Genomic DNA, 57,671 nt, shown 5'->3' with positions numbered 1-57,671 from the left:
GAAATATGTATGTAAAATGTGATACGGAATTATCAGAGTTTTTCCAAGAAATCATTGAAGAAGAATTGAATGTTAAGAAAGTAACCTTCACAGATGACGTTCGTAACTTCACTTCTTATAGCTTCAAACCACAACTACGTACATTAGGTAGAAGATTCGGTAAACAACTGAATGCCTTAAAAGAAGTATTAGCTAATCTTGATGGTAATACAGCAATGGATTCTTTAAATGCTACAGGTAAACTTACGATTACATTAGATGGTGTTGAAGAAGAGTTAGATCAAGAAGATTTATTAATCGAAGCTGCACAAACAGAAGGATTCGAATCAAATTCAGACTATGGAATTACCGTTGTACTCGATACAACATTAACACCTGAATTGATTGAAGAAGGTTTTGTTCGTGAAATCATCAGTAAGATTCAGACAATGCGTAAGGATGCTGGCTATGAAGTAATGGATCATATCATTGTATATCAAGATGAAAATGATGTAATTAAAGAAGTCATCAAAAACAATGCCGATCAGATCAAATCCGAAGTTCTTGCAGAAGAGATTCATATCGGTGCAATGAGTGGATATACAAAAGAGTGGGATCTGAACGGAGAACACACAATTCTTGGTGTTGAGAAGATCATGTAATAAAATTAAGGTCTCAGACTTAACGCTTAATTATTTAGAATGAGTATGTGCCAAGTTTGAGTAAAAAGCTATATTGTATAAAAACAAGAGAGGAGCGTCGGTTCCTCTCTTGTTTAGCAATATGGCTTTTTCTTAATCTTACTAAAACATCGCTCCTTGAATTGCACTAATACAATTTGCAAAATATTCCGATACATAAGGTGAGTAGAAAAAACGATAGGATGCTTTATTTCAAGGAGGAATGTAGAATGAGCCATATTGAACAAGCAAGTTATCTAGCAAGTAATGGGTATTCTGCGCAACAGTTTGTATCGAAAACAGACAAGAATGCCAAGACGGAAGATACCAAGAAGAGTAACAGTACCAGCAATACAGAGACAACGGAAACAACAGAAAAAGAAGGCGCAAAATCAGTTAAAGGCACAAAAACCTATGGGGATGCTAAACTTACAGATCAAGCGTTAGATTATTATAACGCATTAAAGAAGAAATTCGGAAATCTGAATTTCGTATTAGTCGCTTCCGATAAGAAGGAAGAGGCACAGATGAATAAGGCAAGTTTTGCAACACCTGGTTGTCTTACTGTGTTAATTGATACAGACAAAATCGAGAAGATGGAAGAAGACAGTACATACCGAGAACAGATTGAAAGTGTCATTCGTAATGGTGCTTCATCAATGTCTCAATTGACTTCGAATATAAATCAATCATCCACACAGGTTACATCCTATGGAATGACCATTGATAAAAGTGGAAATGCTTCTTATTTTGCAGTGTTAAGCAAATCAGCCGCTGCTCAAAAAGAACGAATTGCGAAAAAGGCAGAAGAGAAGAAAGCGGATAAGAAAGCAGAAGAAAAGAAGGCACAAAAGGAAGAAGCAAAAGAGAACCAGGCGGAAAAACTATCGGAACGGAAAGAAGCTAAAAAAGTGGATGTGGAAGATACGGTAACCATATCAGCCAATTCTATAGAAGAATTAATGAAAAAAATACAAGAATACCAGATTAACGAGCGTACAAGTTATGTGCGAACTGATGCGGAAAAGGCAGTAGGACAATCTTTTGATTATACAATCTAGGGTTGTATAGAATGCAATACATAATAAACATAATTTATGAAACGATTGTAAAAGTATTATATAGTAATTGAAAAACATCTCTTTTATGTATAGGTATATACAAAAAGGAGGTGTTTTTTATGGTTACACAAGCAAAGGTATGAGGAAATGCCCAAGGTGTTTCGTTTGTGTAAGAACATAAATATATAATAGCATTTGACAAATAGGTAACTTGTTACTATAATAATGGTAACAAGTTACCTATTTGAATGTGATTCAATGGAGGATAATTAATGAATAGCAAATATGAAACCATGGGAAAAGATCCAGTTTGGATGAAAAAGCTTTTATTTGCAGGTATCTTTATACAGGAAAACAGACTTCATGCGGTATTTGATAAATATAACGATATGTCTGTAAAGCAGTGGCTCTTGTTGGCTGCGTGCGAAGTATTTAGTGAGCCACCTGCACTATCTTCTCTTGCAGAAGTCATGGGATGCTCCAGGCAGAATGTTAAGAAGATTGCCAGTTGTCTAGAACGAGATGGGTATATAACCTTAGAGAAATCATCCGCTGATGCAAGAGCAGTCTGTGTCGTGAGAACAGAAAAAGGAAAGCAATATACCTTAGAACGGGAAGAATACCGTAAATTAATGCATGAGATCATCTATCAAGATTTTACAGAAGAGGAGATCAGACAATACTACCAACTTAGTATTAAGATGATGAAGGGAATCGATCATTTGGAACAGTATTTTGTAAAAACGCGTGATGAATCATAGAGAATTGATAGAAACAAGGTATGTTAGGTATTAAACAGGGGAGACATAGAAAGATACAAAAGAAGAAACAAAAAATTACAGGAGTGATGTTATGAAGAATAAAAAGATAATTCAGATATTAACGACGCTAATTCTAATCTTATTAGGGATTGCTACATTTGTGGGATTGTTCAGTAGGAATGCTACCGCATTTCCAGCAATTCGGTCTGTATATGGAGAAACCATTGAATTATATAACAAAGGAATCTATGCGAGAGATTCCTTATCCATGGGTTCACAAGCGGTTGCACAGGATTTTGTAACATTGGTTCTTGGGGTGCCGTTGTTGTGTATATCCCTCTATCTTATCAAGAAAAAAAAGGACAAAGGGTTATTCCTACTTGTGGGAACTACAGCGTATATTCTATATACCTATATGTCTTACTCCTTTTTGATTGTGTATAATGACTTATATTTAATTTACTTATTGTTGATGATCCTTAGCTTTTATACTTTTTTACTTAGCATCAATGAAATCAATCAACTGAAATTATGTGAAAAGTATGCAAGCAAGTTTCATGAACAATCTTTGCGCAATATTCTCTGGATTGTAGGTGGAATTCTGGGGCTTATGTGGTTAGGTAGAATACTTCCTACGATTGGAACGAATAAGGCACCAGTGGGGTTAGAACATTATTCCACATTGGGAATCCAGACATTGGATCTTGGTTTTATAGTACCGTCTTGTATTGTAGCAGGTATTCTGCTGAACAAAAAGAGCAAGTGGGGATATCTGTTAGGAATTATACTGATCACGAAAGCCGTAACCATGGTATCAGCGGTGAGTGCGATGACCGTATTCATGCGAATTAATGGAGCATACATAACCTTATTAGAAACATTTCTTTTTCCATTACTGTTAATACCAATCGTATATTATATGATTAAAGTGTATAGTTGGATTAAGGAGTAGATCGGCAATCTCTTAAGAATTTTTTACATTTCCTTTAATAGTGGGGGTTCTGCCTTGACATTTTTTATTTAACGAGTAAGATGAGGAGTGTTGTTAGAACAAAAGTGTGACAAGATCTTTAACATTTGAATTAAATAAGGGTCATAAAAAGGGGAAACCCTTAGGGAGGAAGAAACATGAGAAGACGTACATATGCAAAAATCGGTGTCGTATGTGCATTGGCAATGGCAGCATTACCATTTTGTGATGTAACGGCACAAGCAAAGAATGAGCAAACACAGGCAGTCGTTATGAGTACCGATAAATCAGAAACGATTACCACGGTGGAAGTAAAGTCAAAGACGTATAAGAAAGAGTATAAGACAGAGGACGGTAAGATCTACAAAACAGTAAAATACGTTCGTCCAGTCTTAACAGGAGATTCAGAAGCAATTGAGAAGATCAATGCATTTTATGAGAAAAAGCAAAAAGCATGGGTTAAGGCAAGCAAAGAAGATCTTGAAGATGCAAAATTTATCGTGGAAAATAATGATGTAGATGGATATTATAGCGACGAGTATGGATACAAAGTGAAATACAATAAGAATGGTTATATCAGTATATTAGGAAGTGGATATGCGTATTGTATGGGAGCGCATGGTACACCATATTGCGAATCCCATACATTTGATCTGAATACGGGTAAAGAGCTAACCGTGAAGAACATCATGGCAGGAACGGACAAGCAGATCAAAAGTCGTATTGTAAGTGTATTTGAGAAAAAGATTAAGAAAGACAAAGACATGTTCTTTCCTGATGCATTAGATTATGTGAAGAAAACAGCAGGCGTTAAGAATAAGAACTTCTATCTAACTGGTTCGGGAATTGTATTCTATTACCAGCAGTATGAGATTGCTCCTTATGCAGCTGGTGTCATTACAGGAAAAATTCCTTATAAGACTACAAAATACTTTAAGATTGACTTACGGTAGTTCTTACGAAGTTACTCTTATTAAGAAGACCACGGTTTCATTCAGAGAATAGAGAATGGAATCGCGGTCTTTTTTTGACAAGCAAAGGCCACTATGATATAAAGAGTAAAAAGGGGGAAATGCATATGACAATTCTAGTAGCAGAGGATGAAGAGGATATTCGCAACATGATTGAAGAACAGCTGTTAATGGAAGGATATGCCGTGAAAAAAGCGGCAGATGGATTTGAAGCGTGGCAGATTCTAGGGAAAGAACAGATTGATCTGGCGTTACTTGATGTTATGATGCCAAAACTGGATGGATTCTCTCTTCTTCGAAAGATTCGAGAAACAAGTGATATGCCAGTTATCTTCGTAACGGCAAGAGGGGAAGAGATGGATAAAGTAGCAGGATTATCACAGGGAGCAGATGATTATCTCGTAAAACCCTTTGGAATGGCGGAATTAAGTGCCCGTGTGGCAGTGCAATGTAGGCATCTGGAGAAAGGAAACAGTATACAACAGGACAAGACAACAACTGTGGATAAGACTGAAAAAAATGTTCTGGCTTGTGGAAAACTCTCACTGAACACGCAGACAGGCGTAGTGACCAGAGGAGAGGAACTCGTATCGCTCAATGCGAAAGAATACCAGTTGCTACAATTCTTTATGGAGAACAAGGGTAAAGTACTGACCAAGCGGCAAATCTACCAGGCAGTTTGGCAGGAGGAGTATCTATACGATGACAATACCATTATGGTACATTTATCAAGATTACGGAATAAGATTGAGACAAATCCAAAAACACCAGAATACCTGGTTACGAAAAAAGGAATTGGATATAAATTAGATGCCCCACAAGGAGAATTGGAGCAAGATTGATAGTAGGATTCTTATGTGAGGAAAAACCGATGTTGAAAGAAAGCTACGAATTAGCGAAGGGAGGGTGACGTATGAAAACAAGAACAATATCTAGTTATTTATGGAGATGCTATTTATTTATTGTAATTACCTCTACCTTGTTGATCATTATACCGTATCTTGTACTGGGATTATTCGCACAGATCTTTCAGGACCGCGTAAAAAGTAACCAGTACACGGCTGCCTCTATTATGAAAGATCGGGTGGAGGAGATTCCAACAGAAGAGGTGGTTGCCAACAATGGTAGCATTGACATTATCTATGATGACCTTACAGTAGTACATATAGCTGGTGTGGATACCGTACAGATTCACCAATTTACAATGAACCAGTTTACCCAATTCCTTATGAAAGCGACAGATGTTCATTCTGATTATCATCGAGATGTGGAATACAATGAGCAGCAGGGATTTTGGTTGATGGTGACATTTCCTGTTTCCATTCGAATTGAAATTATACTCCAATATAATGCAATATCAAGGAATTTTAATTTCTTTTCTTTCTTGGTGATCGCCACTATTCTTGGTTATGGGCTGCTTGTGGTATGTAGTGCAATCTTATATGCAAAGCATACAGCAAGATCCTTTGTGAAACCTATGCATGTTCTTCAGGCATATACCAGAAGCATCGAATCTGGCGCAGGTGAGAATGGAGTATTAAGTCGTTACCAATTCAGAATTAAGGAGTTCCGTGAGTTTAAGGAAGCTCTCATTCATATGGAAGGAGAATTAGACAGACAGAAAGAGTTGAATAAGCAGGCAATGGAGAATCGAAAGCAATTGGTTCGAGATATTTCTCATGATCTGAAGAATCCATTGGCAAGTATACAAGGTTATGCAGAATTATATCAAAATCATGCGGAATTAACCAAAGAACAACAAGAGAATTATATGGATTGTATCTATCGGAATAGCGTTCGTGCCAATGAGCTGATTCAGAGCTTATTCGCTTACTCACAAGTAGACCGTGCAGATTTTACGTTAGAAAAAGAAGAGATGGATCTATGTGAATTCCTTCGGGTTTTAGCCGCAGAGTACCTTCCTTTGCTAGAGGAAAAGAAGTTAGAATTAGAGGCATGTATTCCAGAAGAAGAGATTCGTATGGATATGGACAGCAAGCAAATGACTCGTGTCCTTCACAATATACTAGATAATGCGTGCAAATATCATGGTTGTGGAACCAAGATCACCATAGGGGTAAAAAGAGAGGGGCCTCAAGTGATTGTTTGGATAGCAGATGATGGAATTGGTATGGATGAGGAAGCAGCGAAGACGTGTTTTGAACCATTTGCAAGGGCCGACCAAGTACGAAACTCCCAGACAGGAGGAAGTGGACTTGGACTAGCCATAGCAAAGAAAATCGTGGTAGCGCATGGTGGAGACATCGCACTGGAGACGAAGATGGGGGAAGGGTGTCGATTTGTTCTGACGTTTTCCTCAAAACACTAAACAATAGTCGAACATTTTATTCCACCAAATGTTTATTTGTTATTTAAGGTTCTTGTAAGGTTGCTTACGGATTCTTGTAAGATTCCTATCGTATAATAGCATTCATAAAGAAAGATAGCAGGAGGTTGGAAGAATGCAAGGAAGGATTCGTAAGCAAAGAATGATCCGTTTCTACATGATCGGATGGTTGATTGTATGTATGATACTAGGAAGCGTGGGAGTTTTCCAAAACCAGAGGAAAGCTTTCGCGATGACGAAAGAGCAGATGCATGAGACTAGGAACGTGACAACAGGTGGAGTACTACAAGGGGAGGTAGAGACAACAGACGTTAGTAAAGGGGAAACAACGGAAGCGAATGAGGCAGTTCGTACAACGGATTGGGAAACCCCTTCTGGAATCAAAGGGAAAGATCTAGAAACCGAGCTGGATGCCTTGTTTGATAAGTATATTGGGACAAGTGTACAAGGTGGAGCAGTAGCGGTAGTGAAAGATGGGAAAATTGTCTTTGAAAAGGGATACGGTTATGGAAATGCCAAAAACCATATTCCAGTCGATCCAACTAGCACGGTTTTTGAGTATGGCTCTGTAACCAAACTTTTTACTTGGGTAAGTGCGATGCAGTTGGTGGAGCAAGGAAAACTTGATCTAGATGAACCAATTCAAACGTATCTACCAGCGGATTTTAAGGTGCCACAAAGCAGTAAAACACCAATTACCATGATGAATCTTATGAACCATACCGCAGGGTTTGATGATTACTGGATTGGTTTATTTACTAGAAAAGATAATTATACGGACCTTCGAACCGCATTAGAGGAACATAAGGTGCAGCAGATTAATGAACCAGGGGAAATCTGCTCGTACTCCAATTACGGTGCGGGGCTTGCAGGATATCTGGTACAGTGTATTGCAGGTCAAGAGGAATATGACTATGTAAGAGAGCAGATTTTTGAACCATTACAGATGAAACAGGTAACCATGAGTATCGTTCATGATGATGAAGCAGATCTATTTGCTAAGAAATCAAAGGGATATGAGTTTAATGAGGGTCGTTTAACAGAAGGACAATTCACGTATATACCGATGTATCCGGCTGGAGAAGCGAATGGGACAGTAGAAGAACTAGGTAACTTTGCAATTGGTTTACTTGACAAGAATTCGGGCTTATTCAAGTCGCCACAGACCTACGAGGAGTTATTCTCCACAACGTATACGGCAAATAAGGATATCGCAGGAGTTGGACATGGCTTTTTTGAATATGATGGAGAATACAAAACCTATTGGCACAATGGGGGAACCAATAATTTCTCTACATTTTTTGCAGTGGTACCAGAAGAAGATTTTGCAATTGCAGTAGTAGGGAATACAGAAGGTACGCCATGTGACGAAATGGTCCATCAGGTTGGTTGGAAGATGGTAAGGGATAAAGAAGTTAACCTAGAAGAACCAGAAGCAAATCTACCTAGTACGAAGGAAGTAGTTGGTACCTATGTGGCTCCACGTCGAATTCATAGTGGAATTACGCAGATTATATACCTATTACAGCCATACGATTTGAAAGTTTCCTATGTGAATGAGCAAGAAATTCGTATTGATGGAGAAACGTATCGTCAAATCAAACCATATCTATACCAGAATGAAGAAGATGGACAGAAGAGTTATTTCACAGTAAAAGATGGAAAAGTGGTACAGTATACATACATTCAAGGATATCAAAAGATTACGCAGCAAAAAGGGCGTTATATCTTTTCCTATATTGGAATAGGGGCATGGGCAATCCTTTTTATTCTGACATTAATTCTTCTTGTTATTGCACTATTTCGTAAAAAAGGGAAACGTTATGGCATGCTATATATATTAGAAGGTATTTGGCTGGTACTTGTATGTAATATTGTTATAATCGCATCTCGGATAATTGGAGAAGATCGTTTTGGAGCGATTCAACCGCAATTAATTGGAAACGGAATCTTCGGAATCGTTTTATTCTTAGGGAATATCCTGCAAGTTGTGAAAGCAGTAAAAAATCATGCTTTTATAAAATGGGAAAAGATTTGGTCCATTCTCTATGGTGGAATCTCGATTCTTATGTTAATTGTCTTACTAATCTGGGGAGTATTTCAAGTTGCTAGATAACCATTCATGTATGAGGTATCTACAAAAGAGAAACCGTTCATAAGGAGGGTGCAAAATGATTGTATATTATATGGACCGTATTATCCCAGGAATCATTGTTCTGGCCGTACAGGGGATTTTATTAGCCATTCTTCGAAAATGCATGAAAAAGAAGTGGAAGAAACCATGGTTTCTAAAAAGCCAGGTAGGAGTCCTGCTTATCATGTTACTAGCAATAGTTTTTGGATACTTTGGAAAGTATGTATCCATTGCCAATGCACCGACCAAGCAATATACTGTACAAGAACTGAAGGAAGATTTGAAGCAATTAGAAAAGGTGCTGTTTGGGCAATCGCCCATGTATTATACGGATCAAGAGGTATTACGGGAAGCATTTGATCAGGTGAAAAAGCAGATTACAGAACCAATGACAGAGGAAGCCTATTATCGGCTGATCAACCCATTGGTGGTACAAGTCCGTTGTGGGCATACGAATCTAAGCATATCACAGGCACTCCAAAAAAGTAGGGAGGGAAAGAACATCTTCTTCCCAATTGCTGTTTCGCTTCAGGAAGATTGCATCATGGTGAAAGAGTCGAATACGGAATATGGCGTAGAAGAAGGCAATATAATTCAATCCATTAATGGAGTGGAGGCAGGCGAGATTATTGAGACAATCGTAGACAATATAAGTAGAGATGGCGATAATGAGGCAGTGGCGCAATATATAGCCAATGCCTGTTTCCAAATAAAATATTATGATTTCGTCGAGCAATCCCATACGTATGATGTGGTACTGGAAAAGAAGGACGGAACAATTGTTACAAAACAAGTGGAGGCAATATGGAACAAAGAGTGGAATACCAATGCTTGGGACTTACACAAAGAAATGTATGCAGATGGAGATTATTATAGTTCCACCTTTGAAAAAGATTCTGCTACGTTGCGGATTCGTGTATTCTTTGAAGAAAAGACTAAATTCAAAACATTCTTAAAAGAATTCTTTCGTGAGGTGGAAGAACGAGGTATAACGAAGGTAATTCTTGATGTACGAGGTAACTTTGGCGGTGATGCGAAGATGGCAAAGGAGTTATTAAGTTATTTGATCACGGAACCCTACTCGTATTTTGAAAGCAAACTACCTCTTACGATGAAACTACTGGGCTATGGAAAGACCGTGAAACCAAAACAGACCAGTTTGAAGTATGAAACAGAACTATGGATTGATGGAGGCTGTTTCTCCACCTGTGGGCACTTTGCAGCAGTATACAAATCCTTAGATCTTGGCAAGGTGATGGGAGAACCAACAGGAGGCGGAAGTACCTGTACCGATGGCAGCAGTGATGTAGTTCTGCATAATACAGGAATCCGTTTGCATTATGCAACGACGGTATTCTCTGTACGCGCGGACTTGGAGAAGGAGAATATGGTTTGTCCGAATTGATATTGTTTGTTGTCAGTGAGGAGAGCATTGTAAGTTCATTAGCATAGTTGGCATCAATGTATGCGTTAAGAATTTAATAGATTGTCGGAGAAATTATATTGGGATTGTAATTCTCAAATTGACTTATTATGAACTTTCTGATTAATTATATAAATAGATAGCAAATTACGTTTAGCTCCATATTATTTTTCCATCATTGAAAAACGGTAGTAACATAGACAAATGAATAAATATAAATCCTAATATTATTGGTTCATGAATTATTAAAAATAGAATTAATCCACATGTACTTGCTAATAATGGACCCAAACAAGCTATTAAACGACTATTTTTTTTATTGGTTTTATTTGTTATTAATTGTATATTAAGAGCATTAATTCTAAAGTAGCATTCTAAGTTTTTAGAGTTACATATGAAGTAACAATATATGTGTGAAAATTCATGAACAAAACACATTATAATAAATGTTATAACAATATAAATTATTTTATTCAACTTAGTGTTTAAGAGCATCCCTAAATTAGAACAACAGACAATAAATGGAATGAATCTTAGCATGTATGATACAATAGTTTTAACTGTCATAATAAATATATTCTTTTCAAAAAAACATTTATTGCTATAGGGTCTAATAAAACATATTATATCTAAAAGATACAATGTATTAAGTAATTCTTTTAGACACTGGGTATTAATGTCACTATCATGTAACAAGTTTTTTATACTGTAATTATTAAATATTAGTTTAATAAGTTTTTTATTTTCATGGTCATCAATTATAATTTTCTGATTAATCCGTTCATCTAATATATAATTATTTGAAAATAGTATACCTGTATTAATTTTATATTTATCAAATTTATATATTTTCATATTTACCTCATATAATTGCTTATTATATTACAATTGTATATTGGAGTCATTGGCAATAGAAATACAAGCCAAAACAAATACTAATATAAAATTTGTTATTAACTGCAATTGTGGAATTGGCTTCCAGTTCTCTATTAAAAAAGTATGTACAATATTAATAAATAGCAAATAAATACTCGCTATTAAACTTATAAGTTGATAAAATACTACATGTTCTTTTCCATTTTTAATCATTGGAATTTTAAGTACATTAGCAAGTAACATGAGAAACAATATCCAAGTTATGAAAAGTATAATATTTTTTATACTAAACAATGAAGGATATATGAATGAGAACAGACTATATTCTAGCATTCCCCATGTTAAACCGCAGACTATGCGAGCGATAAATAAAAAAAATTGATTAATTGGAAAATACTTATAAATTGTCTCATAGCTATTTGAGATACCTATAAAAAAGGTACTTGATAATGCGAGCAATATAAAAAGGATGGACTCGTTTATAGGAAAATTACACAGATCAGATATGAACTTACAAGCAAAAGGAATAATTGACAATTCGATAAGGTATTTTTTGTTACGTAGAACTTCAATCTTTAGTATTGATTGAATTACATAAGTAATTTTGTATGAATGACACTCTCTTGAGAATCGTAATACTGTAGAGGAGTTTATCATAAACTGTCTTTTGCGAAATATGTAATTTACGATGACTCCAAATATAAGTGGAATATTAATTAGTATATAAAGAGTAGTAATTTGATAATCTTTTGTTCTTAAATATAATAATATAGGAAATGAAAATAATATGATTATAATAAGTGAAAGAATCTGGTATATAAGTTGATTCTGATACTTCGTTTTTAATATGCAAAATAAAGCGATAGGAAATAGAATAAGTCCTAAGCATAATGTAAAAAGGGTATACACCATTTGTATAATAAAAGAAAAAGAGGCTTGCATAAGTAGTAATACAAAAACGAATAATAATAAAATTATAGCAAGTACTATAATTGTGTAAAATCCAACAGAAAAAAAATATACTTGCTTGCAGGATAGAGGGGTATATTGTAACAGCATCCACTCTTCTAGAGAGGACTTATAAGAAAAATACAAAATAAAATACGCCATAATCGCTGCTATTATAACCAAACTCTTCCCTAAAAAAGGAAGCATGTCTATAAAATAAATATGTTCTCTAAAATGCAAGTTGGAGAAGTTATCCATTAGGCTAGTGAACAGTAAATAAAATCCTACAATTAGCATAATAAAAAATGATAGAAAAGTAACTGTATTTTTTATAATGAAAATACGTAATAAATTTTTGATGTAGTAGTATTTTTTCTTTAATAAATAGTTATATGGCATATGTAATCCTCCTACTGGATTAATTTAAGAAAGGTATCTTCTAAACTGGAGTTTTTCTTTATGTATTCAATACTTTTTTGCAATTGAATACTATGTTTAGATAAAATTGCTACTTCATCACATACATCTTCTACAAAGCTTAAAATATGAGTAGAAACTATGATAGTTGTCCCGTTTTTTTTCAATTCTAAAATTGCCTTTTTTAACAAATAAATCATTTCGATGTCTAGTCCGTTAGTAGGCTCATCAATAATTAAAACAGCTGGTTTATGTATAATTGCACCGATTATTTGTACTTTTTTTCTCATTCCATGAGAAAAAAACTTTATAATACGGTATTGAAACTCAATCAGATTAAAGTAGTTTAGCCAGTATGTAATCAATTCATTCAGATTTTCATCTAAGATTCCATACAATTTTCCGATTATATGTAAATATTCATTAAGGGTAAGATAATCTAATAAAAGATCATCGTCCATTACAATGCCAAGTTTTTTCTTAAAGGGTATTGAAGTTATATCAGGTGTTTCACCAAGAATAGATATTAATCCATTCCCTGATAATTCACCTAATATGCATTTAATTAATGTAGTTTTACCGCTTCCATTGCTACCAACTAATCCAATGCAAGACCCACTAAGAATATTAAGATTAATATCTTTTAGTATGTAATTATTTTTATGGTATGCAAACGAAAATTGTTCAATCTTAATATCATATGTCATAGTTAATTCCTCCAAATAATCTATATTACAAAAATATGAAATTATTTAAATCTCTTATGTTGAATAGCATTTATAATTCAATTTTTTTTGTATAGATTCTTATTAACTTCACTAAAATAGCTGAAATAATGGTCATTAAGGCTGCAATTATAAATGGCATAATATAAAAGATTGGATAGTCTTTGAATGTTAAATCTAAAAGTGCTCCTCCAATGTTTACATTCATAAAGGTTCTTCTCATTAATATTCCACAAAAGTAATAATCTATTATTTGGCTCTGTCCAATTTCCAATGCTTTGTCAAAACTATAAGGTGAAACTGCGTGCATGTTATTTTTAATAAAAAATAAACTTCCACAAAAAAATGTCATAAATATAACAAAATAAATAAAAATTTTTAATAACAAATGTTTATACTCTTTTTTTTTCATAATATACCTCCATTAAGAAAGTGGGAAGGCTTAGCAGCTGGTTAGCTAATTAATATGCATATAATTTACATATTCTCCAGTATTGAATCTGGTGTAATTATTACTCCATTTGGTTGTACATATCTCTCAGGAGATGAATATCGTGGTATTACTCTAATTCTTGAAACAGATTTTCCATCAAGATTTATCGAAGGTGTTTTACCTTTTGTTACATTAAAAGTTAATTCTGCACCATTAGTGAACGACATGTCTAACTCATGTCCCTTATCTGTGGCATACTGAATTGCTGCCATTTTTTCTTCGTGTTCTGTATAAGTATTATATAGAACTATTCCAGTACCACCCACTACTATAGCACCTAAAATAATTAAAACAACCCATTCCCATGCCAGTGCATAAATAACTTTTTGCTTTGCGTAGTTTATGAAATTTAATTTTGTAATAGTGTTCATTTCTTCTTGACTAATATTTACTGTGTGTTCCATATGTAATCCTCCTTAATCAAATGAAATACCTTCCCACCAATGTCAATATTTTACTGCACAAGTGATAAAATGTCAATAAAATTTAATATATTACTATATATGTAAACTGCATAACGCATTTTTTGTTTTGGAAGCTTTGGAACTGGAATTGGAGTTTGATATTAAAATTAAAATAAAAAAAATAAAAGCAAATAATCTTATAAAGATTGAGATATTAGCGGATCAATGAAGCATTATAGTCAATATCTTGCCTCTCTAATGCATAGATGACTCTGATAAGCTTCTTTGCGACATGAGTTATAGCAACTCTGTCTGGCTTGCCTTCTTCGCGTTTCTTGGCATAGTAAGCAGCAAATGTCATATCGAAACGGATTAGAGGAAGGCAACAATTAATCAGGACGTATCGAAGAGAAGAAGAACCACGTTTTACCATTCTTCCTCCGTGTGATTCGGTTCCTGAATCGTTAATTCCTGGTTCAATTCCAGCAAATGCAAGCATTTGTCCTGGATTAGAAAAATTTGGAATATCACCATATTCAGAATAGATGACTGCCGCTGATATGGGACCAATACCAGGAATGGACATATAATGCGGATGGACTTCGGCAACAAGTTTGTTGATTTCACATTCTAGGTTTTCTATTTCTTTAGAAAGGGTTTTATAGAGTGTGAGCAAGCTGCTTAGCTCAACATCAAAAATAGAGTTGTTTACGCCGACAGTATTAGCAGCAAGATCTTTCAATCTTAGGAATTGCTGTGGTGAAAACTTGCCTCTTGAAATAGAATGAAGCTTATCATATGAAGCAGAATTCATTCTTGCCATTTTTTCAGCAGAACCATAATTCTCGAGTAGGTAAAGAGCAGTCTTAGATAATCGCTCATTAAAGAATGGTTTGAACTCAGGAAATGTATGATCAAATACATTCGTGATTTTTACGAGATAAAAAGAACGTTACCGAATTAGACGATCACGCAAACGAGTTAGTGACTTTAAAGAATAAGCATGATAAAATCCTTTTGAATGGGGTTTGTATTCGACAGTCATTAACCAACGTGCTATTGATTCGCAGTCAACAGAGTCGGTTTTTGTACGCCTTAGAGATGTAGATTTCTTGTATTCCTTGATAAGAACTGGATTAACTTCCATGAAGCTGTGGTGAGCGTTTTCGAGGAACAACTCAAGATTGAGAGCATAGTGGGCAGTTGATTCAAACCCTATTTTTATGTCCTCAGGATTGGAGAGAGAGTTTAAAATAGTATTCTTCAAAGCCTGCTTTATTGTTTTTAAAAGTAAACTTTGAAATGATTTTTTGATTGCTGGCAGAAATGATGCAGCAATCATGTTTGTACTTGGAAATATCAATTCCAACAAAGTACATTGACATAGAGCAATACCTCCTAATGAATATTTTGAGCACTGTTGTCTTCCACAGAGAATTCGGCTGTGTAATCACGTAAATAAAAACGTCAAGCGTTAACAAACTGATTAACAGTAATAGACGAAAAGCTGTGGTCTGAGTCACCTCATAACAGTCTAAGCTGTAAAAAAATAGATACAGATCCACAGTGCCTTTTCAAAATATATCAGAGATGGAGTAGAATACCCAGAGATTTCTGGGAGAAAGGAAATAATCCAATTACCATCTGAGATAATTGGATTATACGTGTTTGAATGAGTTTACTCATATAAAGCTTATAATTATTGATTATAATTAGTAATGTAACATTCAGTTAGTAAATAAATAAAAATGGAATTGTATCAGATAGATTATTATATTAGGAAGGTGTTGTGTTTGCATGTTAATTGATTTTGATTTGTCTATAATACTATATGAATCTATATTAAATCTATATTATTTATGGTAGTTGCTTTATATCTTATAGTATTTTTTATTTATTAAATGTCTTTAGGTCAACAATATTCCCTTTTTATGTAAATGTACCGTTACCAAATAATTTAAGGAAAGTATTAATCTTATTCCATTTCATTAATATTTTTTGGAAAGATTCTATACTCAATACAATTATGACAACACCATTAGGTTTTTATGTTTTTGATCCTTGTAAAAGATTAAGAATACAAATATGATAGCATCATAAACATACAAAACTTAATCAACGGTACAACAAGGAAAGCTTGTATTACCAAGCCAAATTATGGTATAATTTCAGTGTAGAAAATTGTTGTTTGGGAGTTAGTTGATAGAAAAGGGGTAGTACAGATGCAAAAGAGGAAAGTATTTGGTTGTGTATTTCTATTGGTTGCAGTTTTGATGGTTGTTAGTGTATGGAAGGACAAAAACGATATTCTGGCAGAAACGCATCGGAATATGAAACAAGCAGAGATGTTAGCCAATAGTGTTGGATTTACTTTGGACAAGAAGATGAAGGTTGAGATTGATGTGGAGAGCAAGATTAAAGAAGGCGGGGCTACCATTACCTTACAAACCGAGACAGGAGAGATCTTGTATGAATTTGCGACGGATTGTGAAGAAACAAAAGTAATGAAATTAGAGGCTGGAAGCTATGAAGTACGTACGGATAGTGATAGCTGTAAGGGGAATTTTGATATTGTAATTCGTAAGAAATAAGAAATATAGTTATATTTTATAGTTCATATGTTATAAAAGTGGAATATACATAAATATGTTTTTAGATTGTACTGATGGTAAGGATACGTTCCGAATCAAAAGACAGGAGTAGAGACAGAAGTGATAATACACGGGACGGTTGTAATATTGGCATCGTATAGTACGATGTCTTATTACAGCGGTCCTTTTTCTATAATAGGGTTTGGGTGTCAAAAGGCTTAGAGTATACATTTTGCTGCAGTAGAGAAAGTAGTAAGAACCAGAAAGTATAGGAATGCTTAATCAAAAGGAGAGATCACAATGGAAACAAGAGTAGCCGTAGTTGGAATCATTGTAGAAAATGAAGATGCTGTAGAAGCACTCAATCAACTTTTACACGAATATGGTGCCTATATCATTGGAAGAATGGGAATTCCGTATCGGGAAAGAAAGATCAATATCATCAGTATCGCCATTGATGCACCGCAAGATATTATTAGTGCCATGACGGGAAAAATCGGTCGATTAACTGGTGTTAGTGCGAAGACAGCGTACTCTAATGTAAGTGGAGTAAAAAACACGGAAGATTAATCAACTCTACTATGAAGGCTTTTCAATATGAAAAGTTTTATGTAAAGGAATACAGAAACAAGAAACAGAAACGAGAAGAAAGTAATAAAAACCAAAATAAGAAACAAGAGAATAAAGCGCATTAAGAGTAAAAAATAAAATAAGAAAAGTTAAGAGGAAACGATGAAAGAGATAATTGATCGATTAGCAGACGTACATACACTGTCCAGGGAAGAATATAGAACATTATTAACAGAAATGACTGCTGAAAATGAGGAGTATCTGGCGCTAAAAGCCAGAGAAATTCGACATGCAATCTATGGGCATGACGTGTTTACCCGTGGATTGATTGAGTTTACGAATTATTGCAAAAACGATTGTTATTATTGTGGAATCCGAAAGTCCAATCAACATGCCTCTAGGTATCGCTTGACCAGGGAGGAAATCCTGTCTTGCTGTAAGAATGGATATGAGTTGGGATTTCGTACATTTGTATTGCAGGGTGGAGAGGATGGCTATTATACCGATGAGCGTCTTGTTCAGTTGGTTCGCATCATTCACGAACGGTATCCAGACTGTGCCATAACCTTATCCATTGGAGAGAGAAGTAAGGAAAGTTATCAACGATTGTATGATGCAGGAGCAAGTCGATATCTTCTCCGTCATGAGACAGCAAATGAAGCCCATTATAAAAGATTGCATCCAAGTAACCTATCGTTACAGAATCGTAAAGCGTGTCTTGTCCACCTTAAGAACATCGGATACCAGGTAGGTTGTGGATTCATGGTCGGTTCTCCGGGACAGACGGTGGATAACCTTATTGAAGATCTGAATTATATTAGTAGTTTACAGCCACATATGGTGGGGATTGGTCCATTCATTCCCCATAAGGATACGTCTTTTGCGAATGAGAAGGCGGGAAGTTTAGCAATGACCCTTCGTTTACTCAGTATTCTACGTCTTATGTTACCAAGTGTGTTGCTACCAGCTACCACTGCATTAGGAACAATTCATCCAATGGGGAGAGAGAAGGGAATCTTGGCAGGTGCCAATGTGGTCATGCCAAATCTCTCTCCAACAGATGTAAGGAAGAAATACATGCTTTATGACAATAAGATTTGTACAGGAGATGAAGCGGCAGAATGCAGACTGTGTTTGAGTCGTCGCATGGAGAAGATAGGATATCGATTAGTCGTAGATCGGGGCGATTATCGAACTTGTGATTTATAGCCTTCTGACCCTTGCACCATATAATTTATGATTGCAAGATGACCAGTAAGGGGAAATTCATGAAAGGCAATGACACAAGAAGAGCAATAACACAAGAAGAGCAATGACACAAGAAAAACAATGTCACAAAAAAACAATGGCACAAGAAAAACAATAGCACAAGAAAAGCAAAAGGCACAAGAAGAGCAAAGGCGCAAGATAAGCTAAGGCACAGGATAGATGTCAATGTCGTATATAGCTGACACAAAGAAAAACTGCGTGAAAGCTTGTATATAGAAACTAATGGGGAAGCTATGGGGAACCTTCCTAACCCAAAAGAAAGGATGAAACGATAACGATGTATAATGTAAATTCATTACAAGCAGAGGAGTTTATTAATCATGAAGAGATTCTAGAATCTCTTAAGTATGCCAAGGAGAACAAGAATAATGTAGAAGTTATTGATGCAATCTTAGCAAAAGCAAGACTGAGAAAAGGATTATCCCACAAGGAAGCAGCCGTATTATTAGATTGTGAGATCCCAGAGAAGGTACAGGAATTATATGCGTTAGCAGAACAGATTAAGAAAGATTTTTATGGAAATCGAATTGTTATGTTTGCCCCTTTGTATCTATCCAATTATTGTGTGAATGGCTGTCTCTATTGTCCATACCATGCGAAGAATAAGCATATTGCCAGAAAGAAATTAACACAGGAAGAAGTCAAAAAAGAGGTAATCGCTTTACAGGATATGGGACATAAGCGATTAGCAATTGAGGCAGGAGAAGACCCTGTGAATAATCCATTGGAGTACATATTGGAGTGTATTAAGACTATTTATAGTATTAAGCATAAGAATGGTGCGATCCGTCGTGTCAATGTTAATATCGCGGCAACGACAGTGGAAAACTATCGGAAGTTAAAGGAAGCAGGAATCGGAACGTATATCTTATTCCAGGAAACCTATCACAAGGAGAGCTATGAACGGTTACATCCAACAGGACCAAAGCATAATTATGCGTATCATACAGAAGCTATGGATCGTGCAATGGAAGGTGGAATCGATGATGTAGGTATTGGTGTATTATTTGGATTGGAATTGTATCGCTATGAATTCGTTGGATTGCTTATGCATGCAGAACATCTAGAAGCCGTTCATGGTGTGGGACCTCATACCATTAGTGTGCCAAGAGTAAAAAGAGCAGATGATATCGACCCAGATGCATTCGACAACGGAATTTCGGATGAAATGTTTGAAAAACTGGTAGCTTGTATCCGTGTAGCAGTTCCTTATACGGGAATGATTATCTCTACGAGAGAGAGCAAACAGGTTCGTGAAAAGGTATTGCATCTTGGTATCTCCCAAATCAGTGGCGGCTCTCGTACTAGCGTTGGCGGTTATTATGAAGAAGAACCAGAAGAGGAAAATTCAGCACAATTCGATGTAAGCGACCAAAGACCATTAGATGAAGTTGTTCGGTGGTTAATGGAGATTGGCTATCTACCAAGTTTCTGTACAGCATGTTATCGGGAGGGACGGACAGGAGACCGGTTTATGAGTCTATGTAAGAGCGGACAGATACAAAACTGTTGTCATCCCAATGCTTTAATGACCTTAAAAGAATATCTTGAAGATTACGCCAGTGATAAAACGAAGAAGATTGGATATGAACTGATTGCCAAGGAGTTAGAGAAGGTTCCAAATGAAAAAGTAAGAAGAATTGCCTCAGAACATATCTACGATATTGAACATGGAAAACGTGATTTCCGTTTCTAAGGAGGAACTTCGATATGAATAGTAATTTGAATGCAACCCCTTCTGCGAATCGTGTCCATATTGCATTTTACGGAAAACGAAATAGTGGAAAATCTTCCATCATTAATGCCATAACAGGTCAACAAGTATCCATTGTCTCTAATGTAGCAGGAACTACGACAGACCCCGTCTATAAACCAATGGAGATTGCAGGAATTGGCCCTTGTATGTTAATTGATACAGCAGGATTTGATGATGAAGGGGATCTGGGAAAAAGTCGTGTGGAAAAGACGGAAGTCGTTATGCAGAAGACAGATCTTGCAGTAATACTTTTTACGGAAAAAGGTGTCGAGGAAGAATTGATGTGGTATCATGCATTGGAGCAAAAACATACAATTGTAATACCAGTAATCAATAAAATGGATTGCCTAGAGAATCCAGATGAATTTGTAGATGCTGTGCAGAAGGCTACAAAACAAAAGCCGGTTTTAGTTAGTGCGAAAACAAGAGAAGGAATTCCTTTGCTGATTGAACGATTGGTTCAGCAGATGCCAGAAGAAGAGACGAAGGCAGAAATTACAAGAAACCTTGTACAAGAAGGGGATTCCGTATTATTAGTTATGCCACAAGACATTCAAGCCCCAAAGGGACGCCTGATCCTTCCGCAGGTACAGGTACTTCGCGAATTGTTGGATAAGAAATGTATCATCACATCGGTAACAACGGACAAATTGGAACAAGGATTACATAGTCTTGTAGAACCACCCAAGTTAATCATTACGGATTCCCAAGTATTTCGAACCGTCTATGATCAGAAACCAAAAGAAAGTATGCTAACCTCCTTCTCGATGTTGTATGCTGCGTATAAAGGAGACATCGACTATTACAAAGAAGGTGCAGCAGCAATTGATTCTCTTACTCCACAGTCCAAAGTTTTGATTGCAGAATGTTGTACCCATGCCCCATTAAAAGAGGATATTGGACGTGAAAAATTACCTCGGTTACTGAGAAATCGTATAGGGCAGGAATTAACCATTGATATGGTCAGTGGTATGGATTTCGGAAAAAATCTAGAACAGTATGATTTGATTATCCAATGTGGAGCCTGCATGTTCAATCGCAAATACGTTATGTCTCGTGTCAATCTTGCCAAGGAAAAACAGATTCCAATGACGAATTATGGCGTGGTTCTTGCCTATCTGAATGGAATCTTAGGTGAAGTGAGTATATAAGTGGTAGACGAGAATGAGCAAAAGTGAATAGGATGTGTTATAAGTTATCGGACAAATACCTTCGTATAGGAATTTGTCCGATAACACATGTTAGGATTCCTCTGGTAACCCAATTTTACGTAAATCTCGTATTCGAAATAATATAACAGGAATCAGGATACCTAAACTACAAAGCAACGTCTGTAGAAATGGTTGGAATTCAAAATAACGAAGATGAAGTCCCAATGTATGATAATAAAACTGGTTTGCAAAGAAGGAAACCAAAAATCCAATAAGAAAGCAAAGGAATAAACCAAGGAGATGAATCAAGCACACCTCTTTCAAAACCTTCCAAAGTATTTTTTTTCGTGAGATGCCTAATGCTTTGTAGACAGAGAATTCATAGTTCCTCTTTTGGTAAGTACCAAGAAAAGTAGCTACGATTGTTATTGCCAATACAAGGGTGATGAGAATGGAAAGAACACCATATATCAGACGGTATATGGATAATTCATCCTCAATATTAGCATTAATAGATTCATAGCAGTTCACAACAACGAAAGAATCGCTATGGTAAGGTAAGAGTGCTTTGCCAAAAGCAGAGCGTGCTTCTTTGTCAGAAGAAGTATTTGTGGTCTGTTGCCGTAGTGCCATTGTTGTGGTAGGTTCCACATTAGGGTCATAGGACAGCGCAAAGAGAAAATCATTTTTTACAATAGAAGAGACAGTATAGGTATCGATTAAACCATTAATCTTGTGTGATTTTGAATCAAATTGGTCACCTAATTGGAACTGTGTATTCTTAGAAAGACTGCTACTTATGATAAGCTGTTTTTCGGTAGGGTCAGAAGCAAAACTCAGGTGCAATAAATTGGTATATTGCAGCAGATCCTCTTTTGATGTAAAGAGCAACAAAGGAATCCATTGGGATGTACCCATTTCATTCGTGGTAAGAATATAGCTTTCCATGTTGACCAATACTGTTGTAGAGACAACGGAAAGATTCTTAATGGAGGAAACAGTAGAATCGTAGTCTTCCTGTGTACATCCGTATCCAGGTGTAATGGTAGCAAAATCACGGTATATCTGTTTTGAACGCACAGCAGAGTGTTTCATTGTGTTGATGTAGATACCACCTAGATATACAAGAACAAGAGAGGCAACCAAAAGGATTAAGGCAAGTGCTCTTTTTTTATTCTGGTGAAGATAGTACGTAGCAGAGAATGGATTCATTAGCTCTCCTCCTTACTACCAACTGAGATAAGTTGGTCATGAATGATCTTCCCATCCCAAATTTCAATAATTCGATCCGCATCTTTTAGAATGGAGCGATCATGTGTAATAACAAGAACTAAATGTTGTTTTGCATACTCTTTTAGAATATCCATTACAACAAATGCGCTAGTGTGATCAAGAGAGGCAGTTGGTTCATCTGCGAATAAAACATTGGGGCAATTAATCAAAGCTCTTGCAATGGCAACCCGTTGACGCTGTCCGCCAGATAATTTACCTGGTCGTTTCTTCATATCCGATTTTTTCAATCCAAAATCTTCTAATAGTTGAATTCCACGAGAAATAGCAATTTCTTTTTTGTCGGTAGCAGCGACAATCACATTGTCCAGTGCACTCATGTAAGGAATTAGAAAATGTCGTTGAAATACAAATCCGAATTCCTTTCGCCGAAGAAGTTCCTGTTCGGAGCGACTTAATTGGGAAAAGGAATGGGAATTATACTGAATTTCTCCGGAAGTCGGTGTTTTTAGTGTGGATAGACAGTACATAAAACTGGATTTACCACTTCCACTTGGACCCATGAACCCGACTAATCCATGGTCAGGTAGTTTAAGATCCACAGAATTAATGGCATAGATTTTATCTTCTTTATCCATATCATAGATCATTGTTAATTGCGATATATCAAACATGTAAATGCTCCTTTCAATATTGGTTGTATCGTAATAGATGTGTGTAAAATATCTGTGTGAAATGCAATATGACCTTTTGCTCTTGCATTCTCTAATTGTCAGATTCTAGACAATCAATGGTTTGTACTGCATGCAAGGAATGTGCAATGGGCAGTTGACAAATCCCAAGTATAAAGAGTAGGGATCCCAACATGGAAAGGAGGGAATCCGGAAGGAAGTAACTGCAAAGTAACCCATAACCTGCAAAAACCAGCTGGTTGATTGTATACATTCCTAGAAGAATCAATAGGAATGCAATCCCAATGGAAAGGAGAAAGGTAAGTAGTAGTTCCCATAATGCAAGTAAGTAGATGAATCTAGTGGAATACCCAATAGATGCATACAGGCACCATTCTTCATGTCGATCTTTTATGTACATATTGATAACAACAACAAGGCAGATGGATAATAGAATGAGTGTACAAAAGGTAATCAGTTTGGTAGAGGGATCAATGGAATTAACGATATCCACCTTGTAGGATTTTCGACCAGTAACACCATCTTTTAGGGAATGAGGAAAGGAAAGATCATGAGTTAAGGCCGTATAGTCATAATTCTTTTGGTTTGACAAAAGCAGAATATTGTTCTCATATACCTCAAAATTAATACCCATACACAAATAATAATCACTTTTAAGGATTCCTGTAATGTGGTAACCAGGTTTTACTTCATCACCTAATTGGTATCCACGATTCGCGCATAGTTTTTCATCAATTATAATGTCACCATCATTTGCGGGAAAATCTCCTTCAATAAGAGTGGCATTCATATGTTTCATGATTTTTTTTATGTTTTCTGCTGTGGTTAGTGGGCAGGAAAAGTTATATTCGCCAATAGCTGGTGTAACTCTTACGGTCATGGTTCCAATGACCATTGCGTCTTCAACGTGGGGGTCTTGACGTAATTTTTCTGCAGCTGCTTCTAATTGAGCAGGACTGGAACTTGAATCATACTCATTGGATGATATGTAAACCATTCGATCTGATAGGTCAACGCAAACATTATGAAAAGTATCATATGTTCCACTTAGGATAAATCCCATACAATAGAGGAGGGTAAGAAAGAGGGAGATGCTGATACAAAGGACAGCAGTATGATGTTTGTTATTCTTAATGTAATTCCAAGCGAAAGCAACTACTTTCATTATTTATTCTCGCTCCTTTCTGCAGCAATAGTGACGGTAGCATTGGTGTGTGTTCCCACGAATTTTACTCGGTAGGTACCTTTTGATAAAAAGGTATCGTAAGGAGATCCAGCCTTTGGGAGAATCTGTACGGTGTCATCGGGAGCAATTAGCACGAGTTTTCCTTTTCCTTTTGTGACATCTTGAGAATATGTTAATGTATAGGAAGTATCCTCTTGTATATAGAGCGTTAACATCGTGATACATCCTGTAAAATCAGTTAACGTAAGTGTATCAGGTTTACCTAGAATTTCCTTGGAACAATAGGTATCACTCTCAGCAACAACGATGGTATCATCATTGTAGGCATTTTTTTGCCGTTTTGATGGAGATGTTTTCATACAACCTGTTAATATGCATAGCAATAGACAGAGAGAAAGAAAAAATGTGAATTTTTTTTTGTGAACACGTCGAATCATTGATTAAATCCTTTCTTATTTATTATTTCAACTATTGAATCATTCTGTACTACTTTGGATAATTTCATAATTGATATCCTTATATTGCTAGTATATAAGGATCGGCCAAAAAGGAATAGTAGCTGTGGTCATATTACTTAAAAAAAACCATGACGCAAGTCATGGCTTATTGTGAGTGAAAAAGTTCTCGAAGGTAGACAACAAGGGAAACCCGATCATGAATATTTGTCTTATCATAGATGGAAGTCATATAGTTTTTTACGGTTCCTTCTGATAAGTAAAGAAATTTGGAAATCTGGGAGTTGCTGTACCCTTCAGCTAACATGGAACATATTTCCCGTTCCCGTTTGGTCAAGTCCATTAAAAGCGGACTTGATTGTGAAAGTTCCTCTTTCGCTACAGTGGTTGGAGCTGTAGTTACTGGAATGGTGGAAGTGCCTTTGGAGGCCATTAGTTTGGATAACGTTTGTAATACTTTCTGATCGAGAACACTTTGACCATGCATAATTTGCTCAATTGCTTGAAGCATGGATTCTCTGCCAGAATCTTTTAGAATATAGCCGTCTGCACCATTTGCAATCGCCCTTTGTATATTGTTCTCATCGTAGAAGGTGGTAAGAACAAGTACTTTCATAGAGGGGTATATTGTCTTAATTTGATGGATTAATTCAATACCACCCATTCCTTCCATATTCAGATCCACAAGTGCTAGATCTGCTGTTCTTTCTTTAAGAACGGAAAGTGCCTGTTGCCCATCATGGGCTTTTCCGATGACACTCATGTTTTGTGATAGGGATAAGATGATTTCAAGACTGTCTAGTAACAGCGTTTCGTCATCTACAAGTAAAATACGTAATGGTTGTTCCATGGGACACTCCTTTTCTATGTTGATTATAGAGGGTTCTAATATTATGTTCTTTCGTATAAGTATAAAACAAATGACCGTTTGACACGGCAATTATCATATGAATTAAATGAGTATTTACCTATTCTTTAAACATAGATAATTATTCATAATTAGGGATTCATATTGTCTAATATAGCAGTTGTATCAGGTAAGACTGGTAATTTCAAATGAGTAGAGTAACCCTCTTCCTGGTCGGTCTTGAAGGTACCTCCATGTTTCTGGACAAAGGATCGCATCTTGGCAATTCCAAAGCCACCTTCTAAGTTGTCAGAATTCCAGGTAGAAGGGGAGCAGGGTGAACCGTTGTCTTCAATGAGTAAGTCCAAACTTGTGATGGGAGAAGGGATAACGGTTAATATGACGATAAAAGCGGTGGCACCTCCATGTCGAACACCATTGGAGAAGGATTCTAAGATTGCACCATTCAGGAATTCTACATAGGTTGCAGGAATCATTAATTGTGGCATTGTTATATAATCAGCTTGTATGTTATGCCGGACTTTAAGGGAAGAGGTAAGGACGAATTCTTGTATGGTCTCGGATAAAGTATGGTAGAAGTCTTCCATAGAGATCGTACCATTATCCTCTGTAAGAATTCGTACCCCTCGACGGATAGCAGCGAGACTATCATGCATGCGTGTACCAGCAATTTTGTATTTTTCACGTGCCTTGTCTGGGGCAACATCCCATAATAAATCCGCTGCATCAAGTGCTAATATGGAAGCTGTTATGGTATGTCCCACAGAATTATGTATGGTCCGGCTAATGGCTTCCCGTTCTTCAAGACGTGCATTTTGCTCAATCACATCTTTGGAGATTGCCAACTGCTTGATCAAATTCTGTTCTTTCATAGAATGTAAGGAGAGGTCCTTGATCAGAGACTGCATATATATGGACTGCTTAATATGATGTAGTATATAGTACAATCCAATTAGTAAGGCAATCTGTACAACAATGGAAAGCAGGGTGTTCTTCAAATGTTCTTCTAGTGTATAGGTATCCGGGTTGCAAAACCATAAAATCTGTTGAAATGTAATTGTAAATAGGGCTGTCCATAAAAAAACATTCCAATCCCACCGACTTTTCCTTGAAAAGTATACATAAGATGTAAAAAAGGAGAGAAGCGGAAGGTACCAGGTAGGAGTGGTAAAGCATAATGCTATATAGCTAAACAGAAGTAGACCACCTACAATAAGGGTACTAAGAAAGGAGACAGCTGCAAACAAAAAATAGTAACGAAAAAGCATATATGCTCCAAGCAATAAAAGATAAAGAGAAAGAGAAGTATGCGTTTGAAGTGGACTAATTATGATAAGCAGACAACTCAATAAAAGTAAGGGGATTTCTATATATTGATGATATTGATCTTCTATTTGAATGGATTTCATATAAAGCTCCTTTCTTGAATGGGTATTCTTGTAATTGTCCAAAATATAGATAAGCAAATTGTTAAGGTAGAATATACATTTTTATTTGTTAATCATACTATAGCACAGAATGAGAAAGTTTACATTCTTAAAAAATGAATACAATAGAATCTATTTATCGTTTAAACAATAACCCATTACTTGCCTGAAGTGGTAATATACGGTATAATAGGAATGCATGAAGGCATGCAAGAGTGTAGAGAAGAGATAGTCACGGTTCATAGAGGTAAGGTTAAAAGCTCTGTGAAGGGGGGATTATTATGAAGGGACAATCATATAAAGAAGAGAAAAATGCAACTTTAAAAACTTGTAAACGATGCAAACATGCATTTACGTATTATGGATTTGGATATGAATATTGTCCAGTTTGTAAACAGATTGATGAAGATGATTATCTAAAGGTAAAAGACTATATCTATGAGCACGGCATATCGAAGATAATTGATGTAGTTAGGGCAACAGGTGTTGAAGAAAAAGTGATAACAAATTATTTAAGGGAAGGTCGTTTGGAGATTCCGGAGGGATCCTCTTATTACCTAGAGTGTGAGAGATGTGGAACCAATATCTGTTCTGGACGATTCTGTAAATCCTGTGCAGCCACTTTAATCAAAGAGTTGAGTACGACCGTTGCCTATAATGAGGTTGGAGATAGCCCCGATAAGCAAGTTACAGGAAAGATGAGATACTTGAATCGTGATAATAAGTAATGTAACCAATGATAGTATTTCCATTGGAAAATGGTAATATCAATGAAATAAATAAAGGCTTGGAGGAAATCGTATGCAGAATATTAACAAAGAAGATTTTAAGAAAAGTATCGAAGATTATAAGAAAGTACTATTTCGTAAATCAATTAAAGAAGCAACGCAACAACAATTGTTTCAGGCAGTATCCTATTCAGTAAAAGACCTGATTATTGATCAGTGGATTGCAACGCACAAAGAGTATGAGGAAAAAGATGTAAAGACCGTATACTATTTGTCCATGGAATTCCTAATGGGAAGAGCACTTGGAAACAATATTATCAATATGAGAGCCAATAAAGTAGTAAAAGATGCTTTGGATGAATTGGGAATTGATCTGAATGTGATCGAAGATCAAGAACCAGATCCAGCGCTTGGTAATGGTGGTTTGGGGCGTTTAGCAGCCTGTTTCTTAGATTCTTTATCCACATTGGGTTATCCTGCTTACGGTTGTGGAATCCGCTATAAATACGGTATGTTTGAACAAAAGATTGAAAATGGTTATCAGGTAGAAGTACCAGATAATTGGTTAAAAGATGGTAACCCATTCGAGATGAAACGAGCAGAGTATGCAGTAGAGGTTAAATTCGGCGGATATGTTCGTATAACAAAAGATGATAAAGGCAGGGAACATTTTGTACAGGAAAACTACCAGTCTGTATTAGCAGTACCATATGACTTACCAATTGTAGGATATGGCAATAACGTGGTAAATACCCTTCGTATCTGGGATGCGGAAGCTATTAATACATTCAACTTAGATTCCTTCGACAAAGGAGATTATCAAAAAGCAGTTGAACAACAAAATCTGGCTCGTACGATTTGTGAAGTGCTTTATCCAAATGATAATCATTATGCAGGAAAAGAATTACGTCTAAAACAACAATATTTCTTTGTTTCTGCGAGTATACAAAGAGCAGTTAGCAAATACATGGAAAACCATACGGATATTAAGAAGATCTATGAAAAAGTATGCTTCCAGCTAAATGATACCCATCCAACAGTTACAGTTGCAGAATTAATGAGAATTCTGATGGATGATTATTTCTTATCATGGGATGAGGCTTGGGATATTACAACAAAGACTTGCGCCTATACAAACCATACGATCATGTCAGAAGCATTGGAAAAATGGCCACTTGAGTTATTCTCTAGATTGTTGCCACGTATTTACCAGATCGTAGAAGAAATCAATCGTCGTTTTATTCTGGATATCCAAGCCAAATATCCAAACGATTATAAGAAGATTGAAAAGATGGCAATCATCTATGATGGTCAGGTGAAGATGGCACATCTAGCAATTGTTGCAAGTTTTTCTGTTAATGGTGTTGCACGCTTGCATACAGAAATCTTAAAAAATCAACAGTTAAAAGATTTCTATGAAATGATGCCACAAAAATTCAATAATAAGACCAATGGTATTACACAGAGAAGATTCTTATTACATGGTAATCCATTGTTAGCAGATTGGGTAACCAGTAAGATTGGTGATGACTGGATTACAAATCTTCCACACATCAGTGAATTAAAGATCTATGCGGACGATATGAAGTGTCAAAAAGAGTTTATGCAGATCAAATACCAGAACAAGGTACGTCTTGCCGCCTATATTAAAGAACATAATGGAATTGAAGTGGATCCAAGATCCATCTTTGATGTTCAGGTTAAGAGACTTCATGAATATAAGAGACAGTTATTGAACATTTTGCATGTTATGCATCTGTACAACCAGTTAAAGAAAAATCCAGAGATGGATTTCTATCCAAGAACATTTATCTTTGGTGCAAAAGCATCGGCTGGATATCGTAGAGCTAAGGCAATTATTAAATTGATTAATAGTGTTGGTGACGTGATCAATAACGACAAATCCATTCAAAATAAATTGAAAGTTGTGTTCATTGAGAATTACCGTGTATCCAATGCAGAGATGATCTTTGCAGCTGCTGATGTTTCTGAGCAGATTTCTACAGCTAGTAAGGAAGCATCAGGTACTGGTAATATGAAATTTATGTTAAATGGTGCATTGACACTTGGAACAATGGACGGTGCAAATGTGGAAATCGTTGAAGAAGTAGGCGAAGAGAATGCATTTATCTTTGGATTATCTTCTGACGAGGTTATTCATTTTGAACAAAATGGTGGTTATAATCCAAGAGAAATCTATAATATCGATCAGGATATCCGTACGGTATTGACACAGTTGGTAAATGGATATTATTCACCAGAAAATCCAGAATTATTTAGAGAAATCTATAATTCTCTACTGGACAGCAATGGCGGAGAACGTGCTGATCAATACTTTATCTTAAAAGACTTCCGTTCTTATGAAGCAGCACAGAAACGTGTTGAGGAAGCATATCGTGATCAGACAAGATGGGCAAAATCTGCAATTTTAAATGTTGCTAGTTCTGGTAAGTTTACATCTGATCGTACAATCGAGGAATATGCAAAAGAAATCTGGAATTTAGAAAAAGTTACGGTTGAAGTATAAAATTATATAAAGCAAACCACTAGAAATTAGGATTACAGCAATAGCAAAAGAGACAATCAGTCATTTGTGATTATCACAGTTAGACACCATGTGTCTGTACTTGATCAATCATGAATGCTTGATTGTCTCTTTCTAGTTATGTAGATATATGGTTAGCTCTTATTCTAATGAATTCTTCCATTCGTCAACGCTTAATACAGTACTAAACATAGAAGATTGTATAGCAAGTACAGTATCATGAAGTAAATGAGCATCAACAGTTCCTTGTGGAGATGTTAAATTAATGGTTCCAGTAGCATCACTTAAAAACTCAACATCATATCCCATATGATAAGCATCTCTTGCTGTTGAATCACAACACATATGAGTCATATAACCAGCGATGACAACCGTATCACAACCGATTTCTTTAAGATAAGATTCCAAAGTAGTATCGCTGAAGCTACTTGGCTTTCTCTTTTGAATAATTTGGTCGTGTGGTAATGTGAGAAGTGTTTCCTCAAGATCAGCAGTATGTCCGCCTTCACCAAAGAGCTGACCAGGAGGGCAAAGGTGTTGGATTAATACAACAGGAATATCGTGTTCCTTTGCAATTTGTATGGATTGATGAATACGTGGAAGACTTTGATCAGAATCAACAATTGGTAGTCCACCATCAAGATATTCATATTGTACGTCAATTATTAGTAAAACTCTTTTTTTGCTTGTTTTCATAGTTGTAAAACCTCCTATTTATTTGATATACTTAGTGTAAGATATAGAGGTCAAATGTATCGTAACCTCAGGGTTCCTTAGGATTGCCACGAAAAGGTAGTTTAATGCAACCCTCTAGTATTATTATAAAGGGAAAGTAATTTGATAGGAGAAACAAAAAGGGGGAGATGAGTTGATGAATGAAACAATATGGAGAGAGACAACTAGATAGTGTGGATTATCAAATCCTACAATTATTAAAGAAGGACGCAAAGATGTCAATGAATCAGATTGGGGAAGAGGTTCATATGACAGGGCAAGCTGTTTCAAAAAGAATTGCTTTTTTACAAAAAAATAATATCATTCAGAGATATACCATTCATATAAATGAACAAATATACGGTGATTACACAATATCATTTATTCGCGTTTATATGAAATCTACGGAACATATAAAGTTTAGAAAACTACTACAGGATAAAGAAGAAGTGCTCGAGATACACAGGATAAGCGGAGAAGGATGCTATCTACTTAAGGTGAGAACCTATGATCAACAAACCTTGGCTACATTACTAGATGAGATATTGCAGTATGGAAACTATCAGATAAGCCAATCAATCGAACAAGTTAAAGAGGTTTAGGCGGAAATATTTGCAATACATAGAGAAAAAAGAGTATTAAAAATCTCATCAATGATGGATCGAAAAATAAAGAAGCAGGTGAAAGGAATCAAATGCGCTTAAAAGATCTTTTAAACCATCAAAATATAATTATACAAAGTCATGATAATCCTGATGCAGATAGTTTGGCATCGGGATATGCATTATATTGCTATTTTCAATCAATGGGAAAGAACGTGCGATTAATCTACAGTGGCCGTTATCGGATCCAAAAGAGTAATTTACTCTTAATGGTTGAAAAATTAAGTATACCAATTGAATACGTAAAAATGCCATTACAAGCAGAACTATTAATCACGGTGGATTGTCAATACGGAACGGGAAATGTGACAAAACACGAAGCACAAGAAGTGGCAATTATTGATCATCATCAGTTAGAGATTGATGCAAATGCTTATGAACATATGGAAGTAAGAAGTTATTTGGGGTGCTGTTCTACCCTGGTATGGCAGTTGCTACAAAATGAAGGGTTTGATGTCAATCAGGATGTGAAGATTGCTACAGCCTTATTTTATGGATTGTATACAGACACTGGACAATTAGCAGAAATCTTTCATCCATTGGATCGAGATATGCGAGATGCGTTGCATTATGAACAAGCGACAATCCTTAATTTACGTAATTCTAATATATCAAGAGATGAACTGGAAATTGCAGGTTTGGCATTGTTGCGTTATATCTACAATGAAAGATATCGTTTTGCAGTAATCAAAGTAAAACCATGTGATCCCAATATCCTTGGTTTGATTAGTGATTTTTTATTGCAAGTGGATAGTATTGATACTTGTGTTGTCTTTAATGAAGTACAGGATGGCATTAAGATATCTGTCCGAAGCTGCATCAAGGAAGTAAAAGCATGTGAACTGGCAGGCTATCTTACCGATGTTATTGGTTCTGGTGGTGGACATAATGAAAAGGCAGGTGGGTTCATACAACGTCAATTATTTGAAGAACAGTACGAGAACATGAACTTAGAAGCTTATTTTACAGAACGAATGAACCATTACTTTAATAGCTTTGAGGTGATTGATGCATCACAGTATACCATCGATCTATCACAAGCAAAGCAGTATCGTAAGACAAGGGTACCAATTGGATATATAAGAATTGCGGATCATATGAAAGAGGGTACACCTGTATTGATTCGTACCATTGATGGTGATATTGATTTTATTGTAGATGGGTCAATCTATATCATTATTGGAATATATGGGGAAATATATGTAATGGAAGAAGAACGCTTCTTCGAGATGTACCAACCAGTGGAAGCTACTATTAATTTTTCTGCACAATATATGCCGGTAGTGAAGAACTTATTTGATGAGTCCATTGTTTCTTTAGAACAACATGCGAAAGCATGTACAGCAAAGAAGGAAAGCATCATATATGCAAAACAGATTGAAAAAGTAACAAAAGTTTTTACAACATGGGAGCAAGACAATTATATGTATGGGGATATTGGTGATTACCTTGCAGTAAATAAAGAGGATTTGAACGATATCTTTGTGATTGATAAAGAAATCTTCCATTTATCTTATGTAGAGATCACATAAGCATTCTAGTGGAGGATACAAATTGATTGATGTAGGGGAAAAATAAAAAAGTGAAGTGGAAAGTACGAGGGGAAATATGAGTAAGATACTAATTGTAGAAGATGATAGTGATATAGGGAATATGTTGAAGGAACTCCTAACAGCACAGCAGTATCAAGTAAATAATGCATACTCAGGGACAGAAGCACTATTTTGGTTAGAAAAAGAAACGTTTGATTTGGTTCTTCTTGACCTAATGCTCCCTGGAATGAGTGGGGAGGAAGTGCTGCAATCCATTCGAAAACATAGTGATCTTGCAGTTATTGCGATATCAGCAAAAGATGACAAGAACACAAAGCTCTCTTTATTAAAAGATGGTGCGGATGATTATATAACAAAACCATTTGATACGGATGAATTACTGGTTCGTATCGAGGTAGTGTTACGTAGAAAAGGGACAAAAACAAAGACAGCAGAATCTGCTATATTACAATTTAAGGATATTGTATTGAATGACACGGAGTTTACATGTACAGTTAATGAAACAGCAATACCATTAACAAAATTTGAGTATAATTTGCTGCACTTGCTTATGAGCAATCCGAAGAAGGTATTTACCAAGAATAATATCTATGAATCGGTTTGGGAAGAAGATTTCATGGGCGAGGAGAATGCAGTGAATGTTCATATCTGTAATATTCGTTCCAAGCTTGCAAAAGGAAATCCAGATCAAAAATACATACAAACGGTATGGGGGATTGGATTTAAGATGCAAGTAGAGGAATAGGAAATCCTTAATACTTTCTTTATGATTTGCAAAATGTAACTAAATATTCTATTGGTATAGTAGTTATATCAAAGAGATTAAATGGATGGTTAATGAGAGAAAGTATAGGAGGAGAACAATGGAGTATATATTACAGACAAATAATTTAACAAAGATCTATGGCGGAAAAAGTGTTGTGGATCATGTAAATATGACCATCAAAAAGGGAGATATCTATGGATTTATCGGTAAGAATGGTGCGGGTAAGACTACGTTAATTCGAATGGTAGCAGGGTTAGCCCATCCAACCCAAGGAGAGATCAAACTTTTTGAAAGCAATGATTTGGATAAACAACGTAAGAGGATCGGAACGACTATTGAAAATCCTGCACTTTACCCTAATATGACAGCAAAACAAAACTTAGAATACTATGTAAAGCTTTATGGGATACCAGAGAAAGATGCAGTTGATCAGGTTCTAAAGCTAGTAGGACTGGAAGATACGAAGAGGAAAAAAAGTAAAAACTTTTCTTTAGGAATGAAGCAACGATTAGCCATAGCCATTGCTTTATTAGGAAATCCAGATTTTCTAATGCTTGATGAACCTACCAATGGATTGGACCCATTTGGTATTAAAGAGATGAGGGAATTGCTGTTACGTTTGAATAAACAGGGAATTACCATCTTAATATCCAGTCATATTTTAGGTGAATTATCCAAGATTGCTACTGTCTATGGAATTATTAATAATGGCATTTTAGTAGAGGAATATACAAAACAGGAATTAGAAGAGCGATGCAAACGTTGTCTGAAGATCAAAGTAGATGATACGAAAAAGGCAAGCATGATCTTAGAAGAGAACTTCCAAACAGTAGAGTATGATGTACTTCCGGAAAATATTATACGTGTTTTTGATCCAATTGATTGTTCTGGTGAGATAAATCGAAAACTGGTACTAAGTGGTGTAACAGTAGAGAGCATCTCATTAGTAGGACAGGATTTGGAAGGATATTTCGTAGAATTGATGGAGGGAAAAAATCATGATTAATTTACTTCGTGCGGATTTATATAAATTGTTTCATACAAAAGTATTATATGTTTGTACCATTGTCTTAGTGATTATTGTTGGAATTGTTGGAGCTGCATTTTACTCATTGGATCATTCGCCTGAGTTGAGAAAAGAGATGATGGAATCAGATGCAGATAATGCAGAGAAGGATACACAGCAGAACAATGTACAAGTTGTTGAAAATACAGAGGATCAGGCGGATGGAATTCAAATAAAGGTTGATCCAACAGTAGAAACAGGAGAAGAGTTTTTACAAAGTGGTTTCCAATTTGCAAGTGGGTTAATGGGAGAATCCGGATTCATGGTCACCATGATCGGAATTCTGATAGCAATATTAGTAGGTAGTGAATTTAAAGAACGAACGATAAAGAGTATGGTTTCAAGAGGATATAAGAGGGAAGCAATTGTTGTGACGAAAGTAATTGTGAGTAGTATTGCTGCAACCATTATGCTTTTGGTAGCTGAGATATTTGCATTTATACTTGGTACAATTATTAGTGGCAAGTTTAACAATTTAAGCGGTTCGGATTTAACAGGAGCTTGGAATGTAATACTGGGTAGTTTATTGGGGTATCTGGCATTTACAGTATTATTTGTTATGATTGTAATGGTACTTCGTAATGTGGAGATGTCCGTCGTATTAAACCTGATTTTGATTTGTTTAATACCAGATATATTATCGACAATGGAGAGAACCTGGGATATTCCATTTTCAAAGATTCAAATTACAGATGCAATTGTACGTGTTATTGACCATAACGATATGGGGCATATGGTAATAATCTTTATTGGTTATTTGTTAGTATGTACCACAATCGGGTGCTTTGTATTCAAAAGGGCTGATGTGAAGTAAGGTATTTGCGTGAATATTCCGTATGATTGATTAGGAAGGAGTTCTGTATGGTTGTTGTAATTTTATTCGTCCTTGTGTTATTGCTGCTAATTCAGCTCTATCTTGACCGGAAGCAGGTGGTATCTTTGCGCAAACAGATAGAGTTCATTCGAGATAATAAGACGAATATGGAGTTGACAACCAGCATTCGTAAAGGAGGCTTTCGCCGTTTAGCATTGGCGATGAATACCTTACTAAAGGAAATTAAGAAACGGGAGTATGTAACCCGTAAGCAGGAAGATAGTTTCAAGCAGTCCATAACAAGCATTTCCCATGACCTTCGGACACCTTTGACATCAGCAACTGGATACATACAGATGTTGAACAAAGGAGATCTGGATGAGGAAAAGCAGAAAGAGTATCTACAGATTATAGGAAGCCGAATTCGTTCTGTGAATGAGATGCTGAATCAATTGTTTGAATATACAAGATTGGAAGCGGGCGAATATCCACTTGAGATGAAACGAATGGACTTGAATGGAATTTTATGTGATACGATTTCTATGTTCTATGAGGAATTGGTTCAAAACAATATTGAACCAGAGATTCAGATGGAAGAGAAAGCCTTCTGGGTAGAGGGAGATTCCAGCGCATTTATACGAGTAATTGAGAATATATTAGGAAATGCCATTAAATATGGCAAAAAGCACATTCAGATCAACTTGACAGAGGAAGAGGAGCAGGTGAAACTGCAGATTAGCAATGAAACAGATTGCATTGAACAAGGTGATGTTGCCCATATATTTGAACGATTCTATACAACAGATGTGTCAAAGATGAAAAAATCAACAGGACTTGGATTGGCAATTGCTAGAGAATTCATTGAGAAGATGGGTGGAGAAATTAAAGCTGAGCTAGAGGGAGAGCGTTTTTCTATCATTATTCAGATGCCGTCATTAAAGTAAGGAGAACAAAGTGTACTTTGAAGCTGTTCTTAACGCGAGAATGTACAAAGTACACTTTGTTCTGATGATAAAAAAGCGAAAGTGTAAAGGAAAGAATGTTGATTTTGTAAGCATAATAAGTTGTTAAAAAAAAAGACGTGCTCTTAATAATATCTTAATTATTACACTAGCATAAACTTAATAAATTCGTGTTATAACTATAGTATGATACAAAGTCAAAACGGAAAAATATCGTTTGACATTCTAATCAGTGTTATATGGAAAAAGTTGAGTAATTCTTGTGAACGTAAACGAAAAAGATAAATAATAAGGAGGGGTTTTTATGTTCAAGAAGTTTTTTATTATTGCAGCTTTATTTGGTTTGGCAGGTGCTTACATTAAGCAATGCAACAAAAAGACATATTGTACAGTTGGAGCAGACGAGGAGAAATAATCTAGTAAGGAGCTATCCAATATGGTCCGATCAAACCAAATGAATAATGTAGGCAAATATTGTTGCCGTCAATAAAAGATATCGATTCTGTAGTTAGAATCGATATCTTTTATTATATACGAGGAAAGTCCTCCGACTTTCCTCGTATATAAACTCTTCATGAAATGCGTACTCGCACATAAGCATTTGTTGAGTTCTTTATTGATATAATAGTAGTAAGATAATACCTTTCAAAGGTTGAAAATCTGTGAAAAGGAAGCGTTTGACGAATGAGTACGAGGCCGATATAATGAAAGCGTATAATATACATTTCATAATTTGTAGCAATTCTAAGGTTTCGATTAGCCAAATTAAATGTTAATGTATGCAGACAATTTTTATGACGAATATAGCAAGCGCTACTTTAGATAAATTTTAGTTTACAAGTCGTGTATTAAATTATAGGAAAGGAGAGGCAGTATGAAAGAATTAAGAAAGAAAAAAAGAATCTGGTTATTATTACTGCTTCCTCTTGGACTTTTCATTCTATTACTTGTAAGGTGGAGTCCTTTTGTGGCCGAATATTGGTTTTCCAGAGGAATCTACCGTGTTGTTGAAGAAGCATATTGTTTCATTACGGGTCTTGTTCCCATATCAATTGCCGAAATCTTACTTTATCTGAGTCCCTTTCTACTGATTTATGTTGTGTTTCGTATGGTGAGAAAATTAGTTCGGGAAAAAGAAGATAGACAGCAGAACCTTGCACGATATGTGCTAAATCTATTATGTATTGTTAGTACCGCATTTTTTCTATTCATGGTATTATGCGGGGTAAACTACTATCGTTATCCATTTAGCAGAGTTTGCGGATTGACAGTAGAGACGTATTCTATTGAAGAATTGTATGGATTGTGTGAGGAACTGGCAGCTCAAGCCAATGTACTTCGAGCGCAAATTACCAGTGAAGATGAAGCGGGTGTATTCCAGTTATCAACGTCTGATTTTGAGACAGCAAAAGAAGCAAAAAAAGCAATGACGGAGTTAGGGAAGCAGTATGCGTCTTTGTCGGGGTATTATAGTGTACCCAAACCAGTACTAGCTTCACGGGCAATGTCATATACAGATACCACCGGATTATTCGTTACAATCACAATGGAAGCAAACATTAATGTTGATGTAGCCGATTATGGGATTCCAGCAACGATGTGCCACGAGTTAGCACATCAAAAAGGCTATATGCGAGAAAATGAGGCAAATTACATTGCCTATCTTGCCTGTATGAACTCTGATAACATTGAGTTTCAATATAGTGGTACAATGGATGCATTGTCCTATGCAACCAGTCAGCTTTATGACCATGATGTAGAATTGTATAAGCAGATTCGGGAACAATACAGCGATGAAGTGTTAGCAGACCGTATAGCTAATTCCCAATACTGGAAAACCTATCATAATGCGTTTGTAAGTTCTGTTTCCTCAAAACTGAATGATGCGTATTTGAAAGCAAACAACCAAACCAGTGGGGAACAAAGCTATGGAGAAATGATAGATCTGTTATTGGCGCAGTATCGGAAAACGCATAGCAAGAATTAGAGGGAAAAATCCGATTAATTTTTGAAGCAGCATAGTACGGAAGAATGCTGCTTCGTTCATAACCTCTAGTCATTTTATAGAAGAAGTATTCTTATCTTTTTAATACAGTTTCAATCTCAGCAATATACAGTTCATGATAGTCTTTACTTGGATACCATCGTTCTGTGAGTGCAGGATCAAGAAAACTACTTTCTGCAAGAGGCTGCTTAAATAATTTTTTACATACAAGGACTAATTTTGCTTCTTTAAAGTATGGAGCAGCAAGATCATCTGCTACTGTTAAGTTGGATTTGGCAATCTTATCTTCGTCTCGTCCAGATACTTTCCCTAGGTAAGATAATTTCTCTCGATAGGAATTATCGAAGAAGGATAGGGAAAAGTGGGTACTAGCATCTACGAATTCCTTTGTATAGCGTTGTGGTCGGATCACCACAAAGGCAACATCTTTTCCCCACATTACGCCCAATCCGCCCCAAGAAGCAGTCATGGTATTCACAGACTCCCCTTTTTGAGCAGTTACTAACATCCAGTCCTTGCCGATTAACTTGCAAGTATTTTCATCAATTTCTGTTGGTTTAATTACGTTAAGTGACATAATACTCCTTTCTTAATTGGTGGTTTATCATGATATGGCATATGCCATTATCTTAGTTTACTATATATACTATGAATTTTACAACGGTTGTATATCAATAAATTGTCTATTTTCTATGCTGTTGTGATTGATTTTCACGAATCAGTGATTGATCGCCTCTCACAATTAATTAAAGAGTAAAAAATAAGAATTATCTATAACATCATTGGTTATGTAATGATGCAGGAAAAAATGTGAATTGATACTTGACAAACAAATAAAAAGTCGATTATAATCAATACAATATAAAGTTTTTAACACGTTACTTCATAAAACTATACATATTGAAAAAGCAAGGACGAGGAGGAGTATATACTTACCCGATGCAAAGAGAGAAGATGGTTGGTGAGAATCTTCATGAAGGAAGTATAGAAGTAGCCTTTGAGCTGTGAATCGAAAGGGAATAGAAGGACTATTCTTGAGTAAACTTCATCGGAACTTTCCACCGTTAAAAGGAAAACGATATCAGTTTCGCAACAGAAGAAACTTGTATTGACTGAGTGCAAAGCAATCGCTTTGAAATTAGGTGGTAACACGGAGTCTATTCGCCCTAAGTAAGTTTATCTTACTTAGGGCTTTTTTTATATAATAGGAAAGTCCGCTAACTAAAACATGGAAATCGTGTAATTAGAAAACTATAGGAGGTAGATGTTTATGATAAAAGGAACCGAATTATTTGTAAAAGCGTTAAAGGAGGAAGGAGTAGACACATTATTTGCTTATCCGGGAGGTTTTATTACGGATTTATTGGATCAACTATATGGAGAAAAAGAGATCGAACTGATTCTTCCTAGGCATGAACAGGCACTGATCCATGAAGCAGATGGATATGCACGTTCTACAGGACGTGTTGGAGTCTGTCTTGTTACAAGTGGACCGGGAGCAACGAATTTGGTAACGGGTATTGCTACGGCAAACTACGACAGTGTTCCTTTGGTATGTTTTACTGGTCAGGTACCTACACAGGTTATTGGAAACGATGCATTTCAAGAAGTTGATATTGTTGGAATTACCAGAGGGATAACGAAACATAGTGTCATGGTAACAGACCGTAAGGATCTGGGGCGTATCATCAAAGAAGCCTTCTATATTGCAAGAACAGGAAAACCAGGTCCTGTATTAGTCGACCTTCCAGCTGATATCATGAAGAAACTAGGTGATGACACCTATCCTGAGAATGTCAACATTCGTAGTTATAAACCAAATACGCAGGTACATAGTGGTCAAATTAAACGGGCAGTTACATTATTAGGGAAGGCAAAAAGACCCTTGTTTTTAGCAGGTGGTGGAGTGAATATTGCACATGCAGGGAAAGAGTTTACAAAGTTGATTGAGATAACAAAGATTCCAGTAGTTACGACAATCATGGGACGTGGTGCTATACCAACAGATCATGAATATTTTGTAGGAAATGTTGGAATGCATGGTTGTTATGCAGGAAACAAGGCAATTGAAGAATGTGATGTTCTATTTTCTATTGGATGTCGATTTAACGACCGCATAACAGGTAAAATCAGTGAATTTGCAACAAAGGCAAAGATTATTCATGTTGACATAGATACCGCTTCCATTTCAAGAAATATTAAAGTAGATATTCCAATAGTAGGTGATGCCAAGAATGCAATCTTAAGCTTATTGGAGAGTGATTTAAGCGATCTACATGATTATACAAATTGGGTGCAGGAGATTCAAAAATGGGATGCAAAATACCCAATCGATGCGCCGGTTGAAGACTTTAAAGGGTTGACACCACAACAAATCTTGTGGCAGGTAAATCAGGCTATTAAAGACAAGGATACCGTAATTGTAACGGATGTAGGGCAGCATCAGATGTGGACGACACAAAATTTACATATGGACGCAACGAAGAAATTGGTTACCTCAGGAGGACTAGGGACAATGGGATTTGGTTTGCCAGCAGCCATTGGATCGAAACTTGGAAATCCAGAGAAAACAGTCATCTGTATTACAGGGGATGGTGGAATGCAGATGAATATACAGGAGATGGCAACAGCGGTTGCACAGGAACTTCCTATTATTATCCTGCTCGTGAATAATAGTTATTTAGGTATGGTACGGCAGATGCAGCAACTATTTTATAACAAACATTATTCAGCAACCTGTCTTCGTTATCGAAAGAGTTGTAACTATGCTTGTAGAGAAGGAAAAAAGGCATGTCCTCCTTATTCGCCAGATTTCGTAAAGTTAGCGGAGAGTTATGATGCTTCTGGAAAACGGGTGTGGAATCAGGAGGAACTAGGAGTTGCATTGCAGGAAGCAATGCAGGAGACCAAACGACCAACCATTATCGAATGTATGATTGATAGTGATTTTATTGTATTGCCAATGGTGCGTTCAGGTAATGCATTAAGTGATATGATACTGGATATATAGGAGGAATCTGTATGAAGAAGAGATGGATTGCATTATATGTGGAGAATAATGTGGGTGTATTAGCAAAGATTGCTGGGTTATTCTCTGGAAAAGGGTATAACATGGAAAGTCTTACGGTTGGAACAACAGAAGACCCTACAGTATCGAGAATAACCATTGGAGCAAATTGCAACGATGAAGTATTTGAACAGATTAAGAAACAGTTGAATCGTATGGTGGATATTATCAAAGTAATTGACCTAACGGATATTCCGATGGTGAAGAAAGAATTGCTTTACATCAAAGTAAAAGAGTGCAATAAAGCAGTAAGAAGTGAAATCTTGCAGATTGCCAGTGTGTTTGAGGCAAAAATTGTGGATTATAATACCCATGGTTTAATTATTGAATCTCTGAATACAGAGGAGAAGAACAATGATATCGTGGAATTGATGAAGAAATTCCCCAAAGTCCAAGTTGTAAGGGGTGGTAATGTAGCAATTGAAACGCTATAATAAAGGTAGTTGCTCATTAAACGATGTCTGGCATTACATAAGGGAAGTTAATGGTTGCGCAAATTAACGAAAGAAAGTTTTGTGGAAGGCGTTTGACGATCGAATCAATTGAAATTGGGTAGGAAAGGACAGGAACATGATAACGTGTAATAGGAAACAAGTCACGAAAACAATTGTAACTCTTTCGCTTATCTTTATTGTATATCTCGTTTTAGGTATGACATTGCCTTTTGTACAACAGAAGGAAGTAAGTGAATCAGCAAAGGAAGAGTTGAATGTTGATCGTTTTTATGGTGATGGGGTATCTGTGGATCGTGCGTCTATTATTGAAGACAGCAAGGAAGCATTGGATATACGTTTGTGGATGTTGAATGAAGCAAAAGATAAAATTATCTTGTCGTCCTTCTCCTTTAAAACAGATCGAAGTTGCCAAGAGATTTTTGCTACGGTGTATGCAGCAGCAAAACGTGGCGTGGAAGTGCAGATCATTGCAGATGGCTTATCTGCAGGAAGAGATATGAAGAAAGATCCGATGTATTATGCATTGGCAAAACTTCCGAATGTAACGATCAAATACTACAATAATTTTGATCCGCTTCGTCCTTGGACTTTTAATGGAAGACTGCATGACAAGTACGTGATCGTTGATGATCGTATGTTGTTACTTGGAGGAAGAAATACTTCAAACTATTTTCTTGGGACTTACAATACCAATGTATTGAGTTATGACCGTGATGTGTTTGTGTATAATACAGCAGCGGGAACAGAGAAATCAGGAGAAAGCGTGATTCATGAAGTGGAAGCGTATTTCACTACATTGTGGAATGCTAAGGAGAGTGAAGTTGTATTCAACAAGATTCCATGGACCAAGAAAGGAAAAGTAAACGATGCGGTCAAGATGTATGAAACGGTCTACGATACCTTATTGTCAGAGAGAGAAGCATTAATGACAGGAGATGTGGACTTTATTGGAAAAACGGTAGAGACCAATAAAATCACTTTGATTACCAATCCAATTCATATTATGTCAAAGGAACCGTATATCTGGTACCAGATCAATGAACTGATGCAGAAAGCGGAAAATCGGATTTGGATCCAATCTCCTTATGTGGTTATGAATAAAGCGATGGAGAACGATCTAGCCAAACTAAAAGAAAAACGAATGGAATATGAGATATTATTAAATGCAGTTGAAGTTGGAGATAATTATGTGGCTTCTTCTGATTATCTGTTTAATAAACAGGATGTCCTGAATACTGGTGCAACGATTTATGAGTTTGCAGGAGAACATTCTATGCATGACAAATCTGTATTGATCGACGATGATCTTTCCATTATCGGTTCTTATAATTTTGATATGAGAAGTGTCTATCTGGATACGGAAACCATGCTAGTGATTCATGGGAAAGAATTTAATGCACAATTAGAAAAGGTAATGAGAGACATGAAAGAGCAGTCCTATGAATTGGACAGTGATGGGAATTATGTAGCTGGGCAGGATGTTACTCTTCCAGAGATACCATGGTGGAAGAAGATTGCTTTTCGTGTGACAAGTGTTGTTTTTCAGATTATACGATACTTATTCTAGTCAAAGAACGATGCATATGTACCCGTGAAGTACGGATTGTGTATATAACAAGAGGTAAGGTTTAGAATTAAACATTAGGGAACCATATGCAAGTGGAAAAGAGATTTGTGTATGGTTCCTTTCTTTTGATTATAAATTAGAGAGGAGAGGGTTTTAATTAAATATTATCAGTAACAATTTATTACATATTTATTTAAATTTTAAAATGCTATACTTGGGATTAGTTCACAAATACCAAATACAGTGATAAAATGTAAATAGAGAAATAGTGAGGGGAACGAAAAGAGGGGGGTGACGTCACTGGATTCAGAATATATTAAAGTTTCAGCAATTTATAAAAAGTTGAAGGAAGCAGAGAATTCGCATAGAGTAATATATATATCAGGCGCTGTTGGATTTGGAAAAACTGCGGCAGTAGGTTACTACCTCCGAAAAAAAACGTATCTGCTGTTAAGTGGAAGTTCTGGATCTTTATCTGAAATGCCAGATATGAAAGAGATTGCACAAAAAACGATCGTGATTGATGATATCTCATGGATAACAGATCCGTATTCAAAGGAATACATAAGGAATATAATCCGTAAGAGTAGGAAGCAGATCATTCTTATAGGAAGAAGTAAGGTTCCTTCCTGGCTACAAGTTACGTCAGTAGAGAACCATTTTTTACTAGCAGATGAGAGAGATTTAGCTTTTACCAATACAGAGATGAAAACCTTTCTAGAGAGTAGAGGCATTGAGTTACCACAGGAGCAGACTAAACAAATTATGGAAGACGTTTTAGGACATCCACTCAGTATGATCTTTGTAGCCAGTCATTTGGCAGGAGGAGAACTTTATAACCAAGTAATTCTCGAGGCAACTAGATTGGATCTATTTCATTATTATGATATTGCATTCTACGATAAGTGGGACGAGGAGATGCGTCAAGTATTACTAGCACTATGCCAGTACGAGACTTTTACAGTGGAGATGGCTGAGACAATTACAGGAAATAATCGTATTCCCTTGCTTTTTGAGAAGGCAATGGAAGTAGGAACTTTTTTAACAAAGTTAGATGAGAAGAATTACATGTATAGAAAACCACTCCGGTTATACTTAAAATGGAAACAGAACATGGTATATTCGGAAAAAGAAAAAAAAGAGAATTATGAGCGAGCAGCGTTATATTATCAATTACATAATCATATTGAAGATGCACTGTACTGTTATAAACAAGTTGGAGCAGAGGATAAGATTTCATCTTTGCTGATTCAAAATGCAATGAAACATCCTGGAACAGCACATTTTTTTGAAACGAGGGAGTATTATCTATCATTACCTAAAGAGACGGTAATGAAATCACCTATATTAATAAGTGGTTTGTGTATGCTATATTCACTAACATTACAAAAGGATAAATCAGAAGAATGGTTTGAAATCTTAGAAGACTATGAAAAAAACGCAGAAAAGGGAAGTACAAAACAAAAAGAGGCAAAAGTTCAAATAGCCTATCTAAACATTGCATTGCCACATCGGGGAATTCATGGTATGGTTAAGATCCTTATGAATGCAGCAGTTATGATGAAAAACAAAGGTGTCAGACTGCCTGAATTCTCAGTAACAAGCAATATGCCTTCCATTATGAATGGTGGATTGGATTTTTGTGAGTGGAGCAAAAGTGATAAAGAATTAGCGATTCTGTTGAAGTACCCAATTGAATTGGTCCTTGGAGAATATGGTGTGGGGCTTGTGAATATTAGTTTGGCGGAGAGTGGATTTGAAAAAGGAACAATGCCAAGTTACGAAATCATGACAAGGCTGAACACGGGCTATATGATGTCCGATACTAGCGGAAAGATAGAGATGTGTTTTGCAGCGCTGGGGTTGATGATTCAAGAACATCTAGCAAATGGACAACTTTCTATTGGAGAGAATCTACTACAGTCTTTTATGGAAAAAGTCAAGATTGAGAAAGCAGAACAGTTACTTCCTAATATTGCTACCTTTCATATGTGGTTGGAATTGATGAAAGGAAATACACAAGAAGCAAAAGTATGGATTAATACTGCACCAGATGAGAAAATTGCATTTTGCATCTTAGACCGATACCATTATATTAATAAAGTGCGAGCACTGATCTCCTTGGGGAGAAAAGAGGAAGCATTAAGTCTTATTGAGCGGCTAGATGTTTACTTTACACAGTACGAAAGACATTATTACTGGATGGAAAATCAGGTCTTAAAAGCAATTATTTTGTATCGTATGGGAGAACAGAGTTGGTTGGATACATTTATGGGTGCACTTATGAAAGCCCAACGATATCATTTTATAAAGGTGATTGTCAAAGAGGGAGCTGCAGTAAAACCGTTACTTGATAAAGTAACAGATCCTGCAATAAAAAAGGATTATTTGAAGCGTTTGAAAAATGAAGTAAGCCAAATGGCCGTATGGTACCCTGACTATCTGAAAGAGGAATCCATGTTAAAGGAACCACTTACAGAAACAGAAAAGAGAATCTTAAAATTGCTATGCAGCGGAGCCAGTACAGAAGAGATTTGTAATATATGTGTATGTACGACTAGTACAATCAAATTCCATAACCGCAATATTTATCGCAAACTAGGGGTAAAAAATCGAGCAGATGCTGAACGCGAGGCGGTGAAATTAGGACTAAATCTGTAAGGGAATAATAAAATAACGTACTTAAGGAAAGGGACTATCAATATGAATTGGAAACCAGAAGTTATAGTGAAAAAGACGAACAATGGATACCAGCTTCAAATAGATGATGATAAAACTGTGGTAAAAAAAGAGGATACCTATATTGTAAGATCAATTGAAAAAGGTATCACAGATGATAAGTGGCTGACTGCAATTGTAATGAAAACAGAGCAGATAGAAGAGGTATTTGCAAGGTTTCGCCTGGCACAATTTGTATTAGATTATGGTGAATATATATTAAATGACGTTGGGCATATGATCATTGAACCATAGTTTGATCTTGTATAAACCATGAAAGGAGTTATTTACATAGGAAAATATCCATCACCTTATAGCAACTGGAGCAGCGTGAAAACGAAAGTGATTAGGAAATAGAATAGTGGTGAAATAAAGGTTTGAAAGAAAACTCTTCTTCTGTGCTGGCATGGAAGAGGAGTTTTTTTGGGTAGGCGGTTTTATTTCGTTAATTTATGACAAAAGGAAGGAATAAGATGAGAAGATAGTCTATCCCAATCTTATTCAAATTGTGATAAGATAGAATATAGGGTTCCTACTGTTAATATTAGTTTATGATGAAAAGAAAGAATGTAAAGTACGAGGAGGATAAAATATGGCTGGTAGCAAATGTATTATTCGTAGAATGGAAGAAAAAGACTGGGAACGGGTAAGTGAAATCTATACCCAAGGATTAGAAACAAATATATCTACATTTCAAACAGAATGTCCGAACTATGAAGAATGGGACCAAAATCATTTAAAAGATTGTCGATTAGTAGCGGTTATGGATGATCTGGTTGTTGGTTTTGTTGTTCTTGCAGCTACATCAAAAAGAGAGGTATACAAAGGCGTTGTTGAGGTTAGTTTATATGTGGACAGTTCTTATAAGAATTGTAAGATTGGAACAACCTTATTGAAGACTTTAATTGTTGACTCAGAGAAAAAGGGCTACTGGTCGTTATATTCTTCAATTATTGCGGAAAATGTTGCAAGCATACGTGTACATGAACGTTGTGGATTCCGTCAAGTTGGTTATCGAGAGAAGATTGCCAGAGACCGTTTTGGAAGATGGCACAACACTGTAATAATGGAGAAAAGAAGCAATTATATGTAAAGTGTATGTGGATTGATTTCACAAACTGCAATAAAATATACTGCAAGGAGGGTGGTTATGAAAGAAAAACATACATTGCTGTACTACATTAAGAGATACAAAAGGCGCTATATAATGGGCGCCATTGTATTACTTGTGGTAGATATCTTAAATTTATATATTCCACAATTCACAGGGGAGATTACCGATGGCTTGCAGAGTCATTCAATGGGAATGGAAGGAGTAATGCAAGGAATCGGTAAGATTCTACTGGTAGGAGCGCTCTTGGCAATAGGACGATTTTTATGGCGTTTTTTTATATTTGGTTCTGCAAGAAGAATTGAATGTGAGATAAGAAATGATCTATTTGCGCACTTAGAAACATTATCCATGCGCTATTTTAATGAGAACAAGACAGGTGAGTTGATGTCGTATTTTACCAATGATCTGAATGCAGTACGTATGTCTATTGGTCCGGCGGTAATTACAACATTTGATGCGACGATTTTAACCATTCTTGTTCTTGGCAAGATGATCACCCACGTTAATCTAAAACTTACATTAATGGCGATTGTACCCTTATTCTTTATTGCTGGGGGTGGAATCTGGTATGGAAAACAGGCGGAAAAGCGCTTCCGTGAAAAGCAGCAGGCATTTTCTGATTTGACCGATCAAGTGCAGGAAAGTATCTCAGGTGTTCGTGTGATTAAAGCATTTATACAGGAAAGAAAAGAAATGCGTGCATTTGCCAAGGCAAATAAGAATAACAAAGATAAGAATATGCGCGTTGTGAAATTACAAGCAACAGTCATGCCGCTTCTTGATGTGGTTATTGGTTTTAGCAGCCTTATTACATTATTTTATGGTGGCTATCTGACCATGATTGGTGAGATTTCATTAGGAAGATTTATTGCTTTTAACCAATATATTAATATGTTGGTGTGGCCGATGATTGCAGTGGGTGACAGTATCACCTTTTTCTCACAGGGAAGGGCATCCTATAAACGGATACGTAAAGTTTTTCTTGAAAAGGCAGAAATTATTGATGAATCAGAAGAAGGACAATTGGGAAAGAGTTTGGCAGATCAACTTAAAATAAGTGAGATAGACGCGGACAATACAATGCAGGCTAGTGCTTTACACGGGCAGATAACATTTAACCACTTGTCTTTTTCCTACCATAACCAGAATCGAAATGCCATTGAGGATCTATCTCTCACCATTGAGAAAGGAAGCACATTGGCCATTCTAGGTCGAACGGGAAGCGGTAAGACAACATTGGCCAATCTACTACTTCGCATGTATGATGCAGAACAGGGTATGATTCAGATTGATGGAATAGATATACGTAAGATTCCGTTAGATAAGTTACGGAAAAGTATTGCGTATGTACCACAGGATAATTTTTTATTCTCTGATACTTTGGGCAATAATATTGCCTTTGGTAGTGAATCAAAAGACAAAGAGAAGATGGAAGAGGCAGCAAAAGAAGCTTGTATTCACGACAATATTATGGATTTTCCTTTTCAATACGGAACCATTGTTGGAGAAAGAGGCGTAACCTTATCTGGTGGACAGAAGCAGAGAAGCTCCATAGCCAGAGCATTAATGAAAGAAGCACCAATACTGATCTTAGATGATTCATTATCTGCGGTAGACACCGACACGGAGGAACAGATCCTGTCAAATCTGAAAAAACACCAGAAGGATAAAACGATTATTATCATAGCACATAGAATCTCTACCATACAGAATGCAGATCGAATCTTAGTTTTGGAAGAGGGTAAAAAAGCAGAGTATGGAACGCATGAGACATTGATGAACGAGAATGGAATCTATGCAAACCTATATCATAAACAACAATTAGAGAAACAATTAGTCGCACAACAGTAGGAGGTGAGAAGGTGAAACAAGTAATTGAAGAAGATATGGAGAAGAGCATGAAAGGAAATGTTCTTGGAAGATTACTTCGCTATGCCAAACCGTATTGGCGTTCTATTATGGTGGTATTCCTTCTCGTGCTCGCAATAACTGGTTTCGAGTTGCTGCGCCCTGTATTGGTGGGTGATGCCATTGACACGTATATTGATGGATATGACCGCCCCTATATCCAAGTGGAGAAGATGCAGAAAGGGGCAGTTTCGTATGGAGAAATCTATCTTAGCCGAAAATTCTCAAAACAAGAGATGGAAACGGGAAATAGAACGTATTACCAATTATATCTCTATAAAGACCAGTATTATATGTTTGAAAATGTTACGAAAACAATCCAGAAGGAGCTATCCAATAATCCAGAACAACTAAATAAAACAGCTACGTTAGGGGATGGAGAACTAACCATTACCATAGATGGAACAGACTATGCAGGAAAACTTCTTCATAAGCAGCAGTTGAAAGAGTTGCGAAGACAAGATTTTGCAGGAATTAAGAGGATTGCAATTCTCTACCTTGTAATCTTACTAGCAAGTTTTGGTTGTAATTTTGCTCAAACATGGTTGCTACAGTTAACAGGTCAAAACATTATCTACAATATTCGACAGGAAGTTTTTGAACACATTCATAAATTATCCTTACATTTTTTTGATGTTACACCAGTGGGACGGATTGTAACAAGAGCCACCAATGATGTGGAAGCTTTGAACGAGATGTATACCAACATTTTAGTCAAACTGTTTAAGAACTTGGTAAAGATCATCGGGCTAGCAGCTGTTATGCTAAGTATTAATATCCGAATGTCTCTATATGCATTTATCCTGCTTCCGTTTATCGTATTCCTCACTTTCTTATTCAAGAAGATATCAAGAGCGACATACCGAATTGCTAGGACAAAATTGACTGCCATTAATACCTACCTGTCAGAGCATATATCAGGAATGAAATTAATTCAGATTTTTGCTAGAGAACAAGAAAAATACAAGGAATTTGAAGGGAAGAGTAGAGATCTATATAAGGCAAATTACCGTGAAATGATGGTATTTGCAATCTTCCGTCCGGCAATCTATCTATTGTCCGTGTTTGCCCTAGTTATTATAATATGGGCAGGAGGGCGGTCGTATTTCCGTGGATTGATCTCAATCGGTACGTTATATATCTTTATCCAGTATATTGGGTCCTTCTTTGAACCGATTCAAGAAATTGCAGAACAGTTCAGTACCTTACAGTCGGCAATGGCTTCTGCAGAAAAGATCTTTACCATACTAGATGAAGAAATTACTGTGAAGAATACAAGCAATCCAGTTACTTTACCAGCCGTTCATGGACGGATTGAGTTCAAGCATGTGTGGTTTGCCTATATTGAGGAAGACTGGATTTTAAAAGATGTTAGCTTCGTAATTGAACCAGGTGAGAAGGTTGCTTTTGTTGGTGCAACGGGAGCAGGAAAATCCTCCATATTAAATTTGATTGGACGATATTATGACATTCAAAAGGGTGAAATCCTTATGGATGGCGTAAATATTAAAGAAATTGACCTTGATGTGCTACGTGGTGCAATTGGCCAGGTACAACAAGACGTATTCTTATTTACTGGAGATATTAAAAGCAATATTCGCCTTCGAAGTGAAGAAATCTCTGAAACAAAAGTGGAAGAAGCTGCCCGCTATGTGAATGCCGATGCATTTATTCAGAAGTTAGAGAATGGATACGATGAACCTGTTACGGAAAGAGGAGCAACGTTATCCGCTGGACAGCGACAATTGTTATCTTTCGCTAGAACGTTAGCATTTGATCCGAAGATTCTTGTTATGGATGAGGCAACGGCAAATATTGATACGGAGACGGAACAGTTAATCCAGGAAGCCTTAGAAAAATTAATGAGCGACCGAACCACCATAATGGTAGCCCACCGCCTGTCAACTATACAACATGCCGATCAGATCATGGTAATGCATAAAGGTAGAATTCGAGAAAGAGGAACCCACCAGGAATTGCTAAATCAAGATGGAATCTATAAGAAGCTGTATGAGTTGCAGTTGCAATAAATGAGAAACAGCCTTACAAAAAGCACCACTCAAATGGTGGAGTTAAAGACAGTTGGTTTGACGGCGCTTAGAAGGTGTTATTGTTATTATCAAAAATAAAATCACAAATCAGAAATTGGAGAAAAAAGAATGTACTCACTTTTACTTGCAATAATCTATATAGCTTTTATCAGCCTTGGACTTCCCGATTCGCTTCTTGGATCGGGATGGCCTGCTATACATAATGACTTAAATGTTCCTATATCATTTATGGGTATTCTTTCTATGGTCATATCAGGAGGAACGATTGTATCAAGTCTTCTGTCAGATAAGTTGACAAGAAAGCTCGGCACTCGTATTGTAACGGTAATCAGTGTATTCCTTACGGCAATTGCTTTATTTGGTTTTTCCTTTTCAAACCAATTCTTTATGCTCCTTATATTCGCAATTCCTTGTGGTCTTGGTGCTGGGGCAATTGATGCGGCTCTGAATAATTATGTTGCTCTTCACTACACTTCAAAACATATGAGTTGGCTGCATTGTTTTTGGGGTGTTGGAGCGATTGTCAGTCCATTTGTTATGAGTTATGCGTTGACAAATTCCACTTGGAACAATGGATACCGCATTGTTGCTTTTATTCAAATTTGTATTGGTCTTCTTCTCCTTGCTACGCTCCCGGTCTGGAATGCCAATGGAAAAAATGTTGAAGACAATGCAAAAAGTATCGGGTTAATCCATGCACTGAAAATCAAGGGAGTTCCTTACCTTTTGATTGGCTTTTTCGCATATTGCGCTGCGGAAGCAACTGCAATGTATTGGGCGAGTACCTATCTGGTTGAAGTTAAAGGAATAACTACAGATCGAGCGGCCAGATTTGCTTCCCTGTTTTATATAGGAATAACCGTTGGTAGATTCTTAAGTGGTTTTATTATGAATAAGCTGGGCGATAGAAAGATGATTCTTCTTGGTACTTGTATTTTATCCTGTGGGATTTTTTCCTTGCTCATTCCTACGGCAAGTCCAAGTGTCTCACTTGCAGGATTTATTGTTATTGGATTTGGTTGCGCGCCAATCTATCCCTGCATTATTCATTCCACACCGAATAATTTCGGCGCAGAGAATTCCGGAGCGATTATCGGGATTCAGATGGCAAGCGCCTATGTCGGTTCGACATTTATACCACCGTTGTTTGGACTTCTGGGTAATGTAAGCAGCTTCGCAATACTTCCGATCTATCTCTTTATTTTTATTATTATAATGATAAGTATGACAGAGATGACATTTAGAATCACAACAAAATGATAGGAACCCTCTTTACTGGACAAACCAGTAAAGAGGGTTTTTTTATATCTTATCCTAATGACGCAAACTTCGTACAGGAAAATATTATATCTAGAGTAGATGTGAAACCAGTAAGATTGTGGACATATTGTTTGAAGTATACTAGTAAACTATAGTAAGACGTTCATACAGTTGCTCATCAAACGATGTCCTGTATTACATGAGATTAGCTAGTGTTTGTGCAAATTAATGAAAGTAAGTTTTACTAAGGTTTTTCGATACCCGAACCTTTGTAGGGGATATAAATATTAATTATATAAAATATTGTGTTTACTTATATTGCATTATTCAACAAAAAATGATACAATCTAAAACTGTCAAAAACTAATTCCAAAATATATTTTTTTTTGGAATGTATCATTAGTGCTATTTATATAAATTATTAGCAATAATAATATAGTGTCTATAATAACTATAAATGCATGTTCTTTGTATCAATTCTAGTTCTGATAGTTGTCATGGTCATTCTTATCCAAAATTAAAAAAGAAAAATGAAAATTAAAAAGTAAAAATTATCTGCTCATTCTGTACATGTCGGGGACAGTGCTAATTAACGTGAATTTAACAACAGTTTTACGTGGACAGAATAGGGAGCAGTTATGATAGATTAAGCACAAAGTAGGACTTAAGAAACATATTTTTAAGGAGGATACGAAATGTTAAGACAAGCAGCAAAGAAACCATTGGCACTGCTATTGGCTTTTGTGATGGTAGTGAGTACAGTCTTTACTGTCGCACCAGCTACCGTCAGTTCTGCAGAGGAAGTTTCGAGAACGAATATTACGTCGTTAAACTTCGCCTCCACAGCAGATGTTACGACCAATACCATTGCATTCCCTGCATCCCTTCCATATAAGGATGGGGCAAGTGGAGTGACCATTGATAGCAGTTCACCAGATAAGTATGGGGTCAATTCGGCATCAGCCAATACCTTAAAGGCAACAGGCTGGGGAGAAGGAGATTACTGGAGTTTTCTCTTCCATCCAGTTGGTTATGAGAATTATACCATTTCCTTTTATCCAAGATCATCGAATACGGGTGTTCGAGATTTTAAGGTACAATACAGTTTAGATGGTGATACATGGACAGATATTGATGGTGCTACATATCAAGTCACCAATAGTTATACAACCCAACAAAGTTTTGCATTACCTTCCGATTTGGGTAATGTAAGTGATTTATACATAAGAATGATTGTAACATCTGGTATATGCGCAGCTGCAGGTACAGGTTCCAATGCGGTGGATAAACCTGCAGCAAGTAGTGGTGTAACCAACATCGGTTCTATCACACTTTCTGGTACGATGGTGGAAGGCTATGTGCCAATGGTGGTACAACCAGTAACCGCTAGCATTCCAAGTGAATCCGTAGTGGATCCTGACACAGAAATTAGCTTATATTCCGAATCTGTAACAGCATCTGGTGCTGCAATCATGATGAATGTAAATGGAGCAGAGTATGATACGATGTATACAGGTCCATTTACTTTAGCAAGTTTGGGAGCAGATGAGGAACATACCGAATTCACCATTGCAACATATGCACAGGTGGATGAAACGAAGAGTACATACAGCACGTATACCTACTATACACAAGCGATGGAAACCATTGCAATATCTGAGGCTCGTGAAAAGGAAGATGGAACCAATCGTATTCAGGTAGAGGGTATTGTTAATTTTGTCGATGGTAAGAACATCTATATTGAAGATAGTACGGCGGGGATCGATCTGTATTTTAATACCGCTCCAAGTGATCTTGCCGTTGGAGATAAAGTCGTTGCTAGTGGAACGAAGGCAACAAGTAAAGGGCTAGAAGAGTTAACCGATGTTAATTATACGGTTGAGTCTCATGAAAATGCATTATATTCTACCAATGTTACAATCGCAGAATTGCTTGCAAACCCTAATACTTACGAATGTCGTCGGGTACATATTGAAGATGCCATACTAGGTGCAATCAATACAACCGGCAATACAACATTAACACAGGATGCGAATACAACGAATATCTATCGTATTCCTGCATTAACAGGAATTGAAGCCAATGCAACAGTAAAATTAGATGCAGTTGTAGGTTTCTATAATACATTGCAACTTCGTGTGGTACAGGCTAGTGATGTTATCAAGACAGCAGATGCACCAGTGGTACCAGATGGAGGAGATGATAAAACAGATGATCTTACTGGTGTTGTGGATCCAGTAACCGATGAGATGTTGACAGAAACCTCTGCAAAGAGCTTGAAAGACGTCTACAGCGCGACTAAAGGAGAAACAATTACGGTTCTCGGACAAGTAGCATATCAGTATGGCAATGTTTATAGTAATGCAAACAGTATCAATACCATTGTTCTTCAAGATGTCATTGATAACCAGATTCAAGGTTTAGCAATCTATGATTATACGAATACATACAAAACAGGAGATGTCATTAAAGTAACAGGTACCGTTTCTGAAAATGGAGGAGTACGTCAAATCTCCAATGTAACGGCAGTGGAAACCATTGGGACAATGACATTATTCAAACCACAGGAACGTACCATTCAACAACTATTAGAAGGTGGCGATCAATATCTATCAGAATATGTATTGATCAAGAATGTTACGTTAGGTGCTTATAATAGTTCTGGAGCAACAACCATAACGGATGCAACAGGAACAACGACACTATACAAAGGTGCACTTTTACCAGATGGCGTAGCAGAAGGCAGCGTTGTCAATCTGTATTGTGCATGGTCAAAGTATAATACCAGTTATCAAGTTCGTAATGGTGCAACAACCGATTATGTATCCATGAATGCGGATGGCTCAACAGTCGATACTTCTATCGTATTGCCAATTGCGAATTGGGCAGGAACAAGTAATATCGTAGGAGCAACCACGGTATTATATGGTGATAAATATACAGCAAACGATCAATTAGATTTGGATTCTTCCCTTACGGTATCAACGGGAGTAGCACCAATAATTACGACCACAGGTGGAACTGGTACGAACTATTATCTAGGTTCCAAAGGACTTACTGAAGGAAATTATTATGAATTACAATGTGACAGTGAATTATTAGGAAATGTCAAGTTAAGCTATACAATGAAAGGAACGAAAACGAGTGCGAAGAACTTTAAGATCCTATATAGTGTTGATGGAGAAACCTTTACTAATGTAGGAACGAAATCCATATCCGCTGCAAGTACCGCTGAAAAATTCGAAGTAACATTACCGAATGAAGCAAACAATGCGACAAAACTGTGGGTTCGTATTCAAGTTGCAGATAATGTATCCATTGGAAATGAGACAATCGGATCTGGAAACAATTATCTAAGTGAAGTGGCTCTTACAGGTAGCCCATTGGTTGCTGATACAATCACAGGATATCCAGTGATCACACCAGAATCCGGGGAAGTACAATTTGGTCAGGAGATTAGCATCTCTACTGCAACAGAAGGCGCAACCATCTATTATTCCTTTGATGGTGTTAATTATGTAGAATACAATGATGCAAGTAAACCAGTTATTACAGAACTTCCTGGGGTAATAACTGCTTATGCAAAAAAAGCAGGATTAACGGATAGTTTAGTAATCAAGAACGAATATACACAAGTACAAGTAGCACCAGTTAAAGCAAATCCAAATGGTGGTGCAAGAACAATTGGAACGAAAGTTAAGTTAACAACAGCAACAGAAGGTGCAACCATTCGTTATTCTTTGGATAACGGTACAACCTGGTTAAACTATAATCCAGAGGCACAGATTAGTCTGGATGTGTTACCAATGACAATTGTAACAAAAGCAGTACTAGACGGTTGCAAAGATAGTGAAACAACAACTTGTAGTTATACGTTACGTGAAAATGAAAATTACAATATTTATTTTGGACAGATTCACTCCCATACCGATTATTCGGATGGGGCAGGAACATGTGATCAAGCATTTAATTATGCAAAAAATACAGCAGAACAGATTGATTTCCTTGCTGTTACAGACCACTCGAACTCTTTCGATAATGAAAAGACAGCTAGTTTAGCAGATGGTTCTGTAAGTGAAGAATGGAAGGAAGGACATCAGTTAGCAGATGATTATACGGATGCTTCTTTCGTTGGAATCTACGGATATGAGATGACTTGGTCCAATGGACTTGGACATATGAATACCTTTAATACCAACGGTTTCCAAAGTCGTACACAAGCAGATTATTCACAATATTCAACGGCATTAAAAAATTACTATACAACCTTGAAAACAGATACAAGTTCAATCAGCCAGTTCAACCATCCAGGTACGACATTTGGTGATTTCA

At 36.4% G+C, this 57,671-nt stretch carries 47 protein-coding genes and 1 other annotated feature (2 of these 48 cut by a window edge); of the genes, 33 read left to right on the top strand and 14 right to left on the bottom strand.

Features of this window, described 5'->3' with window-relative positions; translation table 11 throughout:
* The 9 genes from ileS to HBB17_RS11185 all read left to right on the top strand — a co-directional run.
* Positions 1-641: the 3' end of an isoleucine--tRNA ligase gene (gene ileS / locus HBB17_RS11225; RefSeq protein WP_167957588.1), read on the top strand. Its footprint begins 2,530 nt before the window's first position; 641 of the gene's 3,171 nt are visible here — the last part of the coding sequence; the start codon falls outside the window, past its left edge; the stop codon is at positions 639-641.
* A gap of 248 nt (positions 642-889) precedes the next feature.
* The gene (locus tag HBB17_RS11220; RefSeq protein WP_167957587.1) at positions 890-1,720 is read left to right on the top strand and encodes a DUF6033 family protein; all 831 of its coding nucleotides are present in this window, start codon (positions 890-892) and stop codon (positions 1,718-1,720) included.
* A 272-nt stretch (positions 1,721-1,992) separates the two neighbouring features.
* Entirely contained in the window at positions 1,993-2,481 is a 489-nt protein-coding gene (locus HBB17_RS11215; RefSeq protein ID WP_167957586.1) for a MarR family winged helix-turn-helix transcriptional regulator, read from the top strand.
* Between the two features lie 91 nt (positions 2,482-2,572).
* Entirely contained in the window at positions 2,573-3,433 is an 861-nt protein-coding gene (locus HBB17_RS11210; RefSeq protein WP_167957585.1) for a hypothetical protein, read from the top strand.
* 176 nt (positions 3,434-3,609) lie between these two features.
* Positions 3,610-4,404, top strand: coding sequence for a DUF3298 and DUF4163 domain-containing protein (locus HBB17_RS11205; protein WP_167957584.1), 795 nt, complete (start codon positions 3,610-3,612; stop codon positions 4,402-4,404).
* Between the two features lie 125 nt (positions 4,405-4,529).
* Positions 4,530-5,264, top strand: a complete 735-nt coding sequence (locus HBB17_RS11200) for a response regulator transcription factor (protein WP_167957583.1) — start codon at positions 4,530-4,532, stop codon at positions 5,262-5,264.
* 71 nt (positions 5,265-5,335) lie between these two features.
* Positions 5,336-6,751: a sensor histidine kinase gene (locus HBB17_RS11195; RefSeq protein WP_167957582.1), complete on the top strand. Its 1,416-nt coding sequence runs from the start codon at positions 5,336-5,338 to the stop codon at positions 6,749-6,751.
* A gap of 133 nt (positions 6,752-6,884) precedes the next feature.
* On the top strand, positions 6,885-8,885 hold the full coding sequence (locus HBB17_RS11190) for a serine hydrolase (RefSeq protein WP_167957581.1): 2,001 nt from the start codon (positions 6,885-6,887) through the stop codon (positions 8,883-8,885).
* A 55-nt stretch (positions 8,886-8,940) separates the two neighbouring features.
* A complete protein-coding gene (locus HBB17_RS11185; protein ID WP_167957580.1) occupies positions 8,941-10,308 on the top strand; it encodes a S41 family peptidase in 1,368 nt (455 codons plus the stop codon).
* A 2,252-nt stretch (positions 10,309-12,560) separates the two neighbouring features.
* On the opposite strand, the gene HBB17_RS11180 is transcribed toward HBB17_RS11185, so the two are convergent.
* The 6 genes from HBB17_RS11180 to HBB17_RS20745 form a co-directional block, all read right to left on the bottom strand.
* A complete protein-coding gene (locus tag HBB17_RS11180) occupies positions 12,561-13,274 on the bottom strand; it encodes an ABC transporter ATP-binding protein (RefSeq protein ID WP_167957579.1) in 714 nt (237 codons plus the stop codon).
* A gap of 70 nt (positions 13,275-13,344) precedes the next feature.
* Entirely contained in the window at positions 13,345-13,704 is a 360-nt protein-coding gene (locus tag HBB17_RS11175; protein ID WP_167957578.1) for a hypothetical protein, read from the bottom strand.
* Positions 13,705-13,769: 65 nt separating this feature from the next.
* Positions 13,770-14,189 carry a hypothetical protein gene (locus HBB17_RS11170; protein ID WP_167957577.1) on the bottom strand — a complete coding sequence of 140 codons (420 nt, stop codon included), beginning with the start codon at positions 14,187-14,189 and terminating at the stop codon, positions 13,770-13,772.
* Between the two features lie 214 nt (positions 14,190-14,403).
* Entirely contained in the window at positions 14,404-15,012 is a 609-nt protein-coding gene (locus HBB17_RS20460; protein WP_238483735.1) for a transposase, read from the bottom strand.
* 129 nt (positions 15,013-15,141) lie between these two features.
* The gene (locus tag HBB17_RS20455) at positions 15,142-15,456 is read right to left on the bottom strand and encodes an IS110 family transposase (RefSeq protein WP_274380783.1); all 315 of its coding nucleotides are present in this window, start codon (positions 15,454-15,456) and stop codon (positions 15,142-15,144) included.
* A complete protein-coding gene (locus HBB17_RS20745; protein WP_274380785.1) occupies positions 15,419-15,568 on the bottom strand; it encodes an IS110 family transposase in 150 nt (49 codons plus the stop codon). The genes HBB17_RS20455 and HBB17_RS20745 overlap by 38 nt, the downstream gene beginning before the upstream one ends.
* An 843-nt stretch (positions 15,569-16,411) precedes the next feature.
* Between HBB17_RS20745 and HBB17_RS11160 the strand changes: the two genes are divergently transcribed.
* From HBB17_RS11160 to hydF, 5 genes are all read left to right on the top strand, one after another.
* Positions 16,412-16,780 (top strand): hypothetical protein, encoded by a 369-nt coding sequence (locus HBB17_RS11160; RefSeq protein WP_167957576.1) that lies wholly within the window; start codon positions 16,412-16,414, stop codon positions 16,778-16,780.
* A 300-nt stretch (positions 16,781-17,080) separates the two neighbouring features.
* Complete coding sequence (locus tag HBB17_RS11155) at positions 17,081-17,350, top strand: TM1266 family iron-only hydrogenase system putative regulator (protein ID WP_167957575.1); 270 nt, start codon at positions 17,081-17,083, stop codon at positions 17,348-17,350.
* Positions 17,351-17,512: 162 nt separating this feature from the next.
* Positions 17,513-18,559, top strand: a complete 1,047-nt coding sequence (gene hydE, locus HBB17_RS11150) for a [FeFe] hydrogenase H-cluster radical SAM maturase HydE (protein WP_167957574.1) — start codon at positions 17,513-17,515, stop codon at positions 18,557-18,559.
* Between the two features lie 337 nt (positions 18,560-18,896).
* Positions 18,897-20,315, top strand: a complete 1,419-nt coding sequence (gene hydG, locus HBB17_RS11145) for a [FeFe] hydrogenase H-cluster radical SAM maturase HydG (RefSeq protein ID WP_167957573.1) — start codon at positions 18,897-18,899, stop codon at positions 20,313-20,315.
* A gap of 14 nt (positions 20,316-20,329) precedes the next feature.
* Entirely contained in the window at positions 20,330-21,526 is a 1,197-nt protein-coding gene (hydF, locus tag HBB17_RS11140; protein ID WP_167957572.1) for a [FeFe] hydrogenase H-cluster maturation GTPase HydF, read from the top strand.
* A 90-nt stretch (positions 21,527-21,616) separates the two neighbouring features.
* Here the strand turns inward: hydF and HBB17_RS11135 are convergent, their stop codons facing one another.
* The 6 genes from HBB17_RS11135 to HBB17_RS11110 all read right to left on the bottom strand — a co-directional run bounded on the left by HBB17_RS11135 (position 21,617) and on the right by HBB17_RS11110 (position 27,366).
* Positions 21,617-22,738, bottom strand: coding sequence for an ABC transporter permease (locus HBB17_RS11135; protein WP_167957571.1), 1,122 nt, complete (start codon positions 22,736-22,738; stop codon positions 21,617-21,619).
* Entirely contained in the window at positions 22,738-23,430 is a 693-nt protein-coding gene (locus HBB17_RS11130) for an ABC transporter ATP-binding protein (protein WP_167957570.1), read from the bottom strand. Before HBB17_RS11130 ends, HBB17_RS11135 begins: the two co-directional genes overlap by 1 nt.
* Positions 23,431-23,521: 91 nt before the next feature.
* The gene (locus tag HBB17_RS11125) at positions 23,522-24,613 is read right to left on the bottom strand and encodes an FtsX-like permease family protein (protein ID WP_167957569.1); all 1,092 of its coding nucleotides are present in this window, start codon (positions 24,611-24,613) and stop codon (positions 23,522-23,524) included.
* Positions 24,613-24,993 (bottom strand): hypothetical protein, encoded by a 381-nt coding sequence (locus tag HBB17_RS11120; protein WP_167957568.1) that lies wholly within the window; start codon positions 24,991-24,993, stop codon positions 24,613-24,615. Before HBB17_RS11120 ends, HBB17_RS11125 begins: the two co-directional genes overlap by 1 nt.
* A gap of 244 nt (positions 24,994-25,237) precedes the next feature.
* A complete protein-coding gene (locus tag HBB17_RS11115; RefSeq protein WP_167957567.1) occupies positions 25,238-25,939 on the bottom strand; it encodes a response regulator in 702 nt (233 codons plus the stop codon).
* Positions 25,940-26,088: 149 nt separating this feature from the next.
* Entirely contained in the window at positions 26,089-27,366 is a 1,278-nt protein-coding gene (locus HBB17_RS11110) for a sensor histidine kinase (protein WP_167957566.1), read from the bottom strand.
* A 299-nt stretch (positions 27,367-27,665) separates the two neighbouring features.
* Here HBB17_RS11110 and HBB17_RS11105 point away from each other — a divergent pair, with 299 nt between their 5' ends.
* Both HBB17_RS11105 and HBB17_RS11100 read left to right on the top strand, forming a co-directional pair.
* Positions 27,666-28,112 carry a MerR family transcriptional regulator gene (locus HBB17_RS11105; RefSeq protein ID WP_167957565.1) on the top strand — a complete coding sequence of 149 codons (447 nt, stop codon included), beginning with the start codon at positions 27,666-27,668 and terminating at the stop codon, positions 28,110-28,112.
* A gap of 73 nt (positions 28,113-28,185) precedes the next feature.
* Positions 28,186-30,639, top strand: a complete 2,454-nt coding sequence (locus HBB17_RS11100) for a glycogen/starch/alpha-glucan phosphorylase (protein WP_167957564.1) — start codon at positions 28,186-28,188, stop codon at positions 30,637-30,639.
* 159 nt (positions 30,640-30,798) lie between these two features.
* Here HBB17_RS11100 and HBB17_RS11095 read toward each other — a convergent pair whose 3' ends face one another.
* A complete protein-coding gene (locus tag HBB17_RS11095; protein ID WP_167957563.1) occupies positions 30,799-31,353 on the bottom strand; it encodes a cysteine hydrolase family protein in 555 nt (184 codons plus the stop codon).
* A gap of 179 nt (positions 31,354-31,532) precedes the next feature.
* Here HBB17_RS11095 and HBB17_RS11090 point away from each other — a divergent pair, with 179 nt between their 5' ends.
* The 7 genes from HBB17_RS11090 (at position 31,533) to HBB17_RS11060 (ending at position 39,181) form a co-directional block, all read left to right on the top strand.
* Positions 31,533-31,973 (top strand): Lrp/AsnC family transcriptional regulator, encoded by a 441-nt coding sequence (locus tag HBB17_RS11090; RefSeq protein ID WP_167957562.1) that lies wholly within the window; start codon positions 31,533-31,535, stop codon positions 31,971-31,973.
* 92 nt (positions 31,974-32,065) lie between these two features.
* Positions 32,066-33,565: a DHH family phosphoesterase gene (locus tag HBB17_RS11085; RefSeq protein WP_167957561.1), complete on the top strand. Its 1,500-nt coding sequence runs from the start codon at positions 32,066-32,068 to the stop codon at positions 33,563-33,565.
* Between the two features lie 76 nt (positions 33,566-33,641).
* Positions 33,642-34,331 (top strand): response regulator transcription factor, encoded by a 690-nt coding sequence (locus HBB17_RS11080; protein ID WP_167957560.1) that lies wholly within the window; start codon positions 33,642-33,644, stop codon positions 34,329-34,331.
* A gap of 118 nt (positions 34,332-34,449) precedes the next feature.
* A complete protein-coding gene (locus tag HBB17_RS11075; RefSeq protein ID WP_167957559.1) occupies positions 34,450-35,358 on the top strand; it encodes an ABC transporter ATP-binding protein in 909 nt (302 codons plus the stop codon).
* Positions 35,351-36,232 carry an ABC transporter permease gene (locus HBB17_RS11070; protein WP_167957558.1) on the top strand — a complete coding sequence of 294 codons (882 nt, stop codon included), beginning with the start codon at positions 35,351-35,353 and terminating at the stop codon, positions 36,230-36,232. Before HBB17_RS11075 ends, HBB17_RS11070 begins: the two co-directional genes overlap by 8 nt.
* A gap of 47 nt (positions 36,233-36,279) precedes the next feature.
* The gene (locus HBB17_RS11065) at positions 36,280-37,176 is read left to right on the top strand and encodes a sensor histidine kinase (RefSeq protein WP_167957557.1); all 897 of its coding nucleotides are present in this window, start codon (positions 36,280-36,282) and stop codon (positions 37,174-37,176) included.
* 892 nt (positions 37,177-38,068) lie between these two features.
* Positions 38,069-39,181, top strand: a complete 1,113-nt coding sequence (locus HBB17_RS11060; protein WP_167957556.1) for a DUF3810 domain-containing protein — start codon at positions 38,069-38,071, stop codon at positions 39,179-39,181.
* Positions 39,182-39,272: 91 nt separating this feature from the next.
* Here the strand turns inward: HBB17_RS11060 and HBB17_RS11055 are convergent, their stop codons facing one another.
* On the bottom strand, positions 39,273-39,776 hold the full coding sequence (locus HBB17_RS11055) for a flavin reductase (protein ID WP_207717343.1): 504 nt from the start codon (positions 39,774-39,776) through the stop codon (positions 39,273-39,275).
* 325 nt (positions 39,777-40,101) lie between these two features.
* Positions 40,102-40,371: a binding site (T-box leader), on the top strand.
* Positions 40,372-40,463: 92 nt separating this feature from the next.
* Between HBB17_RS11055 and ilvB the strand changes: the two genes are divergently transcribed.
* The 10 genes from ilvB to HBB17_RS20690 form a co-directional block, all read left to right on the top strand.
* Positions 40,464-42,209: a biosynthetic-type acetolactate synthase large subunit gene (gene ilvB / locus HBB17_RS11050; protein ID WP_167957555.1), complete on the top strand. Its 1,746-nt coding sequence runs from the start codon at positions 40,464-40,466 to the stop codon at positions 42,207-42,209.
* Positions 42,210-42,220: 11 nt separating this feature from the next.
* On the top strand, positions 42,221-42,700 hold the full coding sequence (ilvN, locus tag HBB17_RS11045; protein WP_167957554.1) for an acetolactate synthase small subunit: 480 nt from the start codon (positions 42,221-42,223) through the stop codon (positions 42,698-42,700).
* A 136-nt stretch (positions 42,701-42,836) separates the two neighbouring features.
* Positions 42,837-44,288: a phospholipase D-like domain-containing protein gene (locus tag HBB17_RS11040; RefSeq protein ID WP_167957553.1), complete on the top strand. Its 1,452-nt coding sequence runs from the start codon at positions 42,837-42,839 to the stop codon at positions 44,286-44,288.
* Positions 44,289-44,579: 291 nt separating this feature from the next.
* Positions 44,580-46,949, top strand: a complete 2,370-nt coding sequence (locus HBB17_RS11035) for a LuxR C-terminal-related transcriptional regulator (RefSeq protein WP_167957552.1) — start codon at positions 44,580-44,582, stop codon at positions 46,947-46,949.
* A gap of 42 nt (positions 46,950-46,991) precedes the next feature.
* A complete protein-coding gene (locus tag HBB17_RS11030) occupies positions 46,992-47,261 on the top strand; it encodes a hypothetical protein (protein ID WP_167957551.1) in 270 nt (89 codons plus the stop codon).
* Between the two features lie 337 nt (positions 47,262-47,598).
* Positions 47,599-48,099: a GNAT family N-acetyltransferase gene (locus HBB17_RS11025; RefSeq protein ID WP_238483734.1), complete on the top strand. Its 501-nt coding sequence runs from the start codon at positions 47,599-47,601 to the stop codon at positions 48,097-48,099.
* 57 nt (positions 48,100-48,156) lie between these two features.
* Complete coding sequence (locus tag HBB17_RS11020) at positions 48,157-49,971, top strand: ABC transporter ATP-binding protein (RefSeq protein WP_167957550.1); 1,815 nt, start codon at positions 48,157-48,159, stop codon at positions 49,969-49,971.
* Between the two features lie 11 nt (positions 49,972-49,982).
* Complete coding sequence (locus tag HBB17_RS11015) at positions 49,983-52,058, top strand: ABC transporter ATP-binding protein (RefSeq protein WP_238483733.1); 2,076 nt, start codon at positions 49,983-49,985, stop codon at positions 52,056-52,058.
* A gap of 129 nt (positions 52,059-52,187) precedes the next feature.
* Positions 52,188-53,339: an MFS transporter gene (locus HBB17_RS11010; protein ID WP_167957549.1), complete on the top strand. Its 1,152-nt coding sequence runs from the start codon at positions 52,188-52,190 to the stop codon at positions 53,337-53,339.
* A 695-nt stretch (positions 53,340-54,034) separates the two neighbouring features.
* On the top strand, positions 54,035-57,671 hold the 5' portion of the coding sequence (locus tag HBB17_RS20690; protein WP_167957548.1) for a CehA/McbA family metallohydrolase. The gene runs 3,632 nt beyond the window's last position; the window shows 3,637 of its 7,269 coding nt (coding positions 1-3,637); its start codon is at positions 54,035-54,037; the stop codon falls past the right edge of the window.

It is taken from the genome of Anaerosporobacter faecicola (assembly GCF_012070565.1).
Classification (GTDB): Bacteria; Bacillota; Clostridia; order Lachnospirales; family Lachnospiraceae; genus Anaerosporobacter; species Anaerosporobacter faecicola.
This window is presented reverse-complemented; position numbering and strand designations above follow the sequence as displayed.

Bases quoted from the DNA above. Each gene is read 5' to 3' on its own strand.
- HBB17_RS11025 (WP_238483734.1), top strand. From the start codon at position 47,599: ATGGCTGGTAGCAAATGTATTATTCGTAGAATGGAAGAAAAAGACTGG.
- HBB17_RS11160 (WP_167957576.1), top strand. From the start codon at position 16,412: ATGCAAAAGAGGAAAGTATTTGGTTGTGTATTTCTATTGGTTGCAGTT.
- HBB17_RS11075 (WP_167957559.1), top strand. From the start codon at position 34,450: ATGGAGTATATATTACAGACAAATAATTTAACAAAGATCTATGGCGGA.
- HBB17_RS11120 (WP_167957568.1), bottom strand. From the start codon at position 24,993: ATGAAAACATCTCCATCAAAACGGCAAAAAAATGCCTACAATGATGAT.
- hydG (WP_167957573.1), top strand. From the start codon at position 18,897: ATGTATAATGTAAATTCATTACAAGCAGAGGAGTTTATTAATCATGAA.
- hydE (WP_167957574.1), top strand. From the start codon at position 17,513: ATGAAAGAGATAATTGATCGATTAGCAGACGTACATACACTGTCCAGG.
- HBB17_RS11020 (WP_167957550.1), top strand. From the start codon at position 48,157: ATGAAAGAAAAACATACATTGCTGTACTACATTAAGAGATACAAAAGG.
- HBB17_RS11105 (WP_167957565.1), top strand. From the start codon at position 27,666: ATGAAGGGACAATCATATAAAGAAGAGAAAAATGCAACTTTAAAAACT.
- HBB17_RS11065 (WP_167957557.1), top strand. From the start codon at position 36,280: ATGGTTGTTGTAATTTTATTCGTCCTTGTGTTATTGCTGCTAATTCAG.
- HBB17_RS11215 (WP_167957586.1), top strand. From the start codon at position 1,993: ATGAATAGCAAATATGAAACCATGGGAAAAGATCCAGTTTGGATGAAA.
- HBB17_RS11010 (WP_167957549.1), top strand. From the start codon at position 52,188: ATGTACTCACTTTTACTTGCAATAATCTATATAGCTTTTATCAGCCTT.
- HBB17_RS11130 (WP_167957570.1), bottom strand. From the start codon at position 23,430: ATGTTTGATATATCGCAATTAACAATGATCTATGATATGGATAAAGAA.
- HBB17_RS11200 (WP_167957583.1), top strand. From the start codon at position 4,530: ATGACAATTCTAGTAGCAGAGGATGAAGAGGATATTCGCAACATGATT.
- HBB17_RS11175 (WP_167957578.1), bottom strand. From the start codon at position 13,704: ATGAAAAAAAAAGAGTATAAACATTTGTTATTAAAAATTTTTATTTAT.
- HBB17_RS11210 (WP_167957585.1), top strand. From the start codon at position 2,573: ATGAAGAATAAAAAGATAATTCAGATATTAACGACGCTAATTCTAATC.
- HBB17_RS11195 (WP_167957582.1), top strand. From the start codon at position 5,336: ATGAAAACAAGAACAATATCTAGTTATTTATGGAGATGCTATTTATTT.
- HBB17_RS11110 (WP_167957566.1), bottom strand. From the start codon at position 27,366: ATGAAATCCATTCAAATAGAAGATCAATATCATCAATATATAGAAATC.
- HBB17_RS11070 (WP_167957558.1), top strand. From the start codon at position 35,351: ATGATTAATTTACTTCGTGCGGATTTATATAAATTGTTTCATACAAAA.
- HBB17_RS11095 (WP_167957563.1), bottom strand. From the start codon at position 31,353: ATGAAAACAAGCAAAAAAAGAGTTTTACTAATAATTGACGTACAATAT.
- HBB17_RS11205 (WP_167957584.1), top strand. From the start codon at position 3,610: ATGAGAAGACGTACATATGCAAAAATCGGTGTCGTATGTGCATTGGCA.
- HBB17_RS11100 (WP_167957564.1), top strand. From the start codon at position 28,186: ATGCAGAATATTAACAAAGAAGATTTTAAGAAAAGTATCGAAGATTAT.
- HBB17_RS11085 (WP_167957561.1), top strand. From the start codon at position 32,066: ATGCGCTTAAAAGATCTTTTAAACCATCAAAATATAATTATACAAAGT.
- HBB17_RS11090 (WP_167957562.1), top strand. From the start codon at position 31,533: ATGAAACAATATGGAGAGAGACAACTAGATAGTGTGGATTATCAAATC.
- HBB17_RS20460 (WP_238483735.1), bottom strand. From the start codon at position 15,012: ATGGCAAGAATGAATTCTGCTTCATATGATAAGCTTCATTCTATTTCA.
- HBB17_RS11080 (WP_167957560.1), top strand. From the start codon at position 33,642: ATGAGTAAGATACTAATTGTAGAAGATGATAGTGATATAGGGAATATG.
- HBB17_RS11135 (WP_167957571.1), bottom strand. From the start codon at position 22,738: ATGAATCCATTCTCTGCTACGTACTATCTTCACCAGAATAAAAAAAGA.
- HBB17_RS11185 (WP_167957580.1), top strand. From the start codon at position 8,941: ATGATTGTATATTATATGGACCGTATTATCCCAGGAATCATTGTTCTG.
- HBB17_RS11180 (WP_167957579.1), bottom strand. From the start codon at position 13,274: ATGACATATGATATTAAGATTGAACAATTTTCGTTTGCATACCATAAA.
- HBB17_RS11060 (WP_167957556.1), top strand. From the start codon at position 38,069: ATGAAAGAATTAAGAAAGAAAAAAAGAATCTGGTTATTATTACTGCTT.
- HBB17_RS11055 (WP_207717343.1), bottom strand. From the start codon at position 39,776: ATGTCACTTAACGTAATTAAACCAACAGAAATTGATGAAAATACTTGC.
- ilvN (WP_167957554.1), top strand. From the start codon at position 42,221: ATGAAGAAGAGATGGATTGCATTATATGTGGAGAATAATGTGGGTGTA.
- HBB17_RS11190 (WP_167957581.1), top strand. From the start codon at position 6,885: ATGCAAGGAAGGATTCGTAAGCAAAGAATGATCCGTTTCTACATGATC.
- ilvB (WP_167957555.1), top strand. From the start codon at position 40,464: ATGTTTATGATAAAAGGAACCGAATTATTTGTAAAAGCGTTAAAGGAG.
- HBB17_RS11030 (WP_167957551.1), top strand. From the start codon at position 46,992: ATGAATTGGAAACCAGAAGTTATAGTGAAAAAGACGAACAATGGATAC.
- HBB17_RS11115 (WP_167957567.1), bottom strand. From the start codon at position 25,939: ATGGAACAACCATTACGTATTTTACTTGTAGATGACGAAACGCTGTTA.
- HBB17_RS11155 (WP_167957575.1), top strand. From the start codon at position 17,081: ATGGAAACAAGAGTAGCCGTAGTTGGAATCATTGTAGAAAATGAAGAT.
- HBB17_RS11170 (WP_167957577.1), bottom strand. From the start codon at position 14,189: ATGGAACACACAGTAAATATTAGTCAAGAAGAAATGAACACTATTACA.
- hydF (WP_167957572.1), top strand. From the start codon at position 20,330: ATGAATAGTAATTTGAATGCAACCCCTTCTGCGAATCGTGTCCATATT.
- HBB17_RS11040 (WP_167957553.1), top strand. From the start codon at position 42,837: ATGATAACGTGTAATAGGAAACAAGTCACGAAAACAATTGTAACTCTT.
- HBB17_RS11220 (WP_167957587.1), top strand. From the start codon at position 890: ATGAGCCATATTGAACAAGCAAGTTATCTAGCAAGTAATGGGTATTCT.
- HBB17_RS11125 (WP_167957569.1), bottom strand. From the start codon at position 24,613: ATGAAAGTAGTTGCTTTCGCTTGGAATTACATTAAGAATAACAAACAT.
- HBB17_RS20745 (WP_274380785.1), bottom strand. From the start codon at position 15,568: ATGTACTTTGTTGGAATTGATATTTCCAAGTACAAACATGATTGCTGC.